Raw genomic sequence first — 57671 nt, forward strand, 5'->3', positions numbered from 1 at the left:
GTCCTCTTCCTTGCCCCAGATCGCGTCGGCTTTTTTTCGCAGGTTCAGCAGTGCCGCTGCCTCCGCACGGGCCGCATCAGCGCGTTTGAGCTGGCGTTCCAGTTCGCGGATGCGCTTTTGCGCAGCCTTTGCCTCATTGCGCTGCGCCGCCGTCAGCTTCGGTGCAGGCACCCCCTTTGGCCTGCTCGCACGCCTCGCGCCACTGCCGGACCTGCTCCGGATAAATGCCCTTGCTGCGGCAGTACTGTGAGGTCTCGATCTCGTTGAGCGACGCCGTCTCCAGCACCACCCTGAACTTGTCGGCGCTTGACCATCGATCGCTGGTTTTGCCATTGCCCGGCATGAATTTCCCTGTCTGTCTTGCACTTTGCCGCCAGGTCCGTAGCGTCACCGTCGTGATGCCCGTCGCTCCTGACAACTCGATGACCGCACGATTGAACGGCGGCATCATCTGCTGGATCGCCCATTCCCGGGTTTCCGCTGAATAGCGTTTCATTTCCCATTCGCTGTCCGCCCCCCATCTTTACATCAATCGGTTCGGGTGAGGCGACAACTAGCCTGACATGGAGGGCAGGCAAAGAAAAGTAGGTGCCTGCCCCGCACAGGGGCGACGCTAATAGACCAATAACAATTCAAGGAAAGGCCAACACCGCAAGCAAACAGACATTAAGCGCCGCGCAGGCAAACAGATCAAGGAAAGGCCAAAAAACCCAGATCAAGAAAAGCCCAACGCCACAGGCAAACAGACAACAAAGCGCCACGCAGGCAACAACCCAAAAAAAACGGCACCGCCAAAAAAACCACCACCAACCCCGCCGCCAAAGACAAAAAACCCTAATTCGACAACGACAAATACGGCGAACTAAGCGGCGTAGGCGGAAACGGCTGCAAGCCCGTCTGTTTACTAAAGCTATACCGCACATAAACAGCAGCGAGCCACTCGCGATATTCATAAGCATTGCCGAGCGAGGCAGTCGCCCCAAACGCCAACTGCGGCGCCAGTTGATATTCCCCCACCGCGCTAAGCGAATAAGAAACCCCAGTCTTACTCTGCCCAGGATAAACCGCACCACTATCCACACCCGTACCGATGAATTTGGCTTCCGCCGCCGCATTGCTCTGGAGGCCAGGGTCGAGCGGGAAGTAGTTCGACGGATCCTGCCGGTAATGCTGCACGCCGATCGACCCCTTCACGTCATAGGTGAACGCGCCATTGCGCCCAGTCCACTCCACCGGCAAATTCAGGATCATGTACTGTTGCGGACTGAAGTAGCCGCCCTGACCATAGGTGAAGTACGACAGGTTATTGTTATAGGACATCAGTGTCGTGTTCACGCCGATAGTCAGCGTCTGATCAGCATCCTTCAACAAGCGCGTGTAGACACCGCCGCCGCCTTTGATCGCGTTATTGCTCGCGACATGATCGCCCATGTAGTGCTGGTACGCGGCGTTCACATACAGGCCGCTGGTGCCGTCATCCCATGCAAGGCTGGCAAGGCCGCCGTTGGAGGTGACGCCGCCCCACTCGAGGCCGGAGCCCGAGTCGCGCGCGCCGGCATACGACAGCAAGCTGTCAGTCACCGCGCGGCGCGCGACGGCCAGTGAATACGACACCTTGTCAGTAATGGCGCCGTTGTATTGCAAGCCGGCCACGACGGTCTTCTCGGGGAAACCAAGCGGCGTCACGCCGACATCGCCGCTAAAGCCGCGGTTTTCGTAGCCGAGCGACAACCCCACGCCACTGGCGGTCTGGCTGCCATAGATGTTGTTGCCAGCAATCGCAGCCGAGGCGGACGTGCTATTGGACAGCCCCGCGCCAAATCGCGCGAGCGTCGACACGTTGCCCGAGGCGGTGCCGGCATCCAGCGTAACCGGAGTTGCCGTCACAATGACGTGGCCGTTGCCGGCCTTGATACGCCCTTGAATGGGCGCTTCAATATCCGTCAACGTCGACAGGCCGTCTTCGCCCTCACGGTTGCGGAACACGATCCCGCCCGACACGGTGCTCGATTGCTCGCGATTGACCTGAGCAAGTTCTTCGGCGACACCGAGCGTCTGCGTGTTGGCGACGTTCGGCTGCGGGTAGTTGCCGCCGTTGCCGTTCGCGCCGGGTTGTTGCGGGTAATACGGCTGCGCATAACCGGTCGGCGGCTGCGGAATGTACGGCTGCTGTTGCTGCGCGTAATAACCGGAGCCCTGATTCGGATACGGCTGATAGGGCTGCTGACCGTAAGCCTGCTGCGGCGGATACGGTTGATAAGGCTGCTGCGCATAGCCCTGTTGTTGCTGCGGATAAGGCTGCTGCGCATACGGCTGCTGGCCGTAGTAGGGCTGTTGCTGCTGCGGATAGCCTTGCTGCTGCCCATATGGCGCCTGCGCATAGGCTTGCGCGTTGCGGCTGCTCTTCGACGTACTTTGCTTCTTGCTGGCCGAGTGTTTCGTGCTCGTGGCCGAGTTCGTGGAACGCGGCTGTTGCATCGAACCGGCATTGGCTTGCGCTTCCCGTGCCGCAGGCGACATCGGCCATGGCGTGGCCGCGTAGCCGTCCGGTGCACCATACGGCGCTTGTTGCGGATAGGGCGCTTGTTGCTGATATTGCGCTTGTTGCGGATAACCAGCCTGTTGCGGGTAGCTGGCCTGTTGCGGATAACCCGGCTGCTGCGGATACGCCGGGTTGTACTGCTGTTGCGGGGCCTGCTGCATCGGCGGCATCTGCGTTTGCATCTGCGGCTGGCCTTGACCCGGATACGGTTGCAACGGCGCGCCCGACTGGCTCGACCCGTTGGTCTCCTGGCCGTAGCCCCCGGTGTTGGCACCGGGACGCGGCGCGTTATAGGGAACGGCGGTGGGCGCGGCGTTGGGCACATACGGCTGCGCAGGCGCCGTATAAGGCGCGACGTAAGGCGCGGGCTGCGAGGGTGGCGGATAGTTCGGCACGGTCTGTGACGGCAAGGAGGACTGCGAGTACGGAAGCGATGCACGCGCGGCATTGGAGCCGCCGCCCGCAAGCGCGGCGTTGTCGGCGTCGGTCGGCGTGACCGTTTTACCTTCGAAGGGATTGGTGCCCGGCAGCGGCGTCGCGCCGATCCGGCGCATCGCGACTTCCCAGCCACGCGGCACGTTGCTCGGCGCATTGGCGCGTGGCGCGTTGGCCATCAGCGGCGTATTGGCCGCAACCAGCGAGCGTTGCAGATAAGTCGACGCAAGCGACAGCTTGCCTTCGGCGCGATACATGCGGCCGACCGTAGCCAGCACGCCCGGATCGCCGGGCGCCGCGGCAAGCGCCTGATTGGCGAGCGATTCGGCGTAGCTGAACTGTTTCGCACCGACCGCCGCGGGGATGGTCGCCTGCAGCAGGTTAAGGTCGTCGGGCTTGCGCTGCAGCGCGACGCGGTAACTGGCGAGCGCGTTGCGGTCGTCGCCGGCGCTCGAGTAGAGGCGGCCGAGGGCGGCTTGCAGATCGGGATTGTCAGGCATCGCCGCAAGCCACGGGGCGATCACGTCGTAGGCGCTGGCAAGGTCGCCGCGCTGACGCACCGCGTCGCATTGCTTGATGACGATACCCAGATTCAGATTGCCAAAATCCGTGCGCTGCTGCGGCGTCAATTGCATCGACGCGAGCCGCCGCATCACCATGCCGAGTTCGGCTTCCTGCTGCGTGGCGGACAGAATGCCCGCGTATTGCAGCAATAAATCGGTGTTGCCGGGCGCGGCGTTCATCGCGCTACGTACGAGGCTCAACGCGCGATTCGGGTCGCCGGCCTGCTGATACGCGGTGGCGATTACGCCGATCAGTTCGGGGCTGTTGCCCGCAATCGGTTCGGCCGCGTACAACGTCGCCAGCGCTTGTTGCGACTGGCCGTTGCGCGCCATCCGCGTCGCGAGGTCGGCCTGCTGATGCACCCACAAGCGGTGCTGCAAGGTCGTCATCGCGTCGGTGCGTTGTGCGACCGGAATCCGTTCGAGTTGCGCGAGACCGGCTGCCCAGTCCTGCGTTTCCGCCGACAGCAACGCGCTCGCATACAGCGCGTCGGTCATGTCGGGATGCGCGGCGAGCAGGCCGTCCATCATGCTGCGGGCATTCGCAACCGCGCCCTGGCGCACGTAAATGCGCGCGAGGTCCAGACGCAGCCAGGGATCGTCGGGGGTGTTCAGCAGCGCATCTTCGAACAGGCTGCGCGCGCTGCCGAGATCGCCGCGCGCTTCGGCTGCGCGCGCCTGCGCTGCCTGCGCTTCGCCGCGCAGACGGTTGATGCCGCCGGCCTTCGACTGTTGTTCGCTGTTCAACTGATTGGCGAATTGCAGCGCTTCGTCGCCGCGGCCTTGCGCGGCAAGCGCGCCGACGAGGCCGCGAATCGCATCGGGATTGTCGGCCTGGCGGCGCAATGCCATCCGGTAGGCCTGCTCCGCGCCGACCGGGTCGCCGTTCGACAGCAGCATTTCGCCAAGCAGCACCTGCGCGGTGACGTCGGACGGATTCAGTGCGATCGCGCGTTCGAACAGCGACTTCGCCTTCGCGAACTCGCCATTGCTGCGCGCGCCGATCGCGTCGCTGGTATAGGTCCAGTAGGTCGCGCTATCGAGCGCGGTTTTCCAGCGCGCCGGATTGCCGCTGCGCGACGCACGTTCGAGATAGTTGCGGGCTTCGGCGAATTTTTCCTGCTTCAACGCGGCGATCCCCATGCCGCCGAGCGCGTCGGTGTCGTTCGGACTATTCGCCAGTACTGACGAAAACTTCGCGCGTGCCGTGCCGAGGTCGCCACGATCGAGCGCGGCGAAACCGTCGGCGATGGTGCGGCCGCGGGCGTCGACGGCGGCATTTTCCTGGGCGCGATCGCGGGCCGCCTTGTCCTGCTGAACCATCGACTCGAAGCGCGCCTTGACCGCGGCGTCGTCGGGTGCGCCTTGCAGATAGGCTTCGTACATCGCGGCATCGGAAGGCCGTGCGTCGAGCCATAACAGTGCCTGCCGCCAGCTCTTCTTCGCCGACGCGCCGACGGTGCTGTCGCCGGCGAGTTTCTGCAGCCGCGCGATACCGTCGCGTCGTGTCACATCGCGATACGTCAGATGCTGTGCATAAGCGAGGGCGTAGCGCGGGTCGTCGGGATTGTCGCGCGCGAGTTGTTCGAGGCCGCGGCGTGCCTGGTCCCAGCCTTGCGGTGTGGCCGACAGCGCCTGGTAATATTCGAGCTGCAGTGCTGGCGTGGCCGGCTTGCCGTTCAACGCGCGCTGATACTCCTCGACCGCACTCGCGCTTTGGCCGCTTTGCGCAAGCCGCCGCGCGTCATTGACGCTCTGGTCGCGCAGGCTCGATTCGCCAAGACGCCGACCCAGTTCGTCGAGATTCGGATAGTTCGGCGCGACCGCTTTCAGGCGCGCCAGATATTGCTGCGCGCCCGCGCCGTCCTTGCGGTCGGCGAGCACCATGCCCATGCCGAAGAGCGCATCGGGCTGTTTCGGGTCGATGCGCAACACCTTCTGCCACGCCTGCTCGGCGAGGTCGCCGCGGTGATGCGATTGCCAGTACTTGCCCTGATCGATCAGCACGTTCAGCGGATCCTTCGACTCCTGCGCCAACGCGTCAGGCGAAGCCATCGCCACGCAGCAGACGGCCGTGAGGCTCAGCGCGAACCGCAATGAAAACGCGAGGGCGCTCAGTCGCATGCATTTCTCCAACTCGGCACGAGACGGCCGGCTTCGTCGAAACGATAGCGGCCGTCGATAAATCCGGTGCCGAACAAGCCCAGCACACGATCGTAATAGACAGGTTCGCGGCCCGGCACGCTGGTGTCGAGCACGGCGAGATGGGTGCGCGCGAGACCGAGGCCGCGCTCGTCGCCGAGTGCCTTGAAGTACGGCGCGAGCGCGCCCCAGTAGCTCAACGGTCCTTCGCCGCTTGCCGTGCCGGTGGTCGACGAAACCTTCTCGGGTGGGATGCCGGTTTGCGCCACCTTCGCGCGCATGCCGCCGAGCGCCGCGAGCCAGGGTTTGGCGAGCGGATCGGCGGGCGAGGCGAGGCCGGCCCACAGGTAGACCCGGATCGCGTCATAACTGCCCGTGTCGCCTTCTTTCGAGTCGACCACGAACTGGCCGTTCTGCCACGCCGCCCAATCGGGCGCGAAGCCTAGCGGCGCAGTGGTCTTGATCAGCTTGTAGGCGCTGTCGGCGAGCTTGGCCCACGGACCGTTCGGTACCTCGTGAGCAAGTGCGCGCAGCACCGGCAAGGGCAGATAGCTCGGATTCAGGCGCGTCACGCCACCCTCCTTGAAGCCCTGCGATCCGGGCAGCAGCATCGGGCCGACGCCCGGCAGCGTGGTCATTTCCTGGCGAGCGATCTGTGCGGCGAGCGCCTGACCGAGTTGCGTATAACCTGCCTCATGCCAGAGGCGGCCGGCCTGCAGCAGATCGTAGGCGATCCACAGGTCGGAGTCGGACGCGGAATTTTGATCGAGTACGCCGAACGAGCCGTCCGGTTTCTTACCCCATAGCCATGACGGCAGCCGCACGTTTTGCGGGTCGAACTGATTGCCCGCGAGATTCGTGCGGGTCCAGTTGAGCAACCGGTCGAAAGTCGCGCGGTCGTTCGCGACCAGCGCGAAGAACAGGCCATATGACTGGCCTTCCGAGGTGGTTTTCAGCTGGGGTGACGAGTAGTCGATCACGCGGCCATCGGCCTGCACGAAGTGTTCGACGAACGTGCGGTACGCCGGCCAGTCGTTGTTGCACGGACCCGCCTGACCTGGCGTCGAAGTGGTCTGGGCCACCTTGGTGAAACTCGCAAAACTCGTGGCCGCAGCGAGGACAAGGCCCAAGCCAAGCCCGAGCGTCAGCGCCACGCGTGTCTTATTGATTCCAACCCGCATATCAGTCCTATCAGTCCCTTAGGCGGCGCGCGGCGATCGAGCGCAGCGTCCGGTAGAACAGGCCCGCGATGATCAGCGCGGCGAGCACACCGCCCAGCATCAGCAACAGCGGATGCGACGACAGCGCCCAGCGCAGATACTCTTGCGGCGACAAACGGCCGACATAGTACGCTTCGCCGTTCGACGTGATGGTGACGGTGCGGCCGTGGATCACGGCCATCGCGCCTTGAATCTCCGGCAGCACGTCGGCGTCGAGCAGGGCGGTGGACAGATCGGCGTCCGACTGGCCGGCTGCGCTCACCAGCGCGACGGCGCTGCGGTTCTTCTGCAGCGGCGATTCAAAACCGGTCAGCAGCGCATCGCCGTTCGAACTCACGAGCGTCAGGTCGGCACGCGCCGGCGAGCGTTCGACACCGCGCTCGCCATGCCACCAATCCTCGAGCTTGAAGACAATGTCTGAGAGCGCGAACGTGCGCGAATCGCCGTCGCTGGAGAACGGCATCGACTTGGCCCAGCGCTGCAGCAGCGGTTGACGGCCGGGTGCGCCGAAAATCAGCAGGTCCTTGTTGGCGTACTTGTCGACGTCGTCGGGCGTGCCGACGGTGACGCCATTCACCGGGTAACCCGTCGATGCGCCCATGCGGCCCATGGTCAGCAGGTACAGGCTGTAGTCGCTCGAATCGGCCTCGTTCGGCAGAATCACCGCGGTCTCGGAGAGGTCGGCCATCCGCGTGAACGGGAAACCGCTGTTGGCGAATGCCGCCAGATCGGGCAGCGCCATGTAATGCGGGAACGACGACAGGTCGATGGTCGAGTTCGGATCGATTGCGCCGACCACGTTTTCCAGCAGACGGCCGTGACATTCGCCGGTGTTCGGAATGTCGTAATAGAAATGCAGGCGCACTTGCGCGCGCGGCGTCAGTAGCAGTGGCGGAATATAGACTGTGCGACGCGCTTCGGCGGTCTTGTCCGGCAACACGCGCGCGAAGTAATGGCTCAGCTCGAATATGGAGGCCGACTCGGCCGGAATCGGCAGCGCCTGCACGAAGCCGTCATTGACACCGACGTTCAGCGACGAACGGTCCCGCAGCGGACGCACTGTGTAGCGATAGCGCAGATCGATCGGCGCGCCCTTGGTGTGCCACATGAACAGATCGGGCGGGACGCGCAGATTCACGCGCACGGCGTCGGCGTCGTAGCCGGACACGGTCAGGTCGCGCGCGTCGGCGAGTTCGCCGAAACGCACGGGGCGGTTAGTGGGCAGCCAGTTTGGCGCGTCGTACGGCGCACGCGGCGCGAGTTCGTTCAACTGCGTGATCGTCGCGCTCGGGCCGGTCAGCGTGTTCTGGCCGATGCCGAGTGCTTTGGCGGCGGTTTTCAGTTCGGCTTCAGTGCGGCCGAGCACGAGCAGCAGCTTGCCGCGTGCCGGCGCTTCACGATCGACCACGGCGATAGTCGGGCCGGAAATCGCCGGAATCGTCACGCCGGCCGGACGTTGGTCGTCGGTCGCGAATACCACCGCGTTACCCGACAGCGGTGCGTTATCCAGTTGTGCGGGAAATACTGCGCCGCGATAGCCTGCGAGCGCGCCGAACCATGACGCGACGATGCCGCCGGCTTCGAGCGTAGCGGCGCCGGGTTTTTGCGGGAACACGAACGGCAACTCGAGACGGCGCACGTCGCGGCGGTCGAAGAACGGCTGCGGCAATGCCGCCAGGTCCGGCTTGCTGGCGAGCGACGCATAGGTCAGATCGAGCGAACTCGCATTGCTGACGGTGGCCCACAGCGAAGAATTCGCCGGGTCTTCGCAGCTCGTCGTGTAGTGACCGATCAACTGCACGTTCAGGTGGTTGAATTCGGTGATGAAGCGCGGATCGATCGAGACGTCGCGGGCCACCAGCATGCCGGCCTGTTCGCGCGGCACGGGCAGCGTCGCGGCGACTTCGCCGTTCACCAGCACTTTCAGCTGGGAAATATTCGCGAGCAGCGCGGGCGAGTAGCTATAGACCAGATGCAGGATCGCGCCCGTCACCACTTCGTCGCTGCGCACGGAAAACGCGACGCCGTTCTGGCCGTCGGTGCCGCGCAGTTGCAGCGGATCGTGCGCGCCAAGGTCGGCGAAGGTAAGCGTCTGACGGCGGCCGCCCGGCACCAGCGTGCCCGGTTCGGCGGTGGTCGGCGTTCTGATACCCAGGGCTTTCACCGACGACGGGGCGAGCGCCGGCGTGGGTGTGGCCAACTGGGCTTGCGCGATGGTGTTCGGATCGTAGGGGACGGCCGCGCTCGGCGCGGGCACACTCCCCACGCCGGTGGCGACGCGCGCAGCCGGCGCGCCCTGGGCCGCTGCCGCCTGCCCGGCTTGTGATGCGCTCGCGCCGCTCATGGCCGCCGCGGCCACTTCGGCCGCCGAAGCCAGCGGCGCCGCCAACGCGGTCTGCAACGCGAGCCAGCAGGCGACGCCGCGCATCAGCCGCTGCGAGCGGGGGCGTCTAAACAGACGCGTCTCCGGTTCCATCCCACTGCGCTCGTGATTCGAGCGTTCGACGTTTGACTTCGCCATCCTGTTGCCCATAGATCAGTCTTTGGTTTTTAGCTTCTTGACGTCCACCGGACGGCTTTTCATCGAGCTTCGAAGGTCGGCATAAAGGTGCTCGAAAAGACCCCCAATGCCGCGCGCGCCGACCGTCAGCACATGCGACAGACCGCGCAACGGCGTGTCCTGCAGACGCCCCTCGGCCCAGCCGGTCCACGCGTCGGCGCGCGCGAAGGTGGTCTTGACGAACTCGTATTCCTGCTCTCGCGTCATCGCGGAGAAGCGCAGGCCCACTCGGCCCGGCTCCGTGAAGCCAACGGTGGCAGGGAAGGCGAATTCCTCGTCGCCGCGAAATAGCGACACGGTCACGCGTTCGTGCATCGGCACTTCGATTTTGGCCGGCAGCGCCACGCCGACGCCGCCTTCCGAGTAGTCGATGGTTTCGCAGGCGAGCGTGCGGCCGGTCGAGAACTTCAGCATGACGGGCATCTGCATCGCCACACGGTGCACCGCGCGAATCTGCCGGCGCTCGCTCGCCGCAGCCACGCTCGCGCCGAGAATCAGCATGTTGTAGGTGGTCCAGCCGAGGTTCAGGATGGTCGTGTTCACCACACTGCGGATGTGCCAGTTCAGATAGATATGCACGATCCCGACGACAAAGCCGATCAGGTTCAACAACAGCAGGAACAGATACGGCCGCGAGATCGCCCAGTCGAAGTAGTTCTTCTCGATCTGGCCGCCCTTGGCCGTCACGTTGAACTTGCCGAGCTTCGGGTTGATCAGCGCAAGCAGCGTAGGCGCGGTGATGTACGACGCCAGCACCGATTCGTACACTTCGGCCCAGAACGAGTGGCGGAATGAGCGCTGCATCCGCGAGTTGGTGATGCTCGCATGCATCATGTGCGGCAGTGCGTAGATCGCGATCGTGCTGGCGGCGGCTTCGATCACGTGCGCGCCGAAGAACAGATACGACAGCGGCGCGGTCAGGAACACCAGACGCGGGATGCCGTAGAAGAAGTGCATCATCGCGTTCAGATAACAGAGCCGCTGGCCGATTTTCAGGCCCTTGCCGGTCAGCGGATTGTCGATCCGGAAAATCTGCGTCATGCCGCGCGCCCAGCGAATCCGCTGGCCGATGTGGCCGGAGAGACTTTCGGTAGCGAGACCCGCCGCCTGCGGAATCGCCAGATACGCGGTGGTGTAGCCGAGGCGGTGCAGCTTCAACGCGGTGTGCGCGTCTTCGGTGACCGTTTCCACGGCGATGCCGCCGATCTCTTCGACCATGGTCCGGCGCAGGATCGCGCAAGAGCCGCAGAAGAAGGTCGCGTTCCACAGATCGTTGCCGTCCTGCACGAGGCCGTAAAACAGTTCGCCTTCGTTCGGCACCTTGCGGAAGGTGCCGAGATTGCGTTCGAACGGATCGGCGGAGAAGAAGTGGTGCGGCGTTTGCAGCATCGACAGCAGCTTGTCGCGCAGGAACCAGCCGAGGCCGATCTGCAGGAACGAGCGGGTGGGGATGTGATCGCAGTCGAAGATCGCCAGGTATTCACCCTGGGTGATCTTCAGGGCCTCATTGATATTGCCGGCCTTCGCGTGGCGGTTGTGGGTGCGGATCGTCCAGGTGACGCCGACTTCCTCGCAGAACGCCTTGAACTCGGGACGGCGCCCGTCGTCGAGCACGTGGATCGAAATCTTGTCGGCCGGATAGTCGAGCGCGAGCGCGGCGTAGATGGTCGGTTTCACCACCGAGAGCGGCTCGTTGTAGGTCGGGATGAACACGTCGACGGTCGGCCACAGGTCGCGCGAAGCGGGCAACGGCATCGGCGTGCGCTTGAGCGGCCAGGCCGTCTGGAAGTAGCCGAGCAGCAGCACGATGGTCGAATAGACTTCGGCCGAGACCAGCAACAGGCCCCAGGCGGCGTCGAGCGGATGTTCCCAGTAAGTGGTCGAAGTGAGCCGCCAGTACATATAGCGGCCCGAAGTGACCACCGAGAGCATGATCATCACCATCGTCGCGTAACGGCCAGGCAGGCGGCGGAACCACAGGGCGGTGATGAAGCAGCAGGTCGCGAAGGTCAGTTGCTCGTAAAACGCGAGCGGCACCGTGAACACGAAGTACAGCATCACCAGCGCGAACAGCGTAACCAGACCCGTCACGATCCGGCTGTTCCAGAACCGTGCGTCGACGAAGCGTTCGAGCCGCGACGGCTCGGCGCCCTCGAGGCCCTGCGAAGAAGACGTACTCATGCGACGCTCCTCGGCGAGACGGCGATCGCATCGACCGCCGCCATCAGCCAGTTGCCGCACGAGCGAAAATCGGCGGCTGCCTGGCAGAGTGGATCGTAGTGAATCAGCGTGGTGTCGCACGCGAGCGCTTCGCTCACGCCTTCGTCCAGATGGATCACGCCCGGGAAGAGCTTGTCGCCGAGCATCTGGCGCAAGACCTTGAGGACGTCTTTGGTCAACTGGCGCGACTGGTCGATCTGGTTGGTCACGTAGCCAACGCCCCCGAACTCGGGGCGCGGCGCCGCGTAGGTTTCGATCAGCCGCTCCATCAGCGGAATGGCTGCGTAAGAGGCAGCGTCGGCGAGCACCACGTTCAGCGCGAAGGTGGCCGCGCACAACGCAGTGCGTACGTACACAGAAGACCCCGGCGGTGTATCGATGATGACGATGTCGGATGCATCGAGCCGCAGTGTTTGCAGCGACTGCGCGAGCCATCCCGGTTCATGGTCGATATACGCTTCGAAGCGGCGGCGGTCGTCTTCGAGCACCGCGCCATAGGGCAGCACGGTCACGCCGTCTACGCCGTCGAACATGACCGATTGCCACGGATCGCCCGTCAACGTCGCGCGCGACAAACCGTCGATGCTGTCGAGCGGCACGCCGAAATGCAGACGGAGCGCGTTTTGCGGGTCGAGGTCGAGGGCGATCACGCGCCGGCCGCTGGCGGCCAGCACGGAGGCGAGATTGGCGGCGAGGGTGGTTTTACCGACCCCGCCTTTGGCGGACACGACCGCAATGACTTTCATGAGCGACGAGGGCCGTTGACCAGCCACGAGTTGGAGCCGGCGGGCGTGGCGACACGGGGTACGCCGGCTCGGGGTGCGCTGGCCGGCGCGGCGGCCGTTTGGGCGGGTGTGCCGCGCAGACGGTCGAAGACCGACTGCAGCGGCGCCGATTCGCTTGCGGGCGCGGCGGGTTGCGGCGGCGCGAGTGCGGGTTCCGGGGCGAACAGTTTGCCGAGGATCGAAGCAGGGGGCTTCGGCGCTGCGGGCCCAGTCGTGTAGGTGTGGGCGGGTGCCGGTGCTGGCGCCCATGCTGGAGCGTGAGCTTGAGTATGAGCTTGAGCCGATGACGCTGGCGTCCGTGCCGGGGCAGCGGGAACGGGAGCGGGTGCGGGCGCCCACGTCGGCGCGGGTGCGGTGGCGGTGGCGCGTGGTGTGAGGGCGGGGATCTCGGCGCGCGGTGTCAGCGCGGTTGCTGGTAAGCCCGCCATGGGTTGCGTGACAGGCATGGCCGGCGTGCGGAACAGGGCTGCCGGCGGAATACTGGCAGGCGGCATGGCCGGAGGAATCGGTGAAGTGGCAACTTGCGCGGCGACCGGAGAGACGTGTGGCGGCGCGACGGCAGGCGCAGCCTGCGTGGCTACCGGGGGCACTGCGTCGATCCGCGCTGCGGCTGGCGCTGCTTGTGTCGCTTGCGTTGCTTGCGCCGCGGCGTCAGCGTTCGTTTCGAGTGCGCCGAAACGCGAAGCGCCGCTCGGAGCGGCAGGCTGAGCGGGGACGACGACGGGCGGAATGTCCCGCCGATGCGAGCGGGTGAACAGCGGCGCCTTCGCGCGCGTCACCGAGGTCGCATCTTTAGGCGTCGTGTCCTGACGATCGACGGCTGCCGCCGCGTCTTGCGCCGACGCCTGACTGGCAACTTCGCGGCGTTGCCCGATCGCGGGAATCGCCGGCTGGGTCAGATCCAGCGTCACCAGCAACGGCCAACGTGTGCGCGCCGAACGCGCTTCGTTTTCGCGGCCGATTTCCTGGTACGCATTGGCGTCGCCCCCAAAATGATCGAATAGTTTTTCGATGTCGCTCGATGAGCTCATAGTGCCGCCGTCTTGTTCATGACTTGCCTTGCCCCGATCCCACCCACTTGCTCGCGGCGCCAGAATGCTGGTGCTGCCACTTCATGCGCACCGGTCTGGCGCGTTCCTCTACTGCCTGTTGCTTGACGACTCGCTATCGGCCTCGAGCCGGTATTGCCGGCTCACACCTGATTTCAACGTCGCGGTCCGCTCATCGGGTCCGCCCTCCCGGTGCGCCGCTCAGACAGGATGCCGGCCCAGCCGGAATTCGATCGCAGTATCCGTGCCGTACTCGCTCGTTTGCGCGACCGACAGGCCCTGCGCGCCCAATGCGCTCAACCAGGTCTGATAGACGGCTTCGAGAAACGCCGGCGTCCATGCGAGCGCCGTGTCGCCGAACGCCTGCAGCGGCGCGCAGTAATGAACGATGCGCAAAGATTCTGCTTCGTCGGACAACTCGACGTAGCCCCAATCCATTTCATGCCAGACCAGATTCAACGCCTGAGCGAGTTCCGCCGTCGACCCGCAAGCGGGCAATTGATGCGCCGCGGCAAACCGGCAGCCGACGCGGTACATCAGTTGGCGCAGTTCGTCGCGACCGATCTGGGCTTCGAACTCTGTTGCCAAGGCAGTCAGCATGCCGCGCCATTGTGGCGAGATCTGGCGTTCCAGCAGGTAATCGAGAATTGGGACCATATTTTCCGGGAAATGGCCGTTGCTTCAGCCGCGTGTAAAACGGGTGCCGACGGTCGAATGCAAATGAACGTGTTACGAAAAGCCGCGCGTTGCACGCGTCCGAGGTTACTTTTACCGAATTGTCTAGTCTGTTTGCCACACTTCGCAGGAGTCTACTTAAGACATTAACTTTTAGCCACTTTACATTCGTCTGAGTTATATGCGCAAATGGTTGCGGTAGATGTATATCAATCACTAATTGTTGTTGCCTGAATCGCCTTTCGCGCGTCCCTGCTGCGGATGCCTTGCGAAAGTGTTCGTGATCGTCCTCATAACTTCCATTAGCGGTCGATTTCGCCGTTGTTTTAGCGCTTCGTTGCGTGGCAAATACAACGCTTTGACATTGCGTGGATGCGATAAGCATTCGCCTTCCGGGGGAGGCTGCAGACTTTTGCAGAGTCGTTGTGCCCTCAACTTTCATCAGGGCCGGTAAGCTTACGAACTTGCGCCGCCCTGCTGTGCGGGCAACGGCGCAAGGAGCGCAGACAGCAGGAACGTGGCGCGCTATAGCGATGCCGCTCACTCAAGACAACAATGCTCAATCCACTCACTATTCTGGCTGTCACGGTTTTGTCGGGCGCCATGGGGATCGCCGTGCTCGGCTCGCTATGGCGTGCGGCGATACCCGGTGTCGGCTACTGGATCTCGGCCAATACGGTCGCGATCGTGGCGCTTCTTGCTTTCGCTTCGCAAGGACACGCGTCGCGCTGGCTGACTGTCGTGGCCGCCAACGAGCTGCTGGCCGTCTCGCTGCTGCTGGTGGTTGAAGGTTGCTACCGTTTTCTGGGCCGCCGCACGCGGCCGTGGGCGGCCTACGCCGGCGCGGTTGCGGTGTTGATCGGCATGACTTACTGGACCTTTGCCGCGCCCGACTTCAACGCGCGCGTGAGCGTGGCGTCGGCGTATCACGCGGCCCTCTACGCGATGCTTGCCGTCATGATGCTGCGCGACCGTCCCTCGCACCGGCCGCGCTACTGCTACTACTTTCTCGCGGCAGCGTCGGTGCTGCTATGCGTGGGGCATGCCTCGCGTGGCGTCATGTACGGCTTCGGCATGCTGCTGCAGTCCAACTTGCTGCAGGTGACGCCGGGCAATGTCGCCTTTCTCGCACTCGGTATCCTCGCGCCGCCCTGTCTTTCGATCGGGGTTGTGATGCTGGCGCACGATCGCCTCGCCGAGCGGCTCGAGCGGCTTGCCAATGTCGACGATCTGACGGGCGTGTTATCGCGCCGGGCCTTTCTCACGACCGGCGACGCGCTGCTGGAGGCGTCGCTGCGTGCCCGCTCGCCGGTGGCGATGGCAATCATCGACATCGATTCGTTTAAAGCGGTCAACGACCGCTACGGCCACGCCGTCGGCGACCAGGTGCTGAGCCATTTTGCGGCGTTCGTCAGCGGCAACCTGCGGGTCGGCGACGTGTTCGGGCGGCTGGGCGGCGAGGAGTTCGGCGTGCTGTGCCCGGCAACGACCAGTGCCGAAGCGGTGCGATTGATGGATCGCCTGCGGGTCCGGCTCGCGTCGGCCGCGCCGGCGGAGTTGCCGCGCGGACTGAATTACACCTTCAGCGTCGGGGTGGACCAGCATCGGCGCGACGAGTCGCTTGCCCAGTTGATGGCGCGTGCCGACGGCGCGTTGTATGCCGCCAAGGCCTCGGGACGCGATCGCGTGATGGCCGCGTAACCCTTACCGAACGGCGCGCAATTCTATTTGCGGGCGGGGCATAAATATTTGTCAGACGGTTGCCGTTATACATTGGCCGAGTAACCGGAGCCAGCCTGATATCTATCAATATGCTTTCCACCTCAACGAAGCAACTGTCCGATTCGGGTTTGCGCGATCGTTTTCATAGACGCTCGCTGGACCACCAGCGCCCACTTTCGACCGTGACGATGGCGTTTACTGTTGTCGCGTTCCTGTGTTTCGTGGGGGCGCGCAACATGGTCGCCGGCCCGGCGACGCCGCTTGCCTACCGGCTCGCCTGTGCGCTGGTGCTTGCCCTGCTGGTGATGGCGATTCCACGCGCCGGTTCGATCTGGATGTTCGGCGCAATCGGTGTCGCGTACTCGCTGGTGCTGGTGGCCGGTCTTGCGCTGAACGTCTCCGGCGTCGAACAACCGTTGCTGTGGGTACTGCCGGCGATGGTGGTGATCCCGATCTGCGCCGCGCCGCTATGGCTCACGCCGCTGCATTTCTTTGCCGGCAGCGCGCTCTTCTATGCGGCGGCGCTAGCCTTACTGTTTGGCGAGCCGCACGGACACGACGTCGACGTGGTCGTGTGGATGTGGATTGTGGCGATCGGCGTACCGACTTCCGCGGTGTTTCACTTCGGGTTTTACCGGTTCCGGCGCAACCACTTTCTGCTCGAGAGCCAACTGGCGCAGCTCGCCGCAACCGACCCGCTGACCGGCCTGCAAAACCGCCGCGCGTTTGTCCAGCAGGCCGAGCGCCGCCTCGAAACCATGACGTCCGATGCGCGAGTCAGTGCGATTTTTCTCGACATCGACAGTTTCAAATCGCTGAACGACCGCTTTGGCCACGCGATCGGCGACCATGCGCTATACCGGGTCGCCCAGGTGCTGATGGAGGAGACTTCCGCGGACGACAGCGTGAGCCGGATCGGCGGCGAGGAGTTCGCGGTGCTGCTGCGCGACGGCCTGGCCGGCGCACTGGCGCTGGCCGAGCGCCTGCGCGGCGCGATTGCCGGGATCGAGCGGCCGGACGGCTATCTGACCGCGAGCTTCGGCGTGGCCGAACACCGGAGCGGCGAAAGCATCATGGTGTTGCTCGACCGCGCCGATGAAGCCTTGCTGCGCGCCAAGCATTCGGGCAGAAACCGCGTGTGCGCCGAACGCGCGTTGCCGCGCGAGGCGCTGCAAATGCTCTCCGATGCCGGGCACGCGGAAGGCGGGGCGGCCGCGCGGCGGCATCGCTGGGAGGACTATTACCTGACCTCGCACTTTCAGCCGCTATACAGTTTGTCGCATCAGAAGCAGGTGGGGTTCGAGGCTCTGTTGCGCGGCGAGCAGGACGACGGCACGTTGGTGCCGCCCGTGGTGTTGTTCGCGCCGAAGCCGTCCAGCGACGAAGGCGCGCTTGATCGCGCCAGTCATGCCGTGCATCTGGCCAATGCGCGCAAGTCGCTGCCCGGCGACGCGTGGCTGTTCCTCAATATCCTGCCAGCCACCTTTGTCGCCGAAGGCTATGCGGATCAGCTCGCGATGATCGTGCGGGCAGTGGGGCTCGAACCTGGGCAGGTGATTCTCGAGATTCTCGAATCGCATGGCGGCAGCGTCGACGACATGTCGCGCGCGGCGGCTTTGTACCGCGAGCACGGCTTTCTGATCGCCGTCGACGATTTCGGCGCGGGTCAATCGAACCTCGACCGGCTGTTGCGGATCCGGCCGGATCTTGTGAAGCTCGACGGCGAGCTGATTCGCGCGACCAGTCACGGCACCGAGCAGCCGATCTTGCCGAAGCTCGTTTCGCTGTTGCATCAGGCGGGGATGCTGGTTGTCGTGGAGGGCGTGGAGACCACTGAGGAATTGATTCTGGCTGTTGAGTCGAATGTGGATTTCGCGCAGGGGTATCTGCTCGGGCGGCCGGCTGCGGAGATTGCGCCGCCGGAGTCGGTGCATCGGCGGATCGACGATGCTTTCGATGTGATTGCCCAAGGGAGGGCGCATCAGCATGCGTTGTTCGAGTCGGAGGTGGAGCCTTATCGGGTTGCCTTGAGGCTGGCTGCCGATGAGCTGCTGGCGGGTGTGTTCATGGATCAGGCGTTTGCTTTGTTGGCTACGTTCGATCGCTGTATCAGTTGCTTTATTCTGGATGATTCGGGGCGGCAGATTGGGCATGAGGTGCCGGGGCCGGCCTGGAGTAGCGAAACGGCTTCGCTGCATCCTGTGGCGAATCCTCGCGATGCGAGATGGGATCATCGGCCTTATTTTCGGAATGCTGTTTTGTTGCCCGGGGTGGCTGTGGCTAGTAATCCTTATCTTTCTTTGGCCAGTGGGCGGCCTTGTGTTGCTGTTACGTTGGCTGTGCAGGTTGCTAGTGAAAGGTCTGTTGTTGGGGTGGAGTTGGATTGGGCGGCGGTGGGGTTGCCTTGGCCGGCGGGGGATTGATTTTGGGTTTTTTTTTGCCTGCGCGGCGCTTGGTCGTCTGCATGCCTGTGGTGTTGGGCTTTTTCTTGATCTGGCTTTTTGGCCTTTCCTTGAATTGTTAGTGGTCCATTAGCGTCGCCCCTGTGCGGGGCAGGCACCTACTTTTCTTTGCCTGCCGCAAAGAAAAGTAGGCAAAAGAAAGCGGCTCAAACCAATCCTGCTAAGCGGGTCTCCCGGCTCGCAGCGGGTAGTGGTGCATCTGGAATCTGTGTTCTCTCACATTCGGCATTAGTGACAAGGGCGTCATACTTCCGGCGGCGCTGCGCGCGCCGAAGAGTACTTCATAAAACCATCCGGTGTGTCTTCGCCCTCTGGGTCCTCTCGGCGTAGAGGTTCCGTCGCATCGCCTCGGTACACAAACCAAACCGCGCCACGCAACGAAATCAGGCAAGGCCCAAAGCCCAAAGCCCAAAGCCCAAAGCCCAAAGCCCAAAGCCCATGCCCATGCCCATGGGATTCACGGGTTACGTTAGTACCCGCCCTTCGCCGAAGTTGCCGCTGCCGCAGTCTTTTTATACGAGGCCGCCAAATCCGCGGCCGCCCGGCTCAACAATCCTGTGTCCGTTCCCACCGCCACAAACGTCGCGCCGGCCGCCAGGTACTCGGCGGCAATTCCTGAGTCCGGAGCCAGGACGCCAGCCGCCTTGCCCGCATCCCGCACCGTCCTGATACCTCTGCAAATCGCCTCGCGTACGCTCACGTCGCCCGGCTTCCCGAGCAAACCCATCGACGCACTCAAATCCGCCGGGCCAAAGAACACGCCATCAACGCCTTCTACTTTTTCAATTGCCGGCAGGTTTTCCATTCCCTGCACGGTTTCTACCTGCACCAGCACACACAACTCATCTGCCGCAGTGTGCAGGTAGTCCGGTATCCGGTTCCACCGCGATGCCCGCGCCAACGCACTCCCCACGCCGCGAATCCCCTGCGGCGGATAACGCGTCGCCGCAACGGCGTCCGCGGCTTGTTCCGCTGTATCGATCATCGGCAGCAACAACGTCTGTGCGCCTATATCGAGCAATTGCTTGATCAACGCGCTATCGCTTCGTACCGGACGCACCACCGGATGCGATGCGTATGCAGCCACGGCCTGCAATTGCGCCAGTGTGCTGCGCACGTCGTTCGGCGCATGCTCGTTGTCGATCAATAGCCAGTCGAAACCGGCTGTGGCCAACAACTCGGTCACGTACGCGTCGGCAAGCGCCGCCCATAAACCGAATTGCGGTTTGCCCTCAGCTAGCGCGTGCTTAAAGGTGTTTTTCGGTAGAGACATGTCGGCACACTCAAATGAAATTCAAACCAATACCGCCCAGCGGACCATAGTCGACGTGGAACGTGTCGCCCGCTCGCGCAGGGATCGGGCTCGTGAACGAGCCGCTCAGAATCACGTCGTTCGCGTTCAAAACTTCGTCATACGGGGCAATCTTGTTCGCGAGCCATGCAACGCCAGTGGCAGGGTGATTCAGCACGGCCGCGGCGAGGCCGCTTTCTTCCACGGCACCGTTCTTGTAAAGCAGTGCGCCAACCCAACGAAGGTCGACGTCCATCGGGCGCACCGGGCGGCCCCCCAATACGATGCCGGCATTGGCCGCGAAGTCTGAGATGGTGTCGTAGACCTTGCGCGGCGCCTTCGTCTCACGGTCGAATTGTTCGATGCGTGCATCGATAATCTCGACAGCAGGAGTCACGTAGGCCGTGGCATCCAGCACATCGAATAGTGTGACGCCAGGACCCTTCAAGGGCTTGCTCAATACGAAGGCCAGTTCGACTTCCACGCGCGGTGCAATGAAGCGGTCGGCGCGGATGTCGTGACCGCTTTCAATGAACATGCTGTCGAGCAGCGGCGCATAGTCGGGTTCGTCGATCTGCGACGAACGCTGCATTGCGCGTGAGGTCAGGCCGATCTTACGGCCCTTGATCACATGGCCCTCTGCCAGTTTGAGCTTCACCCACTCGCGCTGAATCGCGTAACCGTCCTGTACGGTCATCTCGGGATACTTGGCCGAGAAGTGGCGCAGCTGGGTGCGCGTTTTCTCGGCGTTGTCGAGTTGCGCCGCGAGATCGCGGATAGTCTGTTCGTCTAGCATGATGGATTCTCTATAAGCGGCAACGAGGCACGGCTACCAGATCTGGCTACCAGGCCCAGGGACTAGGCCCGGGTATTTGCCTTTAGTCGCGCGTGCAAATTGTTGTGTTTCCACGTGCCGGTTTCGCTGAATTCGTTGATTTCCAACGACAACGCGAGGCCGTGTTTTTCAAACTCAGCGGCGAAGTGCTGTTTGATCACTTCAAACAGTGCATCTCCGGTCGCCTTTTTAGCGGCGTCCGAGCGGCCCGCGGCGATCTTCAGGTTCGCGTGCAGGAAGGCGGCGTCGGCTCTGCCGTCGGCAATGCAGTACTGCTCGGAACGCAAGGCGCGCACGCGGATGCCGCCGAGCGGATACACGCGTTGTTCGTTCTCGCGCTGTGCGTCGAGGCAAGCAGCAAGCGATGTGCAAAGCTGCCCAATGCTTTCTTCACCAGCAAGATTGGCGCTGTATTCGAGTGTCAAATGTGGCACAGCAAGCTCCTTTCTCTGGACTTAAGCGGGCAGGGGCGTCACGGGGAAGATCGCATTGATCTGGCCGGTGCCCGAACTGCCGAAATACGGCGTGACGACTTCCACCTTGCCTTCGTAACGATCCCAGCCGAGCGCGCCGAGCAGCATCGCGGTGTCGTGCATGCCGCCTTCGCCCCAGCATTTCTCGTTGTAAAGCGGCAGCATCTCGCAGAAGGTCTTCCAGTCGCCGGCTTCCCACAACTCGACCACCTTGCGGTCCATCTGTTCGAGAAACGGGCTCCACACCTTGTGCATGAACTGCTCGGCGGTGCCGTTGTTGGCGAAGTGGTGGCTCAACGAACCGCTCGCCAGAATCGCCACGGTGCCGTCGTAACGTTCCTCAATCGCCTTGCGTACCGCGAGGCCGAAGCGCGCGCTGGTTTCGAGGTCGTGCCACATGCACCAGCCGGAGACCGATACGGTCTTGAAGTGCTGGTCGCTATTCATATAGCGCATCGGCACCAGCGTGCCGTACTCGAGTTCGAGCGTGGTCTCGCTGTGCGCGCGGCTCTTGACGCCCATTTCATTGGCGACTTCCGCAATCAGATCGCCGAGCCCGACATTGCCGGGATACGCGTACGGCATGTTCTTGATGAAGTGCGGCAGCTCGTTACTCGTATAGACGCCCTCGAACCTGGGTGCGCAATTGATGTGGTATTCGCTGTTCACGAGCCAATGCACGTCGAATACGACGATCGTATCCACACCCAATTCGCGGCAGCGCCTGCCGATTTCATGGTGGCCGTCGATCGCGGGCTGACGGCAGCCCTTATGCGGACCGTCAAGTTCGGACAGATATAACGACGGCACGTGTGTGACTTTTGCTGCCAACGCGAGTTTGCCCATCGCGGTCTCCTATTCTGTGTGGCGCGAAGCGTGATGCTCTCGCGCGCAAATGACCCGCGTTTCAGACGCCCCAGCGCGGAATATGATGCGAGCCGAGCGATACGCAAACGTTCTTCGGTTCGAGGAACACTTCATAGCTCCACGTGCCGCCTTCACGTCCCACACCCGATGCCTTCGTGCCGCCGAACGGCTGGCGCAGATCGCGCACGTTCTGGCTGTTGACGAAGCACATACCGGCCTGGACCGCCGCGGCGACGCGCAAGGCCCGGCCGGTACTCTCCGTCCAGATGTAGCTGGAGAGACCATATGAAATGTCATTGGCAAGTTTGATCGCGTCGGCTTCGTCGTCGAACGGAATCAGGCAGGCGATCGGGCCGAAGATCTCTTCCTGCGCGATCCGCATGCGGTTGTCGACGTCGACGAACACCGTCGGCTGAACGAAGTTGCCTTTGCGCATGGCTTCGGGCAAGTCGGGTGTGTCGAGTCCGCCGCACGCGAGCGTCGCGCCTTCTTTGGGACCCAGTTCGATATAGCTGCGCACCTTGGCCAGGTGCCCCTGGCTGATCATCGGGCCGACGATCGTGCTGTCGGCCAGCGGGTCGCCCACGGTCAGGCGTTTTGCGCGTTCGACGAAACGCTCGGCAAAGCGCGCGTAAATCGAGCGTTGCACCAGAATGCGCGAACCCGCCGTGCAGCGCTCGCCGTTATTCGAGAAGATCATGAACACGGCTGCGTCGAGTGCGCGTTCGAAATCGGCGTCGTCGAAAATCACGAACGGCGACTTGCCGCCCAGTTCCATCGAAAACTTCTTCAGGCCGGCCGTTTGCACGATGCGGTTACCGGTTGCCGTCGAACCAGTGAACGACACCGCATGCACATCCGGATGCGCCACCAGCGGTTCGCCGGTGTCCTTGCCGAAGCCGTGCACGACGTTCAGCACGCCGGCTGGAATGCCGGCTTCGAGCGCGAGATTGCCGAGCATCGAGGCGGTCAGCGGCGACAGTTCGCTCATCTTCAGCACGGCGGTATTGCCGAACGCGAGGCAGGGCGCGACTTTCCACGTTGCCGTCATGAACGGTACGTTCCACGGCGAGATCAACGCGCAGACGCCGACCGGATGGAACAGCGTGTAGTTCAGGTGCGTATCGGTGGGATACGTATGACCGTCGACGCGCGTGCACATCTCCGCGAAATAGCTGAAGTTGTCGGCGGCGCGCGGCACGAGTTGCTTGCGCGTCTGCGAGATCGTCTGGCCGGTGTCCTTGGTCTCGGTCTCCGAGATTTCCGGCACGTTCTTCGCGATCAACTCGCCGAGCTTGCGAATGATTTTTGCGCGTTCCGCTGCGGGCTTGCCGGCCCATGCCGGAAACGCTTCTTTGGCCGCGCGCACGGCGGCATCGACTTCTTCCGCACCGCCGCGGGCGACTTCAGCGAGCACGTCTTGCGTCGCGGGATTAACCGTCTCGAAGTAGTCTTTTGCGGTGCTCGCCTTGCCATTAATCAGATGTTCGATTCGCATTGCCTTGTCCTTTTCTCTTTTATGTCGATCGGAGTTGGCGCAAAGCACTTACTCCGATCCCATGCAAAGCCGTCGTATCACGCGCGGCCGAAGTCCGCGTCGGATGCAATCGTATTGACGAGACGGCCAAGGCCGTCGATTTCGCAGACTACTTCGTCGCCCGCATTGACGTTGACGATGCCTTCGGGCGTGCCGGTCAGGATCACGTCGCCGGGTGCGAGGGTGATGAAGCTGCTCAGGTATTCGATCAACGCCGGGATATCGGTGACGAGATCGCGTGTGTTGCCGTGTTGCTGCCGCGTGCCGTTCACGAACGTGCGCAATTCGAGTTGCGTGACGTCTTCGACATCGGCGGTGTCGACGAACCAGGGACCCAGCACGGTGCCACCGTCGCGATTTTTCACGCGCAGATTGGGACGGTAATAGTTTTCCAGGTAGTCGCGGATCGCGTAGTCGTTAGCGATCATGTAGCCGGCCACATGCTGCATGGCGTTTTCGCGCTTGACGTTCTGCGCGGTTTGCCCGATCACGACCGCCAGCTCGCACTCGTAGTGCATGAAGGTGACGTCGGCGGGGCGGCGCGTGAAGCCACGGTGACCGATGACCGTGCCTGGGCCTTTGAGAAAGACCAAAGGCTCTTCCTGCTTGTTGAACTGCAATTCCTTCGCATGCTCGGCGTAGTTCAAGCCGAGCGCGAAGATCGTGCCGACCTCGATCGGTGCGAGCCACACCACTTCATCCTCGCGACGCACGCGGCCGTCGGCGAGGCGTACGCCATTGGCGTCCGGATAAGCTTCGTGAATCGCTCCTGCATACGCAACACGGCCGCGCATCATTGCTGTTCTCCATCTTGTTCTTCTGCACCGACAAACGACACCTCGAGCGGCGGCAATCCGCCAATCGATAGCGTGGCCGTATCGCCGATATGAGCAACCGGCGAGCCATGCGGCACGCCCAGCGTAATGACGTCACCGGCGCTGAGTGTCATGAAATCGGTTACTTCCGCAATCAATTGCGCGACTTTGCGTACCGACGACGCAGTGCTCGCCGTGAAAACCTCACGTCCTGGAAGCGAAACCTCGATCGTCAGATCGTCAGGCGCAGCAACGTGACGTGCTGCAACCACCGCAGGTCCGATTACACAAAAGCCGTCGCGCGCCCGGAACCGTACCGAAGGCCGGTACACGCTCGCATGCGGCACGCTCAAGTCGGCGACCAGCGTGTAGCCGGCGATGTAGTCGAATGCCTGAGCCGCGCTGACGCGTGTTGCAGTGCGGCCAATCACGATACCCAGCGAAGCGCCGACTTCCACGCCTAATGCATCGTCAGGCACGACGACACGGGCGCGATGACCGGCGAAGGTATTGCGCGGCTTCAGATAGAGAACGGGCGCTTTCGGCGGTGCTTTATAGGGCGCGGCATGCACCGCATCGCCCAATGCTTCCAACGCGGCGCGGTCGTTCAGCAAGGTTCCATAGACAGCGCCGGAAACTGGCGCGCGGCACGCTACGCCGCTTGCGAGCAGCGCGGCAACGGTGTGCGCATCCACGTCGCGAGGCAGCGCGTCGCCCTCGGGATGCAGCAGGTGATCGGCAAGTGCAAACATAAATCAGCTGTCTCTCGGAGAAAACACTAACATGTTAGTAGTATTGCGCTTGATATCATCCACGGTCAATAGCCTGTCGGCTGATCGCGGGTTTTCCCTTAAGCTTCGACGGCTGCTTTTAACCTATCTTCCGCCATGTCCGCTTCCGCTTCTACCCGAGTTTTGCACCGCAACCTGCCGATGTTGTTGCTACGCGCCAGAGAAAAAATGATGGAGCGTTTCCGCCCATTGATTACCGCGCACGGACTGACCGAACAGCAGTGGCGCGTGATTCGCGCGCTCAATGAGCACGGCCCGATGGAGCCGCGCCACATCTCCGATATCTGCACGATCTCGAGCCCGAGCATGGCCGGCGTGCTCGCGCGCATGGAGAGCATGGAACTGGTGACGAAAGAGCGTTTCGCGGAAGACCAGCGCCGTGTGCTGGTGTCGCTCACGGACACGAGCGTGGACCTGGTGCGCGTAATCTCGAAGGATCTTGAAGCGCACTATCGCGAGCTGGAGCGCAAGGTCGGGCCGGAAATCGTCGAGCGCGTGTATCGCGCGGTCGACGATCTGCTTGCCGGCCTTGAAGAAGAGGACGAGTGAAGCAGTTGCTCAATCGTCCTGATCGGGCGCCGGGGCGTTGGTAGCCGCGCTCTCCCTCAGTCCGAGCAGCCACGGAATCTGGCTTTTGTCGTGCATGCCGAGCTTTTTGTATGCGCAGCGCAGATAGTGGCGCACGGTAGTGGGCGAAATCCCCATGCGCTGCGCGACTTCCTTGTGTGAGAGGCCGTCGCCGTACAGCTTGATCGCACTCAGTTCGCGTGGACTTAAACGGTCGAGCGGCGAGCGTTGGCGCGCTTCCAGCTGAAACAGACCAACCACCGGCGAGCAACTTACCGTTACCGTTTCGCCGATATATGGCTGGCCCGTGTCCGCATGCAGATGCGCGATCAGCGGCGCCGGCAGATGCTGGTTCTGATAGCCCGGCCATTCGCTGCGCAGAATGGTTTCGAACGCTTTATCCGCCTGGTGCACTGCACCGTAACCATCGCAGATCGCCCGTGCCGGCGTCGAGACGCCTTCGCCGCGCTCGCGCGTCAATTGAAACGAGCGGCTGATCGTCAGCGCCGCGCTTAAGTGCGGAATCACATCCTCCAGCGTTTGCGCATCCGCCGCGGAGAACGGTTTGTCGAGCGCGCGGCGATACACCGAGAGGAAAGTTGCGAGCCCGAAGCGATGATCGAGCGCCGACACCACCATCAGTTGCGCGAGTCCGTATTTGATTGCCCAGTTGCGAAAGCGCGGATCGATGCCGGGCGCCACGATCGACACCTCCAGCGCGCGCCCGTAGCGGTTCATCGAGCCGAGCGCGAGCGGATCGCAGTCGCGCACGCGCTGCCAGTCGGTAAAGAACTCGCCCGGCAGGCCATAGACGAAGCTGTTGTGCATCACGGGACCGTTGGCCGTGTGCGTGGTGACGCCGGTCCAGCCGGCGTCGAATGGTAAATGCTGCGAGAGAAGGCGGAAGAAGCCGTGCTCGAATTCGCCGATGCCGGTCCGGTTGGCGAGCGCATAGAGGTCAAGCAGAAAAAGGCTCAGGCCGCGCGCCGCAGTGCCGTTGCCGGAGAACGTGCCTTCGAAGTCGGCGCTGCGCTGTTCGACCGGCGCGCCTGCGTAGTCGTCGAGCGCAATGGCAGGGGGCATTTCACCCCACTGATCGATAACCCGCTTTGTGTCCGCGGTGACTGTCACGCTGGCTCCTCCGGCTTGTCGATAAGGCGCGTGCGGCCGCGTATGCGGCATGCCGACCGATTATACGTGGCGCTTTTTTGAAAAACGCAGCGGCGGAAATGGCGCTGCGCCCCCCTCATTTGAACGGCCCCGGGCCACGGATGCCACGCCGCGTCAGTACGCCGGGCCGTTGAACACTGCCGCCCATGTCAATCGCGCCGGGCCTCCGCGCAATCGCGTGCGGGTTTTCCATACCGTTCATCTGGACGTCTATTCAGCGCAATTGCCGCTACCGACACTGCCGTTGCACTCGACGAGGGATGCAGCCCGCAGCAACGGACACATTACAAAAACATCAGACGGTTTGGAGCTTCTCGATGAAACGAAACGAATCACGGCAGCGCAGCGGTCGACGAAAGACGTTGGCGGCATTGAGCGTGGCGGCTGGTTTCTGCGCCGCGACCGCCCACGCGCAATCGAGTGTCACGCTGTACGGTTTGATCGACGCCGGCATTCAGTACCGCACGAACGCGGACGGCCAGCACAGCGCGGTCAACCTGCAGAACTACGGCGTGTTGCCGTCGCAGATCGGTTTGACGGGCACGGAAGACCTGGGTGGCGGCTTGCAGGCGATCTTCCGCCTTGAGCAGGGCCTCAACGTGAACGATGGCACGGCCACGGTGCCTGGTTACGCATTCTTTCGCGGCGCTTATGTCGGTTTGACCGGCAAGTTCGGCACCGTCACGCTCGGGCGGCAGTTCAGCGTGCTGTTCGATCGCACGGTTTTCTACGACCCGCTGCTGTACGCGGCGTACAGCGGGCAGGGTGTGCTGGTGCCGCTGTCGGCCAACTTCATCGATAACTCGGTGAAGTTCAAGACCGCGGAATATGGCGGCTTCAGCGCCGAAGCATTGGCCGCAACCGGTGGCGTGGCCGGCAATTCGCGCTCGGGCCGGGTGCTGGAAATCGGCGCGCAATACGGCGGCAATGGCTACGGCATCAGCGCGGCGCTGCATCGGGCGCAAGGCACGGCGTCCGGCGATGTGGATACGTCGGGATTGCAGCAGACCATCGGTACGCTGGCCGCGCATTGGGACATCGCGACGCTTTCGCTGTACGGCGGTGCTGAGCGGCAAACCGGATCGCTCGCGCCGTCGAAAACCGTGGCGTGGGGCGGGGCGCGTTACCAGGTCAACAATTTCGTCGGCCTCGCGGGCGGCGTCTATCAGACCTGGTCGAGCACGCCGAGCGTCGGTCATCCGACGCTGTTCATCGCGAGCGGCACCTATGCGCTGTCAAAGCGCACGGTGGCATATGTGAATCTCGGCTACTCGCGCAACAGCAGTCAAAGCTCGCAGCCGGTCTATGAATACGACGCACCGCCGCTCAACGGCGCCTCGCAGTTCGGCGCGATGCTCGGCATGTATCACACGTTCTGATTGCCTGCCGCCGGCGTGGCGCCTCAGTGTCGACAACGCCGGCTGGTATTCGCCTCTCATAGGCCGCGTATCGGCCTTCGTTGCAACCGCAACCGTTACTTCTGAGCCCCATGAAAACTTCTTCGACATCTTCATTTGCCACGGCCGCTGCGTCCGTGCCGTCCGCGGCCGCGCCGCGCGAAATCGCGACGTCCACGCTGCTGTCGCTGGTGGTGTTTGCCGCCATCACACCGTTGTTGCTGCTGGTCGCGCCGGCAGTCGCCGCGCAACTCGGCGGACAGCTCGGCTTGAGCGCCTCGCAGATCGGCACGTATTTCTTCGTCGAACTCGGCGCGTTCAGTTGCGCGACTTTGCCATCGCTCCTGTGGTTGGGCCGCGTCGACGCGCGCCGTGTCGCGGCGATCGCCACGGCGGTGTTTTGCATCGGCAATCTCGCCACGGCGCTGCTGATGCCGGGCTTCGTCGTGTTGCTGGTGTTGCGCGCGCTGACCGCGCTCGGCGGCGGCACGCTGATGGTGCTGTGTATGACGAGCGCGGCAACGAGCGGCAATCGTGACCGCGTCTATGGCTTGTGGGTGGTGGGCCAACTGGTGGCTGGTGCGCTCGGACTATTCGTGCTGCCGCATCTGTTCGACGCGTTCGGTTTGCGCGCGCTGTATGTGGTGTTGGCCGTGCTCGCGCTGATCGCATCGCCGCTTACGCGCGGCTTCGATCCGGCACTGGGCGGCACCAGCGGCAAGCAGGTGCGACAGGCTGGATCCGGCATGAACGGCAAAAGCAGCACGTGGTTTCTCGCGACGCTGGTGATCGGCGGCGTGCTCGCTTTCTATGTGGCGATCGGCGGCGTCTGGACGTTCGCGAGCAAGGCGGCGTCGCTCGCTGGACTCGACGCTGGACACACCGGCGAACTGCTGGCGGTTGCGAGCGTGATGGGCATTGTCGGCGCGGCGTGCGCGTCGTTCATCGGCAACCGGATCGCGCGTGCCGCGATGTTGCTGACGGGTTACGCGATTCTCGTCGCGGCTTTGCTCGGTCTGTCGGCGCATCCTGGTTCGACGGGCTACGCCGCCGCGATCTTCGCCTTCAAATTCGCGTGGACCTTCGTGCTGCCGTTCATCCTCGCCGCAGCCGCAAAAACCGATACGTCCGGGCGGTTGATCGCCACGCTGAACTTCGTGATCGGCGCGGGCCTCGCGATCGGCCCGCTGATCGCCGGCTTTCTCCTCGACGCCGGCGCGGGACTCAATACGTTGTTTCAGGGCGCGGCGGTGATCTGCGCGTTGTCTTTCGTTTGCCTGCTGCGTGTCGAGCGTAGCGGGCGCGAAGTGCCGGGCGCGCGTCGGTGACCGTACAGTCGAACCCGGTCGATTTGAATCCGCAAGTGAACTACAGGTAAGAGAAATCATGAGCAAAACGGCATTTTTCACGGATGAACGCACCTTCTGGCATACAGGTGGCACGCATGCGCTGTTCTTTCCGGTCGGCGGCTGGGTGCAGCCGCCATCGAGCAGCGGTTACGCGGAATCGCCCGATTCGAAACGCAGGTTGCTGGCGCTGATCCAGACCTCGGGGCTGGCGGCGTCGCTCGACATGCAGAGTGCGGAGCTTGCCACTGAAGAAGATTTGCTGCGCATCCATCCGCGCGATTATCTGAACCGCTTCAAGGCGCTCAGCGACACGACAGGCGGCGATCTGGGCGACCTCGCACCGTTCGGCAAGGGCAGCTATGAGATCGCTGCACTTTCCGCGGGGCTAGCCATTGGCGCAATCGACACCGTGCTCGACAAGCGGGCAAGCAACGCATTCTCGTTGTCACGGCCGCCTGGCCATCACTGCCTGCGCGACAAGCCGATGGGCTTCTGCCTCTTCGCCAATATTCCCATTGCGATCGAAGCGGCCCGTGCGAGGCATGGCGTCGAACGCGTCGCGGTGATCGACTGGGATGTGCACCACGGCAACGGCACGCAGTCGATCTATTACGACGATCCCAACACGCTGACGATTTCGCTGCATCAGGACCGCTGCTTTCCGCCGGGCTACAGCGGTGCGGACGAGCGCGGCACGGGCGCGGGCGTGGGTGCCAACGTGAATATTCCACTGTTGCCGGGCGGCGGCCACGACGCCTATCTATATGCGTTCGAGCGCATCGTGCTGCCTGCGCTCGACGCGTTCAAGCCGGATCTGATCGTCGTGGCGAGCGGGCTCGACGCGAGCGCGGTCGATCCGCTCGCGCGGATGCTGCTGCACAGCGAGAGCTATCGCACGATGACGCAACTCGTGCGTGATGCCGCGGAACGTCATTGCGGCGGGCGTCTGGTGATCGTGCACGAGGGCGGGTATTCGGAAGCCTATGTGCCGTTCTGCGGGCACGCCATTGTCGAAACGCTGGCGGACGTGCGTACGCAGGTGACTGATCCGATGCTCGATCTGGCGATCGCGCAGCAGCCGAATGAACGCTTCAAGGCGTTTCAGCGTGGGTTGATCGATGAACTGGCCGGTGAGTTCGGGCTGCTTTGAGGCCTGTTAATGCATTCGGAGCGTCTAAAGAAGGCTCTAAGCCTTCAGGTTTCCGGACGCTCCGTGCCGCTTAAACCCGCGGGCGTTGTCATCCTTATGGTCGATGCCGCCGCGCCCACAGGCTCCGTACAGTAGTCACAGGCGCCGCGGCCTGGCGCTCGATGTGAGACAAGCCGCGGCAAATCATCGAACTACTGGAGCGATACAGACATGACATCTCAACCCGTTTTCATCCAGGTCGGCGCGCTGGCCGAAGGTTTCGCACCTGACAGCCACATCCTCCCGCCCGTCGACGATCTCACCGGCCGCACGTTGCAACTTGAATTCGCCGATGGCCCCGCCGAAACGTTGACGTTCGTCTCCGCCGGTGCGTTGCGTACGGCAAACGCTCAATTCGAATGCCGGGTCACCTCGGTGCGCGACGGCATTTACTTCGTCGATTACATCGGTGGTGGCGACGGCTCGCGGCCGGCAGCGACGAGTTACGTGCTCGATGTAAAGCAGGGTTTGTGCACCGCGGTGGTCGGCACCTTGCCGAACGAAACCGAAGCCCGTACCGATGCGTTCACGCGTGTCGAACGAGGCCTGGAGTTGACCGGCGTACAAGCGCAATTCCGTCACGGCAGGATCGCGCAACAGAGCGCTCAGGCAGGAGCAGAAGCGGCGTTGCATCATCCGACTCGCGAACTGATCGGCATGCGCAACCTGTACACGTATAGCGCCACGGAACAGTACGAACACGTCTATCTGAACGACAACTTCTATGCGTGGCAATGCCTCTCGGGCGTGGAAGCAGGTCTCGCCGATGTGGACCGTTGCCACTACATCGCCATCGCCAAAGATCTGTACCTGTTCGTGTGGCGCGAGAAAATCATCCCGACGCTCGGTGTGGTGATGATCGACCTCGAACGCAAGAAGACCGACGGCAAGATTTTTGGTTATCAGGGCAACCAGTTCGACGCGTTGTCGAATTTCCCGGTCGGCGCACTTGCACAAGTGCTTAACGTGACCCGGCATCCGCAATGACCGGCGCCGCGCAGCAGTCGACGGGCGTGCGCGATTTCGCCGGCAAGACGGTGCTGGTGACCGGCGGCGCGCAAGGCATTGGGCGTGGTATCGCCGAGGCGTTTGCCGCGCGCGGCGCTTCGGTGGCGATTGCGGATATGCGCATTGATGCGGCCTCAGAAGCAGTGCTACGTCTCGTGCAGCAGGGCGGCGCGGCCCGCGCGTACGAAGCGGATATGGCCGAGTACGCGCAGATCGAGCGCCTTGTCGCCGATGTGGAGGCGGACTTCGGCAGGCTCGACGTGGTCGTGCACAACGCCGCGTATTTCCCGCTCACCGCCTTCGAAGCGATTACGCCGGCGATTCTGCAGCGCACCCTCGCCGTGAATCTCGCCGCGCTCTTCTGGCTCGCGCAGGCGGCGACGCCCGCGTTCATCCGGCAACGCGGCGGCCGGATGCTGGCGACCTCGTCGGTGACGGGGCCGCGTGTCGCTTATCCGGGGCTCGCGCACTATGCGGCGTCGAAGGCGGGCGTGAACGGCTTCATTCGCGCCGCAGCGTTGGAACTGGCACCGCACCGGATCACGGTCAACGGTGTCGAGCCCGGCATGATCCGCACGCCCGCGATGGGCAACCTCGGCGACGACGCGCACAACCGCCGCATCGAACAGGCGATTCCGCTCGGGCGGCTGGGCGAACCGTCGGATATCGCGGCGGCCATGCTGTTTCTGGCTTCCGATGCGGCCTCGTACATCACGGGCCAAACCATCGTGGTCGACGGCGGCGCGACCTTGCCCGAATCGACCGTCGTGATGGGCTAAGGCCTCGCGGCCTCGCTCACATATGGTCGAACGCCAGCGTCGGCACATCGACGATCGAGGAACCGCCGTCGGCAACGAGGGTGGCGCCCGTCACGATCGACGCAGCGGGCGACACCAGAAACTCGCATACGCCGGCGATTTCTTCTGCGTGCGCGGGACGGCGCAACGGCACATCGGCGCAGACACGCTGGTAGGCCGCGTCGAGCGTTTCGTCGTAGCGCTGCATCAACGGTTGCATTTCCGCATCGGCCATCGGCGTGCGGACCCAGCCGGGGCAAACCGCGTTGACGCGCACGCCGTGGGGGCCGTAGTCGCGCGCGAGCGAGCGCGTGAGACCGATCAGCGCGTGCTTCGACGTGGTGTAGCCGCAGACAGCGGGCCCCGCGGCGAGCGAAGCGATCGAGGCGACCAGCACGATCGCGCCGCGCCGTTCGATCAGATCGGGCAGGCAGGCGCGGGCGGCGACGAAGGCCGTGTCGAGATTGGCGCGCATCGCGGCGGACCAGGCGGCGTCGTTGGTTTCGGTGGCGCTGCCCATGCCGAAACCGCCGGCGCAGGCGATCAGTGCATCGACCGCACCACCGTCGGCCTTGATCGCGGCGATGAAGCGCTGCCAGTCGGCGGCGCTGGCGGCGTCGCCATCGAGCGCCAGGCCGCCGGTTTCGCGCGCCACCCGTTCGAGCGGCTCGCGGCGCCTGCCGATCAGCGCCACGCGTGCGCCGCGCGAAGCAAACAGCCGCGCGCAGGCTTCACCGATACCGGTGCCTGCGCCTGTGATGACAACCGTGCGTTGTTTGGACATGGCGTTCCTTACCAATGTGAATGGACGTGATTGAGTTTGATGAAAGGAGTGAAGCGTGAACCCAGAGTCTAGGCATGCCGGACGTACTGCGGAATCAGGCAAAAGGATGACAACGCAACCGTTGTTCGAGTGCGCGGGGCGCGTCGATTTGCCAATTCGTGCTCACGCTATGGAATCGCACGTTCGTACGATGGTCTTGAGCTGGTGAACCGGGAGAGCGCCATGTTGAACACGATTCGGGACGAAGCCGCGTCCCACTGCGCCTTCATGCCTGCACTGGGCGCCGCAGTGAGCGCGCTCGCGCAACTGGTGCGACCCTCGGCGACGGTCTTCTACTGGGTCGGCGCGGATAACGAACCGTCGGGCTTCGAGCTGTTCGGCATGACCGAGACGATGCATCGCACGTACTTGCAGCGTTACTGCACGCTCGATCCAATGCATCCGTCGCGCTTTTCGACACAGACGGGCAGTGTGCTCACGCTCGCGGGCGAATTGCCTGAGACGGTGCGGGGCGGCTCGGTGTACTGGCGGCGTTTCCTGAATCCGCATCAGGTGGTTGACGTGATGGAGGTCTTGCTGCGGGATGGCACGCGAGGCGCACGTCCGGTCGCGGCGTTTTCGCTGCTGCGCATGGCGCCCGCGCAAGCCTTCTTCGAGGAGGATCAACACCACGCGAGGGCGGTGCAACCGCTTCTGGAAGCTGCCTTGGTGCCGGCGCTGCGCGACCAGCGGCCCATGCGTACGCATCTGCGCCACGGCGGAGAACTCGACACCGATAGCCGCGCGAGCCTGACGCATCGCGAGCAACAGATCGCGCGCCTCGTACGCAACGGTTTGTCGAACAAGGAGATCGCACGCGACCTCGCGCTCGCGCAGCCCACCGTCAAAACCCACCTGTTGCGCATGTTCCGCAAGCTCGGCGTGTCGAGCCGCACGGAAATGATCGGCGCGCTGTTTCTATAAAGGACCGACGCCATGATCGACACCTGGCCGATAGCTGGAACGTCGTCGACGACGCGCCTGCCGATTTGCGCTAACGGTGGACGAACCGGCGTGACACCATTCTTCAACACGATGGCCTCGCGGCCATGGATCAGACAGCAACGAGACACCAACGAGACACCAACGAGAGACCAACGAGAGACCCAGGATATGAGTAACGATGCAACGGTTGTCGTCAGCGATGCGGTTCGCGCGTTCGTGCAGCGCGATTTTGGCCTGTTTATCGGTGGTGCGCAGCAACACGCGCATTCGGAGCGCCGTCTGGACGTGTTCAATCCGGCGAGCGGCGAACGCCTCGCGACGGTAGCGGATGCGGATGCAACCGACGTCGATCGCGCGGTGAGCAACGCGCGCGCCGCGTTCGATGCGCGTGTGTGGAGCGGCCTGCGCCCCGCCGATCGCGAGCGCATTCTGTTGCGTTTCGCCGACCTGCTCGAAGCTAACGCCGAAGACCTCGCACAACTCGAAACCTTGAATCAGGGCAAGTCGATCAACATCGCCCGCGCGGTGGAAGTGGGCGCGACGATCGAGTATGTGCGCTATATGGCGGGCTGGGCGACCAAGATCACTGGCGAAACGCTGGACGTGTCGATTCCGTTTCCGCCCGGTACGCGTTATACGGCGTTCACGCGCAAGGAGCCTATCGGCGTGGTCGCAGGCATCGTGCCGTGGAATTTCCCGCTGATGATCGCCGTGTGGAAGCTGGTGCCGGCGCTCGCGGCGGGCTGCACCATCGTGATCAAGCCGTCGCCGGAAACGCCTTTGACGGCGCTGCGTCTGGCCGAATTGGCGCTTGAGGCCGGCGTGCCGGCGGGCGTGTTCAACGTCGTTACCGGCGGCCGCGAATGCGGGGCCGCGCTCGCGGCGCATCCTGGCATCAGCAAGATTTCATTCACCGGCTCGACGCCGACGGGCAAGCTGGTCGGCACCGCCGCCGTGCAGAACATGACGCGCTTTTCATTGGAACTCGGCGGCAAGAATCCGGCGGTGATGCTCGCCGATATCGACGTCGAGCAGGCGATTCAAGGCGCGCTGGCCGGCGGCTTCTTCAACCAGGGGCAGGTGTGCGCGGCGGCCTCGCGCATTTACGTGCATCGCAGCAAGTACCGGCAAGTGGCAGACGGTCTCGCCGATATCGCCAACGCCATGACGCTGGGGCCTGGTCTCGACCCGACTGCGCAGATCAATCCGCTCGTGTCCGCGCAGCACCGTGACCGCGTCAAGCAGCACATCGTGCGCGCTCAGGCGGCTGGTCTGAAGTTTCTTGCGGGCGGCAAGCCGGTCGATCTGCCGGGCTACTACGTTCGCCCCACCGTCATCGCCGACGTGCCGCACGACGCGGCAATCGTGCGCGACGAGGTGTTCGGTCCCGTGCTCGCCATCGTCCCGTTCGACGATCCGCTCGAAGCGCTCCGCCTCGCTAACGATTCACCGTACGGCCTCGCCGCGAGCCTGTGGAGCAATGACCTCAAGACCGTGATGAACCTCGTGCCGCAAATCGAGGCGGGCACCGTGTGGGTCAACTGCCACGTGCCGCTCGATCCGGGCATGCCGTTCGGCGGCTTCAAACAGTCGGGCATCGGCCGCGAATTCGGCAAATACGCAATCGAAGGTTTTACAGAAACCAAGTCCGTGTGCATCGCGCATTGAGCTAAACGCAGCCACACGCCAGCCACACGAACCTGCCAACATACTGGACCTAATGGAGTAAGCACTATGGGAACGAACGATTCCGCCTTCTGGCACCCGATGCAGCACCCAGCCGAAATGCAGCAGCGCGAGCCGATCCGTATCGTGCGCGGCGACGGCTGCTATGTGTTCGACGATCGCGGCAACAAGCTCGTCGACGGTGTGGCCGGTCTCTGGAATGTCAACGTCGGCCACAACCGGCGTGAAGTGAAGGACGCGATTGTGCGTCAGTTGGACGAACTCGAATACTTCCAGCTCTTCGACGGTATTTCACATCCGCGCGCCGAGGAATTGTCGAAGGTATTGATCGAAATGCTCGAACCGGAAGGCATGCGCCGCGTGATCTATAGCTCAGGCGGCTCGGACGCGGTCGAATCCGCGTTGAAGCTCGCGCGTCAGTACTGGAAGCTGAAAGGCGAAGCGGACCGCACCAAATTCATTTCACTGAAGCAGGGCTATCACGGCACGCACTTTGGCGGCGCGTCGGTGAACGGCAACACTGCATTCCGGCGCAATTACGAGCCGAATCTGCCGGGCTGTTTTCATGTGGAAACGCCGTGGCTCTATCGCAATCCGTTCACGCAGGATCCCGCCGAGCTCGGCCGGATTTGTGCCGAGATGCTGGAACGCGAGATCGTTTTCCAAAGCCCCGACACGATTGCCGCGTTCATCGCTGAACCGGTGCAAGGCGCGGGCGGCGTGATCGTGCCGCCGGAAAACTACTGGCCGCTGATTCGTGAAGTGTGCGACAAGTACGGCATTCTGCTGATCGCCGACGAAATCGTCACGGGCTTTGGCCGCACCGGCAGCATGTTCGGCAGTCGCGGTTGGGGCGTCAAGCCCGACATCATGTGCTTCGCGAAGGGCATTTCTTCCGGCTACATTCCGCTTGGCGCGACCGCGTTCAACGAGCGTATCGAGCAGGCCTTCATGAGCAACGCGAATTTCACCGGCGCGTTGATGCACGGGTATACCTATGCGGGGCATCCGGTTGCGTGCGCAGCGGCGCTGGCCAATCTGAAGATCGTCAAGGACGAGAACCTGCCTGCCAACGCCGCGCAGCAGGGCGCACATCTGCTCGAAGCGCTGCGTCCGTTCACCGAGCGCTACGCGGCGGTGGGCGACGTGCGCGGCAAGGGTCTGATGGTCGCGCTCGATCTGGTGAAGTCGAAGCAAACCCGCGAGCCGATCGATCCGACTTCGGGCTATGCCAACGCAGTGGCCGAAGTGGCGCGCGCGCACGGTGCACTGGTGCGGCCAGTCGGCACGAAAATCATCCTGTCGCCGCCGCTGGTGGTCGAATCGGCGCAGCTCGATGCGCTCGTCGGCGCATTGGCTGCGGGCTTCGATGAAGTGAAATTTGCATAATTGACTTGGTCAAGTGTTGAGGCGCGCTGCAGAATGCACAGGTGCATTCCGGGTTGGGGCAGCGCGCGGTGAAATTGAATCCGTGGAAGTGTCGTGGCTTTTTTATATCGAGCCGCATCCGCCAGCCTGGAATAATATGCTTCTTCAATTTGCAGAGAGAGGCGCCGCGAGCCGCGGTCTTTGTCTGCATCCAGGTTGGCGTCCGCTACAACAGGCCGGGCCGTCATCGCATGAATGCAGCCTGTTCTGAGTAGGCGGAGGAGACATGGACTTCCGGATCAGCACGCTTGCCGACGTGCACGATCATTCGCTCGCGGTGAGCGGCTGGGAGCAGGTTTATCGTCAGATGACGCCGGGCCGCTTCCAGAGCACGCTCGTGCAGGCGAGTTCGAACGACTTTCATTTCTTTCGCGAAACCACCAATCGCCGTGTGGCGCAGCATGGCGTGTCGCCGGCCGGTCTCGCTTCGATCGCGCTGCCGCTGTATGCGCCGCTCGTCGGCACGTTTCAGGGGCGGCGCGTGGAGGGTTACGCGCTGCTGCTGCTCGGCGCGGGTGAGGAGTTTCGCTTCTACACGCCGGAGTCGATGCACTATGCCGGCATCAGCGTCTCGGCCGAAATGATGGACGACCTGCTGGGCGTGACGGTGGGCGAGCACGCCAGCCGTCAGGTGAAAGGCGGCGTGCTCGCGCTTTCCGACGAACAGGGCGGGATGCTGCGTGAGCGGCTCGCGCCCTTTCTCGACTCCGCCGAGCGCAATACTGCCGCGTTCGCGCATCCGGCCGCGACCAAAGTATTCCGCGATGAAATGATCAGCGTCCTGCTCGGCCTGATCGAAAACGCGTCGCAGACGCCGCCGCGAGACCTCACGCACACCACGTACAGCGACATCGTGCGGCGTTGCGAGCGCATCCTGCAAGACAACGCTGAACAACCGATCACCGTGCTCGATCTGTGCCGCGCGCTGCGGTGTAGTCGCCGAACGTTGCAAACCGGTTTCCAGCGTGTCGCCAACGTGACGCCTGTTGAATACCTGCGCTCGATCCGGCTCAATGCCGTGCATCGACTGTTACGCATGACGAGCGCGGAAGAACTCCTGATCGGCGATGCCGCTTACCGCTGGGGCTTCACGCACCTTGGCTATTTCGCCCGCGAATATCGTGACCTGTTCGGCGAATTGCCTTCGCAAACGCCGCGGTTGAGTTAGCGCCCAACGCGCGTTTTCAGGGCCGTCTGGGTGGGTGGTCCTGATTGTCCGACTCTCTGCCTGATCCTTACCCTTACCCATGAACGGTTCCCGCTCGCGGGCGTGCTTGCGCGCGTCCCGCCTGATCTTTCACGTCCGCATTCGATGCCTTGGTTGTTTGCATGAGCGGCGCCCAGGCGTAAACCCAAGTTCATGCTGCCTTGCCGATTTGTGCTCCCGCTCGGCATTTTTGATTTTCTACAGTGCATCAACACTTGCACTGCGCCCGACCTCGTCGTGATGCAGACGAAAGAAAATCCAGGAGCCAAAACTATGAGCGTCGTCGCTGAACCGTCACCGTCTACCGAGTTGCGCAAGGGGGCGTTGGGACTGGGCTTCATCATCTTCTTCGTGATCTCGGCAGCCGGTCCGCTGGTGGCGATCGCAGGCGGCTTTCCAATTGGCATCATGCTCGGCAACGGCGCAGGCACACCGGCCTTGTTGGTCGCCACCGTGGTGATCCTGTTGATGTTTTCCGCCGGCTATACGGCCATGTCGCGGCACGTGACCAACGCAGGCGGCTTCTATGCGTTCACGGCTCGCGGTCTCGGTGGTACTGCGGGCGGCGCTGCGGCATTAATCGCACTGCTCGGCTACAACACGATGCAGATCGGGTTGTACGGCATGTTCGGCGCGGTGGCCTCGGGCTTCCTGAGCGCACACTTCAACCTCAACACGCCGTGGTGGATCTGCTCGCTCGCTGCGATGGCCAGCATCGGCGTGTTCGGCTACCGGCAGATCGATCTGTCCGCAAAGGTGCTTTCGCTGCTGGTGTTTGGCGAATACATCGTCGTGTTGATCCTCGATCTGGCCATTCTGAAGAGCGGCGGCGATAGCGGCATCAACGCAGCTTCGTTCACGCCGCACACTTTCATGAGCGGCACGCCCGCGATCGGCTTCCTGTTCTGTTTCGCCAGCTTCATTGGTTTCGAAGCGACCACGATCTATAGCGAAGAGGCGAAAGACCCGCAGCGCACGGTGCCGTTGGCGACCTACATTTCGGTGCTGCTGATCGGCGTGTTCTATGCGTTCTCCGCGTGGTGCATGGTGATCGGCGCGGGTGGCGACAAGATCGTCAAGACGCTTACAGCATTAAACGATCCGACCACGTTCCTCTACACGCTCTCCGATCACTACGCCAACAAGACGCTGACCGCGGCGATGAGCGTGCTGTTCATCACGAGCGTGTATGCGGGCTTGCTGGCTTTTCACAATTCGGCGTCGCGCTATTTCTTCGCAACCGGCCGTGAGGGTTTGCTGCCACAAGCGCTCGGACGCACGCATCGTGTGCATTGCAGTCCGCATATCGGCTCTCTTTTGCAAACGGCGGTGGCCGCGATTGTTGTAACGGTGTTCATCGTCGCGCATGCGGATCCGGTTCTGACACTGTTCTCATGGCTCACGAATGTGGCGACGCTTTGCATCATCGCCTTGATGGCGCTTTCATCGGCGGCTGTGGTCGTATTTTTCAGGCGTATCGGCCGTGACGACGCGGGCGTGATGCGCGTGGGCGTGTTGCCGGTGCTGTCGGGTCTTGCTCTCGCCGTTGTGCTGGTGCTGGCCATCGTGAATTTCCCGCTGCTGACCGGTGCGGGCGTGGGCGTGTCGTACGCGTTGACCGCATTGCTGCCGCTCTTCGCGGTGGCGGGCGTACTCGCGGCGAAGAAGCTCAGGCAGCGCGACCGCAGCGCGTTCGAGCGGCTAGGGCGTTCCAGGTTGTAAAGCGCTTCGCTAAAGCGTTGCGACAACAAGACTTGATTCGAGGTTAAGAAGACATCGCGGAAATGGAGATCAAATGAGCTTTCGTACCATCCTTGCAACAACGTTCGTAGGCGGCGCGTGCACTGTCATGATGCCACTCGCGCAGGCAGCGGACGCGGCGGCCGTGACCACCGCGGCATCCGCACCGGTTGCTGCGTCCGGCGCGCGTCCCAATGTGCTGCTGATCGTCGCTGACGATGTCGGCCGCTCGGATATCGGCGCATTCGGCAGCGAAATCGCCACGCCAAATCTCGATGCGCTGGCCGCGCGTGGCCGCCTGCTCGACACGATGTACGTCGCGCCGACCTGTTCGCCGACCCGTTCGATGCTGCTCTCCGGCATGGACAATCACCTGGCTGGCGTCGGCAATATGGCGGAGATGATCACGCCACATCTGACGCCCGAAGAGGTCAACCATCCCGGCTACGAAGGCGGCTTGAATCAGCGTGTGGCAGCGTTGCCGGAGATCATGAAAGACGCCGGCTACTGGACCGTGATGGCCGGCAAATGGCATCTGGGCGGCAGCGACGGCATGCGTCCCGACCAGCGTGGTTTCGAACGCTCCTATGCGTTGATGAACGGCGGCGCGTCGCATTTCAGGCAGAAGGTGATGACGATCACGTCGGATGCGCCGGAGCCGACCTATCGCGAGAACGGCAAGAAGATCGACCTGCCTGCCGACTTCTATTCATCGCGCACGTACACCGACAAGCTGATTGCCTATTTGCAGGATTCGCAGCGTGGCGGTAGGCCGTTCTTCGCGTACGCGGCCTATACGGCGGCGCATTTGCCGTTGCAAGCCCCTGACGATGAATTGCAAAAGGTGCGCGGCCAGTACGACGTCGGCTATGACGTGATTGCGCAGCGCCGCATTGACAAGATGAAGCGCCTCGGTCTCGTGCCGAGCGACGCGAAGCCCGCGCCGCTGCCGGAAGGCACGAAACCGTGGAGCGCCCTGAGCGCCGACGAAAAAGCGCGTTCGGCCCGCACGATGGAAGCCTACGCGGCGCTGGTGGCCGATTTCGATCGTAATGTCGGCCGCCTGATCGATTACCTGAAGGCGAGCGGCCAGTATGACAACACGCTGATCGTGTTCCTGTCGGACAACGGCCCGGAAGGCAACAAATGGGACGAGGATAGCGGCAACGCCACGTGGATCGCGCAGACCTTTGACAACTCGCTCGAGAACATCGGCCGCGCCAATTCGTTCGTGTTCGAGGGACCGGCGTGGGGACAGGTGAGCGCACAACCATTCCGGCTCTTCAAGGCGTACACCAATGAAGGCGGGATCCGCTCGCCGGCCTTCGTGTCGTTCCCCGGGCACGTGCAACCCGGCAAGAGCGAACAGGTGCTCACCGTCAAGGATCTGACGCCGACCATTCTCGACTTCGCCAATATCAGGCAGCCCGGTATCGAATTCCACGGCCACACCGTGCTGCCGATGCAGGGCATGTCGATGAAACCGTATCTGACCGGCGAGCGCAAACGCGTGCATGTGGACGACTACGTGTACGGCATGGAGCTGATGGGGCGTAACGCGCTGCGCAAGGGCAACTGGAAGCTGGTTTATTCCTACGACAACGGCAAGGGTCACTGGCAACTGTACGACCTCGCGCACGACCGGGCCGAGCTGCACGATCTTTCCGCGAAGCGTCCTGAAGTACTCGAGCAGATGCTGACCGAGTGGGCGCAATACGTGCAGCAGAACAATGTCGTCGAGACGTGGCGCGATACGTCTTACCCGCGCATGGATTACTGAGGAGTGTCGGCATGAGCATGCACATCCGGAGATCGATCGTGCGGTATGGGGCAACGGTTGCGTGCGTCGTGATGACTCAGGCGGCGCTGGTGGGCACGGTGGCAGGCAGCACGGCACCGCAAGCTGTGCCGCTCGGCAACGTGCAGGGGTGCAAGGCGTTCAATGGGTTGCCACCGGCATCGGAAGCGAGCGATCAGGTGCGTGTGCCGGCAGGCAGCTTCGTGATGGGTTCGGACGGCGACTATCCGGAGGAAGCGCCTGCACACAGCGTAAAAGTGGGCAGTTTCATGATCGATCGCTACGACGTGACGAACGCGGAGTTTGCCCGCTTCGTTGCGGCGACGGGGTACAGGACTTTGGCCGAACGCGGACTCGATGCGAAGCGCTATCCGTCATTGCCGATAGAGATGACGCGCCCCGGCTCGACGGTTTTTCTGCCGCCGAAGGACCTGCTGGTCGGCGCGATGCAGTGGTGGCATTTCGTGCCGGGCGCCGACTGGCGGCATCCCACCGGGCCCGGCAGTTCGATCGACGGACTCGGCAATCATCCGGTCGTGCACATCGCGTATGAAGATGCGCTGGCTTACGCGAAGTGGCGCGGCCGCGATCTGCCGACCGAAGCCGAGTACGAGTACGCCGCGCGCGGCGGTACGTCCACCACTTATCCGTGGGGCGACACCTTCGCGATCCGTTCGAAGATGATGGCCAACACCTGGCAGGGCGCCTTTCCGTTTCAGAACACCGCGAAAGATGGCTTTGTTTCGACCTCGCCGGTCGGCTGCTTTCCAGCCAACGGCTATGGGTTATACGACATGGTCGGCAATGTCTGGCAATGGGTGAAGGACCCGTGGCAGCAGAACCATGCGCAACAGGCGAGCGAGCCGCCGCCGAACCCGAACGTCGATCTCGAGGACGCGCTGGTGGCGAAGGCGCGCAGCACGGAGCTCGGCACCATTAAAGGCGGCTCGTTTCTCTGTTCACCGATCTATTGCAAACGCTACCGGCCGAGCGCGCGCCATGCGCAGGACGTGACGATGGGCACCAACCACATCGGCTTTCGTACGGTGCTGAGATTGCCTGGGTCATAGGCGCACCTGCGTTGGCGCCATCCGCAAAAAACTGATCACCTGGATTTGGAGAGTACTTTGAAATCACGAGAAAAGGCCGTGAGGATGACGCTCGTCGCTGCGTCCTGTGTCTGGTTGTTCGGTGTGCCGTTCGCCGCTCATGCGCAAAGCCGTGTGACTTTAAGCGGCATTATCGATGCGGGCATCCTGTACGCGAACAATAGCGGTGGCCATGCCGACTGGTCGACGACTAGCGGGCAACTGACAGCGTCGCGCTGGATCATGACCGGCAGCGAAGACCTGGGTGGCGGATCGCATGCGATCTTTCGCCTGATGAGTCCGTTCAATGTGCAGAACGGGCACGGCACGGGTCGCGCGTTCAACGTCGCGTACGTGGGTCTCGCCGACGATCGCTTCGGCACGGTGACGGTGGGCCGGCAATGGGACACGACGATTGACACGGTCTCGGGTTTTGCGAGCAACGAAACATGGGCCGGTTATATCGGCGCCCACGTCGGCGATGCGGATAACACCAATGCGAGCTTCAAGGTCAGCAACACTGTCAAATACGCGAGTCCGCAATTCGCTGGACTGAGCTTCGGCGCGACCTATGGTTTCAGCAATCAGGCCGCGGCCGCGGACGGTTCGTCGGGCTTTGCGAACAATCGCATGATGAGCGCGGGCGCTGCTTATGCACGCGGACCGTTCGCGGCAGGCATCGGCTTTCTGCAAGCCGACCGGCCCGACGCGCAACCCGCCGGCGCATTGGGCGCGCCGGGTGCCGGCGTGTACGACGACTATGAGAATACATTTTCGGGCAGCATCGCCAGCACGGCGGGTGTGCAACGGCAGCGTATCTGGCTCGCCGGGGCTTCGTACCAGTTCTTCGGCGCGCTCACATTGGGCGGCATGTACTCGAAAACGCAGTATCGCTATCTGGACGCAACCGCGTTGACGCTCGATAACTACGAGGCGAACCTGACGTGGCAGATTACGCCGGCCTGGGAAACAGGTGTGGCCTACATCCGTACCAGTGGACGCTATTCAGGCAGCGGCACGGGCGACGCGGAACCGGGCTGGGATCAGATCAATCTCGGCACGGAGTACGCGATATCCAAGCGCACGACGCTCTATCTGATCGGCGTAGCGCAACAGGGGCGTCATGCGGTAGCGCAGATTTATGGTGTGACGCCGTCGAGTACGCGCCGGCAACTGGTGGTGACGTCAGGCATCCAGCATCAGTTCTGATGAGGGGGCATGGCGCTGTTGTCGGCGCCGTGCCGGCCTTTCATGGGTTTCGCCGGTGCCTCAGCAACCCGTCTGCCACCCGCGAGCAGCCCTTCACCAACCTTGAAAGCGCCGCCACTCGACGCTGTCGCCATCCGCTGAAACCGCTTGATACTCGGGGAACTGCGCGCCGGTCGCGCACGCATGATTCGGCAGGATGCGCAGCTTCATACCGATCGGAAAGCGCTGCGTGATGTCGTCGACTTGCGCGCCTTCTTCCGATGACGACAGAATCCCGTGCTCCTGATTGGCGCCGCTCACCACATAGCCACCAAGTGGTGTTCCGTTTAGCAGACAGGGTTGGCCGTAGCCGAAATCGTGCAGCTGCTTCGAGGTGCCGCGATCGCGGCTCATCGCCATCCAGCCTGCGTCGAGAATCGCCCAGCCTTTATCCGCCTGATGGCCGATCACGGTGGCGAGCACGCTGAGCGCGATATCTTCAAGCGCGCACACGCCGACGTTGTGCATGACCAGATCGAAGAACACGTAGACGCCCGCTCGTACTTCGGTCACGCCATCCAGTTGCTCGGCGGCGAGGGCCGTGGGTGTCGAACCGACGCTGACGGCTGGGCACGGAATGCCCGCGTCGCGCAGACGTTGCGCCGCACGCACGCAGCCGGCACGTTCCTGCTCCGCAAGCGCGGTGAGCGCCTCCGGCGTGTGGAGCTCGTAGCTCGAACCCGCGTGGGTCATCACGCCGCCCACTGTGACGCCATTCTCATGGAGGATCCGGCCGACTTCGAGCAGCGTGTCCTGTTCCGGCGTAATACCGGAGCGGTGGCCGTCCGTGTCCACCTCGATCCACACCTCGAAGGTTTCGCCGTGCTGGTCCGAAAAGGCGGCGATGGCTGCGGCGGCGGTCGGATTGTCGACCACCAGCTTCAGATCGCAACCCTGACGGCGCAACGCCAGCGCTCGCGGCAGCTTTGAAGGGGCGATGCTGACCGCGTAAAGGATATCGCTGACGCCAGCCGCAAAGAACGCCTCCGCCTCTTTCAGGGTCGAGACCGTAATGCCACGCGCCCCGGCGGCGATCTGCGCACGGACCACGTCGATGCATTTGGTGGTCTTGACGTGCGGACGGAATGCAACGCCCAGCGCGTTCATATGAGCCTGCATCCGCGCGATGTTCTTCTGCATCCGGGGGATGTCGATCAGCGCGGCAGGGGTGTCGATATGCTCGAGTTTCATGCTTTCACCGGGTAATAGAGTGGCTTTGGACTGATCCGAACTGGCTGAGCCACGGGACCAGCGCGTCGAGCGTCGGCGCCTCCACCTCGGGCGGCTGTGCTCCCGCCACCAGCGGCAGACCCACGCGGTTGTGCCAGTATGTTCGCAAGCCGACCGCGGCCGTGCCGAACATGTCGTAGCTGGAGCCGGCCACGAACGCGGCCTCATGGGCGCTGACGCCGAGTTTGTCGAGCGCGAGCCGGTAAGGCAACGGGTCAGGCTTGTACATACCGGCTTCTTCTGCTGTGACAATAGCGTCCCAGCGGATCGGGAAAAGCTTGGCCGCCTGCGTGCCGAGGCGGAGGGAGCAGTTGGTGACGATTGCCAGTTTGCAATGCGGGCTGAGCGCCTGCAAGGTGTTGAGGGCACCGCTCCAGGGCGCAAGCTTCAGCCAGTCAGCTTCGAGCGCGATTGCCGCGGATTCCGGCAGTCCAACTTCGGTGGCTGCCGCGCGCACCAATTGTTCATACGCAATGTATTGGCCGCAGCCGTAGGTCAGGCGCAAATATGCCGCACGCCACGCGCGACCCGCCGGTTCGGAGCCCGCGGCGTGATTCCATGACGTCCACGAGTCGAGCAGGGCGGTCAGGAGGTCGAAGAGTACCGCCTTGGGGTAGGCGGTTGGGGGCGATAGGGAGGTCATGATTTAACCGGCGAGGGACGGTGAGCCGATTATAAAGTTTCGTCGCTCGCATCGCGTTCAGCTGCGCTAATTCTAAGATTCAGACTGATTGAACGTATTACTCCGCGTGCGATTCACCGTGCTCAAAACGCTATCGCCGCCACGGCGGCAATGGCCTGAATCTGCCCTGCAAATACCGCATGAAATGCCGCGTGCGAGCCGGCAATCCGGCTCGCTGATGCGTGAGCGCGATCACGTCGGCGTCCGGCGCCTTCCAGCCTTGCAGCAACCGCACGAGTCTTCCTTTCGCGACGTCGTCGGCCACATCCCATTCGGAGCGCAGGATCACGCCGCGGCCTTCGCAAGCCCATTGGCGGATCACGTCACCGTCGTTGCAACTCAAATGCGGAGAAACGCGCACGCTACGACGCGTACGGCCCTTGCTGAACTGCCACAGCGAGACATCCTCGTTGTTCTCGCGTAGCACGATGCACGGCAGCTTGCTCAATTCTTCCGGCGACTCCGGCTGACCAAGACGCTTGAGCAGCGCCGGTGCGGCGCATACGAAGCGTGCGTTCGGTGCAATCGCGTAGCCGACCAGATTCGATACCGGTAACTCGCCGATATGCACGACGATGTCGAAGCGGTCCATCGTCTCGGTCAAGGGCTGATCGGACAGCGTGAGCGCCACGTCGATATCCGGATTCTGCTGCTGGAAGTCGGCGATGGCGGGCGCCAGGTGGCGCCGGCCGAAGCCCAGCGGCGCATTGATTTTCAGCGTGCCGATCAGGCCGCCCCGGCGGGTCTGCAAGTCTTCGAACAGCGAGTCGAACTGCTGGACCAGTTCGGCGCCGCGTTCGCACAGGAGCGTGCCTTCTTCCGTGAACTGCAAACGGCGCGCCGTGCGGTTCACCAGTTGTGCGCCCAGTTTCTTTTCGAGTTGCTGCAGGCGCTGGGTCACCGCGGAGGGCGACAGTCCCAGTTTTCGCGCCGCGGCGATCAGGCTGCCACTTTCGCGGATGGTCAGCAGAAACCGGATATCGGCCGAATCGTTCATGGCAGCAACTTTTAAGTTCGGAAGTCTGGCAGCTTAAAGCGTTTGAATGCGTTCCTCCAGTGCGTCACAAGACGTCATTGCAAGGTAAACTGATCCTTCCGTAACGAAGTCGACAGCTTGACCCGCTAAAGTGTGCGCTTGAGCCAGGTGGGGGCAGGCAATGCCTGCCGTCCATCGAATCGTTGTCGCTTCCATTTGAAGAGAAGTCCAATGCCGTTGTCACATGGACCGTCGAGCGCTGCTGACGGGTTGACCCGCATGTCGAATGATCCAGTCTCCCAGCCAGCCGAAGGCTCGCAACAAAGTGCCCTGAAACAGGGGGTATTTCTGCACACCGGCTGGCGCAGTGCAGGAACTTGGGTCTGGTCGCGCCTGCGCGCACTCGATTCCGTGACCGGATTCTATGAACCGTTCAGCAACGTGCTGGCCGATTTGAGCCTTGCCGACGTTTCCGCGTCCCGTCCTACGCTGACCTCTGGACATCCGCCGCTCGCCGCGCCGTATTTCGAAGAGTACCGGCCGTTTCTGCAAGAGGGCGCGCGCGGCGTAGCCGGATACAGGAAACGCTTCGGCACCGACCGCTTCTCAAACGCACCCGACGCGGAATTCCCCGCGTTGCAGGCCTATTTGGGCAACCTGTGTGAGCACACTGCCGGGCAAGGCAGCGTACCCGTCTTCAAGTTTTGCCGTTCGTCGGGCCGGCTTCCGTGGCTTAAGCACGCATTCCCGCAAGCCATGCATGCGGCCGTGCTGCGAAATCCCGCATCGCAGTTTGCCTCGGGGTGGCTGCTCAATCAGCAATGGAGTAATCCGTTCTTCGTGGCCGCACCATTTCGCGTGCTGGGTCTGAATCAGTCGGAGCTTTTGGTCAGACAGGCCATCGAAATCTGCGGCGTGAGCTTGCCGCCGGTGGTGCCGACTTCGGACGACGCCTATGCCATGGCGTGCGAGCAATATGCGCGCACGGCGGAAGGCAACAATGCGTATCGCGCGTTCATCGCCTTATGGATTCTCTGCGCGGTGCGGATGGCGGATGGCGTCGATCTGATGATCGACATCGACCGGTTGGGACAGTCGCGCGAATATGCTGCCGGATTGCGCGCCGAGTTCCAGGCACAGAGCGGTTTGTCGCCTGACTTCAGCAGCGCGCGCGATCTGGTCGAGGAGACGAGGCGCAGCGCGGCGCGCATGACCGGGATCGACGGCCGGTCGATGCGAATCGTTCACTCCGCGGCGCTGAAATTCCTCAAGACACAGAGCGGAGTGAACGCTGCCTTTACCGAACTCGTCCGCGAGAAGATGGTGCTGGCCAATGAATTGACCGAGCAATGGCGCTGAATGTTCGAGAGGAACGTGTGGCCGGGAACGCGGCGATACGATTCGCCGCGCACCAGCGCACAGACTGTATCCAGCCATCGACATCTAACGCCTTCTAACCGGCCGCCGAGACCGCCGCCCGCAAGCCGAGCAGATAACTGTCGGCGCCAAAGCCGCAAATCTGCCCTTTGACGATCTCGGCGAATACGGATTGATGCCGGAACGCTTCTCGGGCGTGAATGTTCGACATGTGGATTTCGACCACCGGCACGGTCAGAATCGCCAGTGCATCGCGAATACCGTAGCTGTAATGCGTCCACGCGCCGGCATTGATGAGAACGCCATCGGCATTGTCGACGAAAGCCTGGTGAATGCGCTCGCACATCTCGGCTTCGCTATTGGTCTGAAAGCTCTCTACCTTGACGCCCAGTTCCTTGCCTAAGGCCTGGAGGTTGCCATCGATCTCGGCCAGCGTGATGGTGCCGTACTGCGCGGGGTCGCGCTTGCCGAACATATTGTGGTTGATGCCGTGAAGCATCACGAACGTTTTCATGGAAGATCCCTTTTACATGGTCAGAACTGGCGGCAGCAGGCTGTGCCGATCTCAGTGAGCCGTAGTCGCCGCGGCGGGCGTCGTATTGACGATCGACCCCTTCATTGCGGCTTCGGCGATCGCTTCGGTAATGCGTAGATTCTGCAGGCCGTCGCGCGCGCTTACGAGCGGCTCGGCTTCTCCTCGGATAACCCGGCTGAAGTGTTCAATCTGAAGCTTGAGCGGGTCATCGCGTGTCATTGCGGCGACGCTAACGTCGAACGGCTTCCACCACGAGCGGTCTTCCGCCTTGCCATACGTTTTCAGGCGCATCGTCGGCACGGAAAGCGAGCCGAACGTACCGGCAATCACATAGCAATCTTCGTCCGGATACGACGGGTAGGCCTTATTCTCCTGCGAGGTCTGCTCCCAGCTGCGTGCGCTCGCGGCCGTGTCGGACAACATGAAGCTGCCGAGCGCGCCGCTTGCGAAGCGCAGGTTGATTGCAACCGTGTCTTCGACGGGAAAGCCGCGCGTCGCATGCGATGAAAACGCCTGCACCGCGACAATATCTCCGCATAGCATGCGCAGGTTATGCACCTCGTGGATCATGTTCAGCAGAATGGGGCCGCCGCCCGGATTACGCCGCCATGGCGCGTCGGAGAAGTACTGGTCCGGCTTGAAAAATACCGCGCTGCCCATCACCGCGACCAGCTTGCCGAGCCTGCCTTCGTCGATCAACTGCTTCGCTCGGGCCATGATCGGGCTATGGGCCCTGTGATGGCCGATCAGCAATTTCACGCCGGAGCGTTCGACTTCTTCGACGAGCGTCTCGGCTTCCTCGACGGTGGGCGCGATCGGCTTTTCGAGCAGCGTCGGCACACCGGCTGCGAGACACGTCAGCGCATGCTCGACGTGCAACTGGTTTGGTGTTGCAAGAATCACGCCGTCTGGACGATCCTTTTCCAACAGTTCGTCGAGCGATCGGTAGAGGGGCACGCCTGCCTCGGCTGCGAGCGCGGCGGCCGCCGGCGAGGGGTCGACGATGGCCGACAAGGCACACGTGCCGCTCTGCTGCGCGACGCTCATGTGCGCACGCCCGATATAGCCCGCGCCGGCTACGGCGATCCTGGTCCGGTTCATGAAAAGCTTCCTTCGGTGTCGGAAAGAGAAGGGCTATGCGAGCGCTTTCTTGGACTCAGCGATGGTCTGGGCCCGCTGCAGTTCGTATTCGTGCTTGTCGATCGGAACGGCGTTGCGTTCGCCCAGGTCGCTCAGCTTGACGCGGAAGTTCTCGCGTGCGCTCCAGGCCGTTACCGCTGCAACGATGGTGATGCCGAAGGTGATTGCGCCGATGGTGAGCGGAACGTTATGCGATCCGGGCGGCGCGACGTAGGCGAACAGTGCCGGCAGCAGCGCGGTAATCGTGGTGCCAATGTTCTGGCCGATTGCCATCGCGGACACGCGTGAGCGGGTCGGGAACAGCTCCGGAAAGAAACTCGGGAAGATGGCGTTATAGCCTTGATAGATGATGCCCCACATGAGGATCGACATGACCATCGCGAGCGGCACGTTCCTGATGCTGATCGCGTAGAGGTACCCGAACGAGAGCAGCCCCGCGCCGAGTGCGCCGACGATAATGGGCAGGCGCCGCCCGATCCGGTCGGACAGATTGCCCACGTAGGGAATCACCAGCACGGCGACGATGTTGCCGACTACCGGAATCCACAGATAGACGCTCTTGGAAAAGCCGATGCCGTACGACGGCTGCACTGCATACGCCGCGCCAAAAATGGTGGCGACGACAGGGATCACGTTCATCAGCGAGCAGCCGACCACCCGCAACATATCCCCCCAGTTATAACGGAAGGCCTCGGCGATCGGCGACTTGGGTATGGCGCCGCTGGCGTCTTCCTTGGCGAAAGCCGGCGTTTCATGGACCTCGCGACGAATGATGTAGCCGGCAATCAGCACCACCGAGCTCAACAGAAACGGGATACGCCAGCCCCACGAATTGAACGAACTCTCCTCCATGTAGTAGGCAAGCGGCAGGAATACGGCTGCGGCGAGAATCTGCCCCGCCTGCACCCCTTGCAGCGTGAAGCTTGCGTAGTAGCCGCGCCGTCCGAATGGCGCGTGCTCGAGAATCATGGAGCTCGCGCCCGAGATTTCACCGGCCACCGCAAAACCCTGGATCAGGCGGAGAACCACCAGCAGTCCCGGTGCAAGCAGGCCAACCTGGTGGTAGGTGGGCAGGAAGCCGACCGCCATCGTCGAGAAGCCCATCAGAAACATGCATACCAGCAGGACGTTTTTCCGGCCGTGCGTGTCGCCCCAGTGCCCGAGCACGACCGCGCCGATCGGCCGCGCGACATAGCCGACGCCATAGGTCGCGAGCGATGCGACGATGGCGATCTTCGGATTGCCGGATGGAAAGAACAACTGGGGAAAGATGAGGGCCGCGGCCTGAGCGTAGATGAAGAAATCGTAGTACTCGAGCGCCGAGCCGATCCAGCCGCTGGCGGTCGCTTTGCGAGCCTGCGAGCGATGCTCGCGGCCGCCTGCCGATGCATTCGTTTCCATGTCGTCTCCTGAACAGAAATGTTTTGATCAGCTTCTATGGCTGACACATTTGCGTCTTTAAAGTGAATCTTTGCAAGCCAGGGCTTATCGGGAAGCGGCTGCCGTCGGTGGCTCGGTGCGGGTGTCGAAATACGCTGCCGGTGGGCAGAGCAGCCGGTAGAACAGGGTTAACCAGTGTTTTGGTATCCGGAGCATTTTGTCTGATCAGCTCCGCTTGCCTGATCCAACCGTTGAGGCTAGGGTAATGTGGTTCTGCACCGACACAATGCGGCCAAATGGAAAATCAGAATGCGCTCACAGCCAGCAATGAGTCTTTCCTGCGCGATCTTCTGCTGTTCTGCAACATCGCGCGCCGGGGCAGTTTCGTCGCGGCATCGACGGAAATGGGACTGTCGCCTTCGCACGTGAGCAAGCGAATTGCGATGCTGGAAGCGAGTCTCGGCGTCAAGCTGTTCCAGCGCACCACGCGCCGGGTCAGCGTGACGAGCGACGGCGAAGCCGCTTTGCAGTGGGCGCAGAAAATACTCGACGACGTGCAGGGCATGGCCGACGCATTCGCCGATCGCCGCACGGAGTTGCGAGGCTTGCTGCGTATCAGCACGAGCCTGCGGCTGGGGCGCGAACATGTTTCGCCGATACTTTCGATGCTGCGTCAGCGCCACCCGAATCTGGAGATCTGGCTTGAATTGCTGGACCGGCGTGCCGACCTGGTCGGTGAAAACTTCGACATCGATATTCGTGTGGGAGAAGTGCAGGAGCCTCACCTGATCGCGCACAAGATGGTGGATAGCGCGCGCATTCTTTGCGCGTCGCCAGAGTATCTGGCGCGTCGCGGTGTGCCTGTGGATTTAAGCGACCTCGCTCAGCACGACTGCCTGCTGTTTCGCGGGCGCGACGACCGCTTCGGCGTCTGGCGCCTGAGCGGGCCGAACGGCGAGAAGAGCGTGAAGGTGACCGGGACCGTCGCGTCGAATCTGAGCGACATCGTCGTTCAGTGGGCAAAAGACGGCTACGGGGTGGTGATGGTGTCGATCTGGGATGTGGCTGAGAGCCTGCGCGCGGGCGAACTGGTGCGGGTGTTGCCGGACTATCTGCAATCGGCGGACGTCTGGGCCGTGACGGCGGAGCGCCTGTCGTCGTCGGCAAGGATCCAGGTGTGTATCGAGTTTCTCAGGGAGCAACTGACGAGGGGGCCGTATGCACTCGTCACGCGTGGCGTGGGCGGCTTTTGACGCGGACCTGGCGTGCGGAGGCGCCCCCGGGCAGAGTCGCGGAATGGACATCCTTTCCTGACGTTGCGCCGGTTTCGTCGACCAGTACAGTTGCCACGCGAAAAACAATACAGTGAGGCGCGGTTTTATTGTGCTGTATCGGGAATAGGACCGGCACCGTCGATACAGTTGGCAGGTCAACGCTTGCGGCCTATCCCGAACTTGAGGTAACGAAATGAATGCAGTGAACGAACAAGCGAAGTTGTCGGTGCAGCAGTTGGGCCATTACATCAGCGGCGCGCCGGTTGCATCATCTAGCGGCCGGTTCAAGGACGTCTTCAATCCCGCTACCGGCCAGGTGACCGGCTCGGTCGCGTTGGCGTCGGTCGAGGAAGTGGACGCGGCGGTCAAGGCCGCGAAGGCCGCCTTTCCCGCCTGGAGCGAAACCGCCCCGATCAAGCGCGCCCGCATTCTGTTCAAGTTCAAGGAACTGCTGAACAAACACCACGACGAACTCGCCATGCTGATTACGCGCGAACACGGCAAGGTGTTCACGGACGCGCAAGGCGAAGTGGTGCGCGGCATTGAGGTTGTCGAATTCGCTTGCGGCATTCCGAACCTGCTGAAGACCGATTTCACCGACCAGATCGGCGGCGGCATCGACAACTGGAATCTGCGTCAGGCGCTGGGCGTGGTGGCGGGGATCACGCCGTTCAATTTCCCGGTGATGGTGCCGATGTGGATGTTCCCGGTTGCGCTGGCTTGCGGCAACACGTTCGTGCTGAAGCCGTCGGAGCGTGATCCGTCGGCGTCGTTGCGCATTGCTGAACTGCTGAAGGAAGCCGGTTTGCCGGACGGCGTGTTCAACGTCGTGAACGGCGACAAGGTGGCCGTGGATGCGCTGATCGAACACCCGGACGTCGCGGCGCTGTCGTTTGTCGGGTCCACGCCGATTGCCGAATACATCTATACGGAAGCATCGAAGCGCGGCAAGCGTGTGCAGGCGCTCGGCGGCGCGAAGAATCATCTGGTGGTGATGCCGGATGCCGATCTGGATCAGGCTGTCGACGCCTTGATCGGCGCGGCCTATGGTTCCGCCGGCGAGCGCTGCATGGCGATCTCGGTCGCGGTGGCGGTCGGCAATGTTGCCGATGAACTGATCGAGCGCCTGGTGCCGCGCGTGAAGTCACTGGTGATCAAGAACGGCGAAAACCTCGACGCCGAAATGGGTCCGTTGGTTACAGCCGAACATAAGGCCAAGGTGGCCGGCTATATCGACTCGGGCGTGGCGGAAGGCGCGAAACTGATCGTCGATGGCCGCGCGCATCCGGTCACGAGCGAAGACGGTTTCTTCATCGGCGGAACGCTGTTCGATCAGGTCGGCACGGAGATGAAGATTTACAAGGAAGAAATCTTTGGCCCGGTGCTGGCGGTGGTCCGTGTGCCCGATTTCGCGAGCGCGGTCGCGTTGATCAACGCGCACGAGTTCGGCAACGGCGTGTCGCTCTTCACGTCGGATGGCGGCGTGGCGCGCGCGTTCGGCCGGCAGATTCAGGTGGGCATGGTCGGCATCAATGTGCCGATTCCGGTGCCGATGGCATGGCACTCGTTCGGCGGCTGGAAGCGTTCGCTGTTCGGCGATCACCATGCGTATGGCGAAGAAGGTGTGCGTTTCTATACGCGCTACAAGAGCATCATGCAGCGCTGGCCGGATAGCATCGCGAAGGGTGCGGAGTTCACGATGCCGGTTGCGAAGTAATTAACAAAGTCCAGCTGCCGCATCGCATGGCACCATGACACTTCGTCATGGTGCATAACTGAACTCCCACTGTTGGTAACTCTGCGCCGCGGAAAATGCTATCTGATTCGTCTTGAATCCGGCTACCTTGACGGGTTTTCGCAGCGACGTGCTGCGTACCCCCATCACCCCGCCGCCGGGCGCAGGAATCGGCGCGAAAGTCTGTCCTGTTATCGGATCGGGATAGAGCCTGCGCAGATAGCGGCGTATCACGGGATAGCGTGGGTCGCGCAGTAGATCGTCAAGTTTCTCCGGATACGGCCGTGCGCCGACTGGCGTACTCTGCCAGTATTGCCGAATTGCGTCCCGATACAGGTTGCCGGTGTACAGCAGTTCCGCTTCACGAGCACGCTGGTTTGACCTCGCCGCATCCTCCAGCAGTTTGCCAAGACCCAGCGTGATGACCAGCACCATCAGCAGTGCCCAGAAATACGCGACGCCTCGCTGGCGCGCGAAACTTGGGAAGCTGGTCACCATGAGCTGAATTCCGTGCCGTCTAGCGCCTTGCCCTGCGCGCCACTCTTCACATCGATGATGGTTTTGTCGTCTTCATCGGTGCCCGGCACCGGCACCCAACTGTCTGAGCGGTTAGTCACCGGGTCCACCGGCAGGGCCCGCAGATAGTGTTGCTCGGTCAGCGCGGAAAGGTTTTCCGGATATTTGCCGGTGTCGCTGTAATGCTCGTCCAGCGCTCGGCGCAAAACAGATAGATTGGCTTTTAACGCCGCTTCCTTTGCGCGGTCCGTCTGATGAACATAGCGCGGCGCGACGATCGAGAGCAGCGTCGCCACGATTGCGAGCACGACCAGCAATTCAATCAGCGTGAAGCCACGATTCTGCTTTTGCGGGGCCATCATCATTTCACCATTGTCGATAAGGGATGCCATTGGTTCCCTTCCGGTCGCTCAGCGAGAATACATCGTACACATCGCCGTTATCTCGTGGATCGTCGGCTTCGCTGGCGTAGCTGCGCCGCCCCCAACTGTCTTGAGCGGGCCTCGACGGCGCAGGATTCATCGGATCGCGCGGCACACGGCGCAGAAAGTAAATCTTCCTCCCTTTCGGGTCGCGCCGATCCACGACGCCGGTCACCAGTTCGTCCAGGGATCCCGGATAACCGGTGGAATCGAGTGAGCGTGAAATCCGGCCTTCATCGCCCGCTTGTTTGTAGGCATCGATCGCGGTCCGGATTTCTCGTAACGCCTCTTTTAGTTCGCGCTCCTTCTCACGCTGCTGATGCAATTTGACGAATGGTGTCGCAACCGACGCAATGATTGCCACTAGTGCGACCGTGACGATCATCTCGATCAGGGTGAAGCCGGAATCCAGAGGTTTCTGCTTCATCTCACGGGGATACCACGATCTGTTTGGGTAAGGCCACCGTGCTCGCAATCTGCGCATGGTTTTCTTTCTCCACCTTCAGGTTCTGTAATGACAGATTGACGGGCCCGTTTGACGGGTGATCCGCCTGAAGTGTGATCATTGCGAGTGAGCCATCGGCTATCGCTTTGCCGATCGAAATATGAAGGCTATTGCCATTCTGCTTCGCATCGAGCGCAACGCCGGCGCGCGGCTCAATCTTGAGCAATTGGATCTCGGACTGGTCCAGCACGAGATCGAGTTCCGCCTTTTCAAAGCTGGGGCCATTGGCAAGCAGATTGACGGTAAAGCCGGTTTTTGATGCGGCTTGTGAAGGCACGGCCAGATCGAAACGGACAGCGTCTGCCCGATCCTGTGGATTGGGCGAGGAGCCGAGAACCCGAGCGCCGGGGGATGACGCAATCGCAGCGGCGCCAGGCCCTGATGCTGGCGGCGCGGCGACCGCGGTATCCGCCGTCGAAGCCGCTGGAGGAGGCAGGCTATCCGCATCGCTGTACTGTGCCGCGGGCGTCAGGCGCAGCGGCCGGGTCGACACCTGCTCGGCGGTTCCGCTCGGGAATGCCTGCGCGTAAGCGTTCGGCATCGCCAGCGAACGTGCCACGTGCGGCGTAATCAGCAAGACGATTTCGGAGCGGGTATTACTGTCGCTATCGTTAGAAAATAGGCGCCCGAGCACCGGAATTTTCCCCAAGCCGGGAATATGAGTACCGGATTCCTGGCTGTCGGTTTTGATCAATCCTGCCAGCGCCTGAGTTTCGCCCTCGTGCAGGCGCAATACCGTATTCGCGTTGCGCGTACCGATCTGGTATGCAAGCAGGCCTGTGGCCGAAGAGCGAACCTCCTTGACGATATTGCTTACCTCTAGCGCGACTCGCATCGTCACATCGTTGTCGACATGAATTTCAGGTTCCACTTCCAACTTCAAGCCGACATCAAGATAACTGACTGACTCGGTGATGGCATTGGAAGTCTGGTTCACCGTAGAGGTGATTACAGGTACCTTGTCGCCGATCAGCACACTGGCCTTCTCCCGATTGAGCACGCGAATGCGCGGGTTGGCCAGCGTGTGTGTACTGCCGCTGGTCTGGCGCAGGTTCAAGACAGCGAGAGGGTCGGGAAAGGTCAACGGGAAGCTGTTCTTGTTCAGGCCTTTCAGTTGATCGATGGTCAGGCTGGCAGGCACGCCTGCTGGACCAACAAGGCTTGCGCTGACGCTAGTGGGAAACTGGATGCCAAGGTTAAGCAGGTCGTTGGAATTGACCTCCAGTACTTCCACGTCGAGGATTACCTCGGGGCTGGCAATGTCGTATAAGTCGAGCAGACGAACAATGGTGTCCTGGACCGATTCAGTGTCACGCACCACCAACATTTTGAGCCGCTCGTCCACGTATATCGACTTCGGCGCAACCACTGTGCGTAGCATCTCCTGGATTTTCTTTGGATCGGCGCTGTTCAGGTAATAGGACCGCACGACCAGGTCGTCATAGCGCTTTCTTTTCTCGTCGGTGGCGGGGTAG

General features: G+C 62.6%; 46 protein-coding genes (1 of these 46 running past the window's edge). 19 read left to right on the forward strand and 27 right to left on the reverse strand.

The features are described 5' to 3' along the window. Window positions 1-133: 133 nt before the first annotated feature. The 8 genes from HHL24_RS25845 to bcsD form a co-directional block, all read right to left on the reverse strand. Window positions 134-496: a hypothetical protein gene (locus HHL24_RS25845; RefSeq protein WP_169488189.1), complete on the reverse strand. Its 363-nt coding sequence runs from the start codon at window positions 494-496 to the stop codon at window positions 134-136. A 338-nt stretch (window positions 497-834) separates the two neighbouring features. Then, window positions 835-5664, reverse strand: a complete 4830-nt coding sequence (locus tag HHL24_RS25850; RefSeq protein WP_169488190.1) for a cellulose synthase subunit BcsC-related outer membrane protein — start codon at window positions 5662-5664, stop codon at window positions 835-837. Beyond that, the gene (gene bcsZ / locus HHL24_RS25855) at window positions 5655-6863 is read right to left on the reverse strand and encodes a cellulose synthase complex periplasmic endoglucanase BcsZ (RefSeq protein WP_169488191.1); all 1209 of its coding nucleotides are present in this window, start codon (window positions 6861-6863) and stop codon (window positions 5655-5657) included. Before bcsZ ends, HHL24_RS25850 begins: the two co-directional genes overlap by 10 nt. Before the next feature lie 10 nt (window positions 6864-6873). Next, complete coding sequence (gene bcsB, locus HHL24_RS25860) at window positions 6874-9435, reverse strand: cellulose biosynthesis cyclic di-GMP-binding regulatory protein BcsB (protein ID WP_169488192.1); 2562 nt, start codon at window positions 9433-9435, stop codon at window positions 6874-6876. Between the two features lie 3 nt (window positions 9436-9438). Further along, window positions 9439-11643, reverse strand: a complete 2205-nt coding sequence (gene bcsA / locus HHL24_RS25865) for a UDP-forming cellulose synthase catalytic subunit (protein WP_169488193.1) — start codon at window positions 11641-11643, stop codon at window positions 9439-9441. Further along, window positions 11640-12428 carry a cellulose biosynthesis protein BcsQ gene (gene bcsQ, locus HHL24_RS25870; protein WP_169488194.1) on the reverse strand — a complete coding sequence of 263 codons (789 nt, stop codon included), beginning with the start codon at window positions 12426-12428 and terminating at the stop codon, window positions 11640-11642. Before bcsQ ends, bcsA begins: the two co-directional genes overlap by 4 nt. Continuing rightward, complete coding sequence (gene bcsP, locus HHL24_RS44625) at window positions 12425-13498, reverse strand: cellulose biosynthesis protein BcsP (protein ID WP_169488195.1); 1074 nt, start codon at window positions 13496-13498, stop codon at window positions 12425-12427. Before bcsP ends, bcsQ begins: the two co-directional genes overlap by 4 nt. A 219-nt stretch (window positions 13499-13717) precedes the next feature. After that, a complete protein-coding gene (gene bcsD, locus HHL24_RS25880) occupies window positions 13718-14173 on the reverse strand; it encodes a cellulose biosynthesis protein BcsD (RefSeq protein WP_169488196.1) in 456 nt (151 codons plus the stop codon). Between the two features lie 573 nt (window positions 14174-14746). Between bcsD and HHL24_RS25885 the strand changes: the two genes are divergently transcribed. Beyond that, entirely contained in the window at window positions 14747-15892 is a 1146-nt protein-coding gene (locus HHL24_RS25885) for a GGDEF domain-containing protein (RefSeq protein WP_169488197.1), read from the forward strand. A 110-nt stretch (window positions 15893-16002) separates the two neighbouring features. Beyond that, on the forward strand, window positions 16003-18336 hold the full coding sequence (locus tag HHL24_RS25890) for a bifunctional diguanylate cyclase/phosphodiesterase (RefSeq protein ID WP_169488198.1): 2334 nt from the start codon (window positions 16003-16005) through the stop codon (window positions 18334-18336). 508 nt (window positions 18337-18844) lie between these two features. Here the strand turns inward: HHL24_RS25890 and hpaI are convergent. The 7 genes from hpaI to HHL24_RS25925 form a co-directional block, all read right to left on the reverse strand. Next, window positions 18845-19648: a 4-hydroxy-2-oxoheptanedioate aldolase gene (hpaI, locus tag HHL24_RS25895; RefSeq protein WP_169488199.1), complete on the reverse strand. Its 804-nt coding sequence runs from the start codon at window positions 19646-19648 to the stop codon at window positions 18845-18847. A gap of 10 nt (window positions 19649-19658) precedes the next feature. After that, complete coding sequence (gene hpaH / locus HHL24_RS25900) at window positions 19659-20462, reverse strand: 2-oxo-hept-4-ene-1,7-dioate hydratase (protein ID WP_169488200.1); 804 nt, start codon at window positions 20460-20462, stop codon at window positions 19659-19661. A 62-nt stretch (window positions 20463-20524) separates the two neighbouring features. Next, on the reverse strand, window positions 20525-20935 hold the full coding sequence (locus tag HHL24_RS25905; RefSeq protein WP_169488201.1) for a 5-carboxymethyl-2-hydroxymuconate Delta-isomerase: 411 nt from the start codon (window positions 20933-20935) through the stop codon (window positions 20525-20527). Between the two features lie 21 nt (window positions 20936-20956). Further along, window positions 20957-21820 (reverse strand): 3,4-dihydroxyphenylacetate 2,3-dioxygenase, encoded by an 864-nt coding sequence (gene hpaD / locus HHL24_RS25910; protein ID WP_169488202.1) that lies wholly within the window; start codon window positions 21818-21820, stop codon window positions 20957-20959. Between the two features lie 61 nt (window positions 21821-21881). Next, a complete protein-coding gene (gene hpaE, locus HHL24_RS25915; RefSeq protein WP_169488203.1) occupies window positions 21882-23339 on the reverse strand; it encodes a 5-carboxymethyl-2-hydroxymuconate semialdehyde dehydrogenase in 1458 nt (485 codons plus the stop codon). Between the two features lie 77 nt (window positions 23340-23416). Then, a complete protein-coding gene (locus HHL24_RS25920) occupies window positions 23417-24175 on the reverse strand; it encodes a fumarylacetoacetate hydrolase family protein (protein WP_169488204.1) in 759 nt (252 codons plus the stop codon). Then, window positions 24172-24945: a fumarylacetoacetate hydrolase family protein gene (locus HHL24_RS25925; protein WP_169488205.1), complete on the reverse strand. Its 774-nt coding sequence runs from the start codon at window positions 24943-24945 to the stop codon at window positions 24172-24174. Before HHL24_RS25925 ends, HHL24_RS25920 begins: the two co-directional genes overlap by 4 nt. 180 nt (window positions 24946-25125) lie before the next feature. Here HHL24_RS25925 and hpaR point away from each other — a divergent pair, with 180 nt between their 5' ends. Next, a complete protein-coding gene (gene hpaR, locus HHL24_RS25930) occupies window positions 25126-25533 on the forward strand; it encodes a homoprotocatechuate degradation operon regulator HpaR (RefSeq protein ID WP_169488206.1) in 408 nt (135 codons plus the stop codon). 9 nt (window positions 25534-25542) lie between these two features. On the opposite strand, the gene HHL24_RS25935 is transcribed toward hpaR, so the two are convergent. Further along, window positions 25543-26682 carry a response regulator transcription factor gene (locus tag HHL24_RS25935; RefSeq protein WP_407947525.1) on the reverse strand — a complete coding sequence of 380 codons (1140 nt, stop codon included), beginning with the start codon at window positions 26680-26682 and terminating at the stop codon, window positions 25543-25545. A 356-nt stretch (window positions 26683-27038) separates the two neighbouring features. Between HHL24_RS25935 and HHL24_RS25940 the strand changes: the two genes are divergently transcribed. The 5 genes from HHL24_RS25940 (at window position 27039) to HHL24_RS25960 (ending at window position 32443) form a co-directional block, all read left to right on the forward strand. Next, complete coding sequence (locus tag HHL24_RS25940) at window positions 27039-28100, forward strand: porin (protein WP_169488208.1); 1062 nt, start codon at window positions 27039-27041, stop codon at window positions 28098-28100. 110 nt (window positions 28101-28210) lie between these two features. Continuing rightward, window positions 28211-29446 carry an MFS transporter gene (locus HHL24_RS25945; RefSeq protein ID WP_169488209.1) on the forward strand — a complete coding sequence of 412 codons (1236 nt, stop codon included), beginning with the start codon at window positions 28211-28213 and terminating at the stop codon, window positions 29444-29446. Window positions 29447-29504: 58 nt separating this feature from the next. Then, the gene (locus tag HHL24_RS25950; protein WP_169488210.1) at window positions 29505-30617 is read left to right on the forward strand and encodes a class II histone deacetylase; all 1113 of its coding nucleotides are present in this window, start codon (window positions 29505-29507) and stop codon (window positions 30615-30617) included. Window positions 30618-30827: 210 nt separating this feature from the next. Further along, a complete protein-coding gene (locus tag HHL24_RS25955; protein ID WP_169488211.1) occupies window positions 30828-31643 on the forward strand; it encodes a MoaF C-terminal domain-containing protein in 816 nt (271 codons plus the stop codon). Then, entirely contained in the window at window positions 31640-32443 is an 804-nt protein-coding gene (locus HHL24_RS25960) for an SDR family oxidoreductase (protein WP_169488212.1), read from the forward strand. The genes HHL24_RS25955 and HHL24_RS25960 overlap by 4 nt, the downstream gene beginning before the upstream one ends. Before the next feature lie 16 nt (window positions 32444-32459). On the opposite strand, the gene HHL24_RS25965 is transcribed toward HHL24_RS25960, so the two are convergent. Continuing rightward, window positions 32460-33245, reverse strand: a complete 786-nt coding sequence (locus HHL24_RS25965; protein ID WP_169488213.1) for an SDR family NAD(P)-dependent oxidoreductase — start codon at window positions 33243-33245, stop codon at window positions 32460-32462. Window positions 33246-33467: 222 nt separating this feature from the next. Here HHL24_RS25965 and HHL24_RS25970 point away from each other — a divergent pair, with 222 nt between their 5' ends. The 8 genes from HHL24_RS25970 (at window position 33468) to HHL24_RS26005 (ending at window position 44385) form a co-directional block, all read left to right on the forward strand. Further along, window positions 33468-34208 (forward strand): helix-turn-helix transcriptional regulator, encoded by a 741-nt coding sequence (locus HHL24_RS25970; RefSeq protein ID WP_169488214.1) that lies wholly within the window; start codon window positions 33468-33470, stop codon window positions 34206-34208. 189 nt (window positions 34209-34397) lie between these two features. Beyond that, a complete protein-coding gene (locus tag HHL24_RS25975; protein WP_169488215.1) occupies window positions 34398-35897 on the forward strand; it encodes an aldehyde dehydrogenase family protein in 1500 nt (499 codons plus the stop codon). A 66-nt stretch (window positions 35898-35963) separates the two neighbouring features. Further along, complete coding sequence (locus HHL24_RS25980; protein WP_169488216.1) at window positions 35964-37304, forward strand: aspartate aminotransferase family protein; 1341 nt, start codon at window positions 35964-35966, stop codon at window positions 37302-37304. A 265-nt stretch (window positions 37305-37569) separates the two neighbouring features. Then, on the forward strand, window positions 37570-38511 hold the full coding sequence (locus HHL24_RS25985; RefSeq protein WP_169488217.1) for a helix-turn-helix domain-containing protein: 942 nt from the start codon (window positions 37570-37572) through the stop codon (window positions 38509-38511). Between the two features lie 312 nt (window positions 38512-38823). Further along, entirely contained in the window at window positions 38824-40272 is a 1449-nt protein-coding gene (locus HHL24_RS25990; protein ID WP_169488218.1) for an APC family permease, read from the forward strand. A 73-nt stretch (window positions 40273-40345) separates the two neighbouring features. Then, entirely contained in the window at window positions 40346-42070 is a 1725-nt protein-coding gene (locus tag HHL24_RS25995) for an arylsulfatase (RefSeq protein ID WP_206003020.1), read from the forward strand. Window positions 42071-42081: 11 nt separating this feature from the next. Then, the gene (locus HHL24_RS26000) at window positions 42082-43158 is read left to right on the forward strand and encodes a formylglycine-generating enzyme family protein (protein WP_169488219.1); all 1077 of its coding nucleotides are present in this window, start codon (window positions 42082-42084) and stop codon (window positions 43156-43158) included. Between the two features lie 57 nt (window positions 43159-43215). Continuing rightward, window positions 43216-44385, forward strand: a complete 1170-nt coding sequence (locus tag HHL24_RS26005) for a porin (protein ID WP_169488220.1) — start codon at window positions 43216-43218, stop codon at window positions 44383-44385. 93 nt (window positions 44386-44478) lie between these two features. Here HHL24_RS26005 and HHL24_RS26010 read toward each other — a convergent pair whose 3' ends face one another. The 3 genes from HHL24_RS26010 to HHL24_RS26020 all read right to left on the reverse strand — a co-directional run bounded on the left by HHL24_RS26010 (window position 44479) and on the right by HHL24_RS26020 (window position 47333). Further along, complete coding sequence (locus HHL24_RS26010; protein ID WP_169488221.1) at window positions 44479-45615, reverse strand: DSD1 family PLP-dependent enzyme; 1137 nt, start codon at window positions 45613-45615, stop codon at window positions 44479-44481. A 4-nt stretch (window positions 45616-45619) separates the two neighbouring features. Then, complete coding sequence (locus HHL24_RS26015) at window positions 45620-46297, reverse strand: HAD family hydrolase (RefSeq protein WP_169488222.1); 678 nt, start codon at window positions 46295-46297, stop codon at window positions 45620-45622. A gap of 130 nt (window positions 46298-46427) precedes the next feature. After that, window positions 46428-47333 (reverse strand): LysR family transcriptional regulator, encoded by a 906-nt coding sequence (locus tag HHL24_RS26020; RefSeq protein ID WP_169488223.1) that lies wholly within the window; start codon window positions 47331-47333, stop codon window positions 46428-46430. A 258-nt stretch (window positions 47334-47591) separates the two neighbouring features. Between HHL24_RS26020 and HHL24_RS26025 the strand changes: the two genes are divergently transcribed. Continuing rightward, a complete protein-coding gene (locus HHL24_RS26025) occupies window positions 47592-48671 on the forward strand; it encodes a hypothetical protein (protein ID WP_169488224.1) in 1080 nt (359 codons plus the stop codon). A 94-nt stretch (window positions 48672-48765) separates the two neighbouring features. Here HHL24_RS26025 and aroQ read toward each other — a convergent pair whose 3' ends face one another. The 3 genes from aroQ to HHL24_RS26040 are packed head-to-tail and all read right to left on the reverse strand — an operon-like array spanning window position 48766 to window position 51765. After that, window positions 48766-49203, reverse strand: coding sequence for a type II 3-dehydroquinate dehydratase (gene aroQ / locus HHL24_RS26030; RefSeq protein ID WP_169488225.1), 438 nt, complete (start codon window positions 49201-49203; stop codon window positions 48766-48768). A 51-nt stretch (window positions 49204-49254) separates the two neighbouring features. Next, on the reverse strand, window positions 49255-50325 hold the full coding sequence (locus HHL24_RS26035; protein ID WP_169488226.1) for a Gfo/Idh/MocA family protein: 1071 nt from the start codon (window positions 50323-50325) through the stop codon (window positions 49255-49257). A 33-nt stretch (window positions 50326-50358) separates the two neighbouring features. After that, the gene (locus HHL24_RS26040) at window positions 50359-51765 is read right to left on the reverse strand and encodes an MFS transporter (RefSeq protein WP_169488227.1); all 1407 of its coding nucleotides are present in this window, start codon (window positions 51763-51765) and stop codon (window positions 50359-50361) included. Window positions 51766-52040: 275 nt separating this feature from the next. Here HHL24_RS26040 and HHL24_RS26045 point away from each other — a divergent pair, with 275 nt between their 5' ends. Continuing rightward, a complete protein-coding gene (locus HHL24_RS26045) occupies window positions 52041-52997 on the forward strand; it encodes a LysR family transcriptional regulator (protein WP_169488228.1) in 957 nt (318 codons plus the stop codon). A gap of 214 nt (window positions 52998-53211) precedes the next feature. Beyond that, complete coding sequence (locus tag HHL24_RS26050) at window positions 53212-54735, forward strand: CoA-acylating methylmalonate-semialdehyde dehydrogenase (protein WP_169488229.1); 1524 nt, start codon at window positions 53212-53214, stop codon at window positions 54733-54735. A 45-nt stretch (window positions 54736-54780) separates the two neighbouring features. Here the strand turns inward: HHL24_RS26050 and HHL24_RS26055 are convergent, their stop codons facing one another. The 4 genes in view from HHL24_RS26055 to HHL24_RS26070 are tightly spaced (at most 1 nt apart) and all read right to left on the reverse strand, a layout consistent with a single transcriptional unit that may run on beyond the window. After that, entirely contained in the window at window positions 54781-55251 is a 471-nt protein-coding gene (locus tag HHL24_RS26055) for a hypothetical protein (protein WP_169488230.1), read from the reverse strand. Further along, window positions 55245-55661 (reverse strand): prepilin-type N-terminal cleavage/methylation domain-containing protein, encoded by a 417-nt coding sequence (locus HHL24_RS26060; protein ID WP_230417567.1) that lies wholly within the window; start codon window positions 55659-55661, stop codon window positions 55245-55247. The genes HHL24_RS26055 and HHL24_RS26060 overlap by 7 nt, the downstream gene beginning before the upstream one ends. Next, window positions 55636-56118: a type II secretion system protein gene (locus HHL24_RS26065; RefSeq protein ID WP_169488231.1), complete on the reverse strand. Its 483-nt coding sequence runs from the start codon at window positions 56116-56118 to the stop codon at window positions 55636-55638. Before HHL24_RS26065 ends, HHL24_RS26060 begins: the two co-directional genes overlap by 26 nt. Window position 56119: 1 nt before the next feature. After that, a protein-coding gene (locus HHL24_RS26070) for a secretin N-terminal domain-containing protein (RefSeq protein WP_169488232.1) crosses the window boundary here: on the reverse strand, window positions 56120-57671 show its 3' portion. It continues 809 nt past the right edge of the window; 1552 of the gene's 2361 nt are visible here — the last part of the coding sequence; its start codon lies off the right edge, out of view; its stop codon occupies window positions 56120-56122.

Origin of the sequence: Paraburkholderia polaris, assembly GCF_012927345.1 — a bacterium.
Classification (GTDB): domain Bacteria; phylum Pseudomonadota; class Gammaproteobacteria; order Burkholderiales; family Burkholderiaceae; genus Paraburkholderia; species Paraburkholderia polaris.

Coding starts and splice junctions, on each gene's coding strand:
- HHL24_RS25850 (WP_169488190.1), bottom strand. CDS start 5,664: ATGCGACTGAGCGCCCTCGCGTTTTCATTGCGGTTCGCGCTGAGCCTC.
- HHL24_RS25885 (WP_169488197.1), top strand. CDS start 14,747: ATGCTCAATCCACTCACTATTCTGGCTGTCACGGTTTTGTCGGGCGCC.
- bcsZ (WP_169488191.1), bottom strand. CDS start 6,863: ATGCGGGTTGGAATCAATAAGACACGCGTGGCGCTGACGCTCGGGCTT.
- HHL24_RS26015 (WP_169488222.1), bottom strand. CDS start 46,297: ATGACCTCCCTATCGCCCCCAACCGCCTACCCCAAGGCGGTACTCTTC.
- HHL24_RS25945 (WP_169488209.1), top strand. CDS start 28,211: ATGAAAACTTCTTCGACATCTTCATTTGCCACGGCCGCTGCGTCCGTG.
- hpaR (WP_169488206.1), top strand. CDS start 25,126: ATGTTGTTGCTACGCGCCAGAGAAAAAATGATGGAGCGTTTCCGCCCA.
- bcsA (WP_169488193.1), bottom strand. CDS start 11,643: ATGAGTACGTCTTCTTCGCAGGGCCTCGAGGGCGCCGAGCCGTCGCGG.
- HHL24_RS25990 (WP_169488218.1), top strand. CDS start 38,824: ATGAGCGTCGTCGCTGAACCGTCACCGTCTACCGAGTTGCGCAAGGGG.
- HHL24_RS25925 (WP_169488205.1), bottom strand. CDS start 24,945: ATGTTTGCACTTGCCGATCACCTGCTGCATCCCGAGGGCGACGCGCTG.
- HHL24_RS25940 (WP_169488208.1), top strand. CDS start 27,039: ATGAAACGAAACGAATCACGGCAGCGCAGCGGTCGACGAAAGACGTTG.
- HHL24_RS25890 (WP_169488198.1), top strand. CDS start 16,003: ATGCTTTCCACCTCAACGAAGCAACTGTCCGATTCGGGTTTGCGCGAT.
- bcsQ (WP_169488194.1), bottom strand. CDS start 12,428: ATGAAAGTCATTGCGGTCGTGTCCGCCAAAGGCGGGGTCGGTAAAACC.
- HHL24_RS25965 (WP_169488213.1), bottom strand. CDS start 33,245: ATGTCCAAACAACGCACGGTTGTCATCACAGGCGCAGGCACCGGTATC.
- HHL24_RS26020 (WP_169488223.1), bottom strand. CDS start 47,333: ATGAACGATTCGGCCGATATCCGGTTTCTGCTGACCATCCGCGAAAGT.
- HHL24_RS25995 (WP_206003020.1), top strand. CDS start 40,346: ATGAGCTTTCGTACCATCCTTGCAACAACGTTCGTAGGCGGCGCGTGC.
- HHL24_RS25970 (WP_169488214.1), top strand. CDS start 33,468: ATGTTGAACACGATTCGGGACGAAGCCGCGTCCCACTGCGCCTTCATG.
- hpaE (WP_169488203.1), bottom strand. CDS start 23,339: ATGCGAATCGAACATCTGATTAATGGCAAGGCGAGCACCGCAAAAGAC.
- HHL24_RS25960 (WP_169488212.1), top strand. CDS start 31,640: ATGACCGGCGCCGCGCAGCAGTCGACGGGCGTGCGCGATTTCGCCGGC.
- hpaI (WP_169488199.1), bottom strand. CDS start 19,648: ATGTCTCTACCGAAAAACACCTTTAAGCACGCGCTAGCTGAGGGCAAA.
- HHL24_RS26050 (WP_169488229.1), top strand. CDS start 53,212: ATGAATGCAGTGAACGAACAAGCGAAGTTGTCGGTGCAGCAGTTGGGC.
- HHL24_RS26025 (WP_169488224.1), top strand. CDS start 47,592: ATGTCGAATGATCCAGTCTCCCAGCCAGCCGAAGGCTCGCAACAAAGT.
- HHL24_RS26065 (WP_169488231.1), bottom strand. CDS start 56,118: ATGAAGCAGAAACCTCTGGATTCCGGCTTCACCCTGATCGAGATGATC.
- HHL24_RS25975 (WP_169488215.1), top strand. CDS start 34,398: ATGAGTAACGATGCAACGGTTGTCGTCAGCGATGCGGTTCGCGCGTTC.
- HHL24_RS26055 (WP_169488230.1), bottom strand. CDS start 55,251: ATGGTGACCAGCTTCCCAAGTTTCGCGCGCCAGCGAGGCGTCGCGTAT.
- bcsD (WP_169488196.1), bottom strand. CDS start 14,173: ATGGTCCCAATTCTCGATTACCTGCTGGAACGCCAGATCTCGCCACAA.
- HHL24_RS26060 (WP_230417567.1), bottom strand. CDS start 55,661: ATGGCATCCCTTATCGACAATGGTGAAATGATGATGGCCCCGCAAAAG.
- HHL24_RS25955 (WP_169488211.1), top strand. CDS start 30,828: ATGACATCTCAACCCGTTTTCATCCAGGTCGGCGCGCTGGCCGAAGGT.
- HHL24_RS25950 (WP_169488210.1), top strand. CDS start 29,505: ATGAGCAAAACGGCATTTTTCACGGATGAACGCACCTTCTGGCATACA.
- aroQ (WP_169488225.1), bottom strand. CDS start 49,203: ATGAAAACGTTCGTGATGCTTCACGGCATCAACCACAATATGTTCGGC.
- HHL24_RS25920 (WP_169488204.1), bottom strand. CDS start 24,175: ATGATGCGCGGCCGTGTTGCGTATGCAGGAGCGATTCACGAAGCTTAT.
- hpaD (WP_169488202.1), bottom strand. CDS start 21,820: ATGGGCAAACTCGCGTTGGCAGCAAAAGTCACACACGTGCCGTCGTTA.
- bcsP (WP_169488195.1), bottom strand. CDS start 13,498: ATGAGCTCATCGAGCGACATCGAAAAACTATTCGATCATTTTGGGGGC.
- HHL24_RS25985 (WP_169488217.1), top strand. CDS start 37,570: ATGGACTTCCGGATCAGCACGCTTGCCGACGTGCACGATCATTCGCTC.
- HHL24_RS25980 (WP_169488216.1), top strand. CDS start 35,964: ATGGGAACGAACGATTCCGCCTTCTGGCACCCGATGCAGCACCCAGCC.
- HHL24_RS26045 (WP_169488228.1), top strand. CDS start 52,041: ATGGAAAATCAGAATGCGCTCACAGCCAGCAATGAGTCTTTCCTGCGC.
- HHL24_RS26040 (WP_169488227.1), bottom strand. CDS start 51,765: ATGGAAACGAATGCATCGGCAGGCGGCCGCGAGCATCGCTCGCAGGCT.
- HHL24_RS25845 (WP_169488189.1), bottom strand. CDS start 496: ATGAAACGCTATTCAGCGGAAACCCGGGAATGGGCGATCCAGCAGATG.
- bcsB (WP_169488192.1), bottom strand. CDS start 9,435: ATGGGCAACAGGATGGCGAAGTCAAACGTCGAACGCTCGAATCACGAG.
- HHL24_RS26000 (WP_169488219.1), top strand. CDS start 42,082: ATGAGCATGCACATCCGGAGATCGATCGTGCGGTATGGGGCAACGGTT.
- HHL24_RS26010 (WP_169488221.1), bottom strand. CDS start 45,615: ATGAAACTCGAGCATATCGACACCCCTGCCGCGCTGATCGACATCCCC.
- HHL24_RS26035 (WP_169488226.1), bottom strand. CDS start 50,325: ATGAACCGGACCAGGATCGCCGTAGCCGGCGCGGGCTATATCGGGCGT.
- hpaH (WP_169488200.1), bottom strand. CDS start 20,462: ATGCTAGACGAACAGACTATCCGCGATCTCGCGGCGCAACTCGACAAC.